The organism is Streptomyces sp. DG2A-72, from assembly GCF_030499575.1.
Taxonomy (GTDB): Bacteria; Actinomycetota; Actinomycetes; order Streptomycetales; family Streptomycetaceae; genus Streptomyces.
On record NZ_JASTLC010000001.1, the window covers coordinates 2,524,664 to 2,581,506 of the forward strand.

57 protein-coding genes (2 of these 57 running past the window's edge) are annotated in these 56,843 nt (G+C 70.2%); 14 read left to right on the forward strand and 43 right to left on the reverse strand.

Annotated features, from left to right (window positions below):
• The 3 genes in view from rbsK to QQY66_RS12100 are tightly spaced (each overlapping or abutting the next) and all read left to right on the forward strand, a layout consistent with a single transcriptional unit that may run on beyond the window.
• Positions 1–388, forward strand: partial view of a ribokinase gene (gene rbsK / locus QQY66_RS12090; protein WP_301979175.1) — the end only. Its footprint begins 506 nt before the window's first position; 388 of the gene's 894 nt are visible here — the last part of the coding sequence; the start codon falls outside the window, past its left edge; it ends in the stop codon at positions 386–388.
• Positions 385–1,626, forward strand: coding sequence for a CaiB/BaiF CoA-transferase family protein (locus QQY66_RS12095; protein ID WP_301979176.1), 1,242 nt, complete (start codon positions 385–387; stop codon positions 1,624–1,626). The genes rbsK and QQY66_RS12095 overlap by 4 nt, the downstream gene beginning before the upstream one ends.
• Positions 1,623–2,435 carry a CoA ester lyase gene (locus tag QQY66_RS12100; protein ID WP_301979177.1) on the forward strand — a complete coding sequence of 271 codons (813 nt, stop codon included), beginning with the start codon at positions 1,623–1,625 and terminating at the stop codon, positions 2,433–2,435. The genes QQY66_RS12095 and QQY66_RS12100 overlap by 4 nt, the downstream gene beginning before the upstream one ends.
• Positions 2,436–2,503: 68 nt before the next feature.
• Here the strand turns inward: QQY66_RS12100 and lgt are convergent, their stop codons facing one another.
• The 11 genes from lgt to hisI all read right to left on the reverse strand — a co-directional run bounded on the left by lgt (position 2,504) and on the right by hisI (position 11,339).
• On the reverse strand, positions 2,504–3,427 hold the full coding sequence (lgt, locus tag QQY66_RS12105) for a prolipoprotein diacylglyceryl transferase (protein ID WP_301979178.1): 924 nt from the start codon (positions 3,425–3,427) through the stop codon (positions 2,504–2,506).
• 81 nt (positions 3,428–3,508) lie between these two features.
• Positions 3,509–4,282 carry a thioredoxin domain-containing protein gene (locus tag QQY66_RS12110; protein WP_301979179.1) on the reverse strand — a complete coding sequence of 258 codons (774 nt, stop codon included), beginning with the start codon at positions 4,280–4,282 and terminating at the stop codon, positions 3,509–3,511.
• A gap of 134 nt (positions 4,283–4,416) precedes the next feature.
• Positions 4,417–5,235, reverse strand: coding sequence for a tryptophan synthase subunit alpha (trpA, locus tag QQY66_RS12115; RefSeq protein ID WP_301979180.1), 819 nt, complete (start codon positions 5,233–5,235; stop codon positions 4,417–4,419).
• Positions 5,232–6,518, reverse strand: a complete 1,287-nt coding sequence (gene trpB / locus QQY66_RS12120) for a tryptophan synthase subunit beta (protein ID WP_301979181.1) — start codon at positions 6,516–6,518, stop codon at positions 5,232–5,234. Before trpB ends, trpA begins: the two co-directional genes overlap by 4 nt.
• A 109-nt stretch (positions 6,519–6,627) precedes the next feature.
• Positions 6,628–6,801 (reverse strand): tryptophan biosynthesis modulator TrpM, encoded by a 174-nt coding sequence (gene trpM, locus QQY66_RS50350; protein ID WP_367666970.1) that lies wholly within the window; start codon positions 6,799–6,801, stop codon positions 6,628–6,630.
• Between the two features lie 22 nt (positions 6,802–6,823).
• Positions 6,824–7,633 carry an indole-3-glycerol phosphate synthase TrpC gene (trpC, locus tag QQY66_RS12125; protein ID WP_301979182.1) on the reverse strand — a complete coding sequence of 270 codons (810 nt, stop codon included), beginning with the start codon at positions 7,631–7,633 and terminating at the stop codon, positions 6,824–6,826.
• 135 nt (positions 7,634–7,768) lie between these two features.
• Positions 7,769–8,212, reverse strand: coding sequence for a DUF2752 domain-containing protein (locus QQY66_RS12130; RefSeq protein WP_301979183.1), 444 nt, complete (start codon positions 8,210–8,212; stop codon positions 7,769–7,771).
• Between the two features lie 82 nt (positions 8,213–8,294).
• On the reverse strand, positions 8,295–8,549 hold the full coding sequence (locus QQY66_RS12135) for an HGxxPAAW family protein (RefSeq protein ID WP_301979184.1): 255 nt from the start codon (positions 8,547–8,549) through the stop codon (positions 8,295–8,297).
• Between the two features lie 207 nt (positions 8,550–8,756).
• Positions 8,757–9,398, reverse strand: a complete 642-nt coding sequence (locus QQY66_RS12140; protein ID WP_301987281.1) for a TIGR02234 family membrane protein — start codon at positions 9,396–9,398, stop codon at positions 8,757–8,759.
• 52 nt (positions 9,399–9,450) lie between these two features.
• Positions 9,451–10,929: an anthranilate synthase component I gene (locus QQY66_RS12145; RefSeq protein ID WP_301979185.1), complete on the reverse strand. Its 1,479-nt coding sequence runs from the start codon at positions 10,927–10,929 to the stop codon at positions 9,451–9,453.
• An 11-nt stretch (positions 10,930–10,940) separates the two neighbouring features.
• Entirely contained in the window at positions 10,941–11,339 is a 399-nt protein-coding gene (gene hisI, locus QQY66_RS12150; protein WP_301979186.1) for a phosphoribosyl-AMP cyclohydrolase, read from the reverse strand.
• A gap of 110 nt (positions 11,340–11,449) precedes the next feature.
• Here hisI and QQY66_RS12155 point away from each other — a divergent pair, with 110 nt between their 5' ends.
• Positions 11,450–12,085, forward strand: coding sequence for a TIGR03085 family metal-binding protein (locus QQY66_RS12155; RefSeq protein WP_301979187.1), 636 nt, complete (start codon positions 11,450–11,452; stop codon positions 12,083–12,085).
• Between the two features lie 4 nt (positions 12,086–12,089).
• Here QQY66_RS12155 and QQY66_RS12160 read toward each other — a convergent pair whose 3' ends face one another.
• From QQY66_RS12160 to hisD, 10 genes are all read right to left on the reverse strand, one after another.
• The gene (locus QQY66_RS12160) at positions 12,090–13,334 is read right to left on the reverse strand and encodes an MFS transporter (RefSeq protein WP_301979188.1); all 1,245 of its coding nucleotides are present in this window, start codon (positions 13,332–13,334) and stop codon (positions 12,090–12,092) included.
• Positions 13,335–13,348: 14 nt separating this feature from the next.
• Positions 13,349–13,933, reverse strand: a complete 585-nt coding sequence (locus tag QQY66_RS12165) for a helix-turn-helix domain-containing protein (protein ID WP_301979189.1) — start codon at positions 13,931–13,933, stop codon at positions 13,349–13,351.
• A gap of 110 nt (positions 13,934–14,043) precedes the next feature.
• A complete protein-coding gene (hisF, locus tag QQY66_RS12170) occupies positions 14,044–14,799 on the reverse strand; it encodes an imidazole glycerol phosphate synthase subunit HisF (protein WP_301979190.1) in 756 nt (251 codons plus the stop codon).
• Complete coding sequence (locus QQY66_RS12175; protein WP_301979191.1) at positions 14,796–15,200, reverse strand: RidA family protein; 405 nt, start codon at positions 15,198–15,200, stop codon at positions 14,796–14,798. The genes hisF and QQY66_RS12175 overlap by 4 nt, the downstream gene beginning before the upstream one ends.
• 16 nt (positions 15,201–15,216) lie before the next feature.
• Positions 15,217–15,939 carry a bifunctional 1-(5-phosphoribosyl)-5-((5-phosphoribosylamino)methylideneamino)imidazole-4-carboxamide isomerase/phosphoribosylanthranilate isomerase PriA gene (priA, locus tag QQY66_RS12180; protein WP_301979192.1) on the reverse strand — a complete coding sequence of 241 codons (723 nt, stop codon included), beginning with the start codon at positions 15,937–15,939 and terminating at the stop codon, positions 15,217–15,219.
• Positions 15,936–16,577, reverse strand: coding sequence for an imidazole glycerol phosphate synthase subunit HisH (gene hisH, locus QQY66_RS12185; protein ID WP_301979193.1), 642 nt, complete (start codon positions 16,575–16,577; stop codon positions 15,936–15,938). The genes priA and hisH overlap by 4 nt, the downstream gene beginning before the upstream one ends.
• Positions 16,574–16,738, reverse strand: coding sequence for a hypothetical protein (locus QQY66_RS12190; RefSeq protein WP_301979194.1), 165 nt, complete (start codon positions 16,736–16,738; stop codon positions 16,574–16,576). The genes hisH and QQY66_RS12190 overlap by 4 nt, the downstream gene beginning before the upstream one ends.
• Positions 16,735–17,328 carry an imidazoleglycerol-phosphate dehydratase HisB gene (gene hisB / locus QQY66_RS12195; RefSeq protein ID WP_030932889.1) on the reverse strand — a complete coding sequence of 198 codons (594 nt, stop codon included), beginning with the start codon at positions 17,326–17,328 and terminating at the stop codon, positions 16,735–16,737. The genes QQY66_RS12190 and hisB overlap by 4 nt, the downstream gene beginning before the upstream one ends.
• Complete coding sequence (locus tag QQY66_RS12200) at positions 17,328–18,431, reverse strand: histidinol-phosphate transaminase (RefSeq protein WP_301979195.1); 1,104 nt, start codon at positions 18,429–18,431, stop codon at positions 17,328–17,330. The genes hisB and QQY66_RS12200 overlap by 1 nt, the downstream gene beginning before the upstream one ends.
• Positions 18,428–19,780 carry a histidinol dehydrogenase gene (gene hisD, locus QQY66_RS12205; RefSeq protein WP_301979196.1) on the reverse strand — a complete coding sequence of 451 codons (1,353 nt, stop codon included), beginning with the start codon at positions 19,778–19,780 and terminating at the stop codon, positions 18,428–18,430. Before hisD ends, QQY66_RS12200 begins: the two co-directional genes overlap by 4 nt.
• Positions 19,781–19,969: 189 nt before the next feature.
• On the opposite strand from hisD, the gene QQY66_RS12210 reads away from it, so the two are divergent.
• The 3 genes from QQY66_RS12210 to ybaK all read left to right on the forward strand — a co-directional run bounded on the left by QQY66_RS12210 (position 19,970) and on the right by ybaK (position 22,914).
• Positions 19,970–21,547 (forward strand): oxidoreductase, encoded by a 1,578-nt coding sequence (locus QQY66_RS12210; protein ID WP_301979197.1) that lies wholly within the window; start codon positions 19,970–19,972, stop codon positions 21,545–21,547.
• 106 nt (positions 21,548–21,653) lie between these two features.
• Positions 21,654–22,394, forward strand: a complete 741-nt coding sequence (locus QQY66_RS12215; RefSeq protein WP_301979198.1) for an LON peptidase substrate-binding domain-containing protein — start codon at positions 21,654–21,656, stop codon at positions 22,392–22,394.
• 16 nt (positions 22,395–22,410) lie between these two features.
• The gene (gene ybaK / locus QQY66_RS12220) at positions 22,411–22,914 is read left to right on the forward strand and encodes a Cys-tRNA(Pro) deacylase (protein ID WP_301979199.1); all 504 of its coding nucleotides are present in this window, start codon (positions 22,411–22,413) and stop codon (positions 22,912–22,914) included.
• Positions 22,915–23,165: 251 nt separating this feature from the next.
• On the opposite strand, the gene QQY66_RS12225 is transcribed toward ybaK, so the two are convergent.
• The 4 genes from QQY66_RS12225 to QQY66_RS12240 all read right to left on the reverse strand — a co-directional run bounded on the left by QQY66_RS12225 (position 23,166) and on the right by QQY66_RS12240 (position 27,081).
• Positions 23,166–23,834, reverse strand: a complete 669-nt coding sequence (locus QQY66_RS12225) for an AAA family ATPase (RefSeq protein WP_301979200.1) — start codon at positions 23,832–23,834, stop codon at positions 23,166–23,168.
• 34 nt (positions 23,835–23,868) lie between these two features.
• Positions 23,869–24,690, reverse strand: coding sequence for an ABC transporter permease (locus tag QQY66_RS12230; protein WP_301979201.1), 822 nt, complete (start codon positions 24,688–24,690; stop codon positions 23,869–23,871).
• A 91-nt stretch (positions 24,691–24,781) separates the two neighbouring features.
• On the reverse strand, positions 24,782–25,753 hold the full coding sequence (locus QQY66_RS12235; protein ID WP_301979202.1) for an ABC transporter ATP-binding protein: 972 nt from the start codon (positions 25,751–25,753) through the stop codon (positions 24,782–24,784).
• Between the two features lie 107 nt (positions 25,754–25,860).
• Complete coding sequence (locus QQY66_RS12240; RefSeq protein ID WP_301979203.1) at positions 25,861–27,081, reverse strand: NYN domain-containing protein; 1,221 nt, start codon at positions 27,079–27,081, stop codon at positions 25,861–25,863.
• A gap of 225 nt (positions 27,082–27,306) precedes the next feature.
• On the opposite strand from QQY66_RS12240, the gene QQY66_RS12245 reads away from it, so the two are divergent.
• Positions 27,307–27,471, forward strand: coding sequence for a hypothetical protein (locus QQY66_RS12245; RefSeq protein ID WP_301979204.1), 165 nt, complete (start codon positions 27,307–27,309; stop codon positions 27,469–27,471).
• A gap of 83 nt (positions 27,472–27,554) precedes the next feature.
• Here QQY66_RS12245 and dnaE read toward each other — a convergent pair whose 3' ends face one another.
• Complete coding sequence (gene dnaE / locus QQY66_RS12250) at positions 27,555–31,094, reverse strand: DNA polymerase III subunit alpha (protein ID WP_301979205.1); 3,540 nt, start codon at positions 31,092–31,094, stop codon at positions 27,555–27,557.
• A gap of 204 nt (positions 31,095–31,298) precedes the next feature.
• Between dnaE and QQY66_RS12255 the strand changes: the two genes are divergently transcribed.
• The 4 genes from QQY66_RS12255 (at position 31,299) to QQY66_RS12270 (ending at position 36,073) form a co-directional block, all read left to right on the forward strand.
• A complete protein-coding gene (locus QQY66_RS12255) occupies positions 31,299–32,633 on the forward strand; it encodes a DUF2252 domain-containing protein (protein ID WP_301979206.1) in 1,335 nt (444 codons plus the stop codon).
• A 68-nt stretch (positions 32,634–32,701) separates the two neighbouring features.
• Positions 32,702–33,394, forward strand: a complete 693-nt coding sequence (locus QQY66_RS12260) for a hypothetical protein (RefSeq protein WP_301979207.1) — start codon at positions 32,702–32,704, stop codon at positions 33,392–33,394.
• Positions 33,395–33,489: 95 nt separating this feature from the next.
• Positions 33,490–34,308 (forward strand): thioredoxin domain-containing protein, encoded by an 819-nt coding sequence (locus QQY66_RS12265; RefSeq protein WP_301979208.1) that lies wholly within the window; start codon positions 33,490–33,492, stop codon positions 34,306–34,308.
• A 94-nt stretch (positions 34,309–34,402) separates the two neighbouring features.
• The gene (locus QQY66_RS12270) at positions 34,403–36,073 is read left to right on the forward strand and encodes an alkaline phosphatase (RefSeq protein ID WP_301979209.1); all 1,671 of its coding nucleotides are present in this window, start codon (positions 34,403–34,405) and stop codon (positions 36,071–36,073) included.
• 104 nt (positions 36,074–36,177) lie between these two features.
• Here the strand turns inward: QQY66_RS12270 and QQY66_RS12275 are convergent, their stop codons facing one another.
• Positions 36,178–36,753, reverse strand: a complete 576-nt coding sequence (locus QQY66_RS12275) for a dienelactone hydrolase family protein (RefSeq protein WP_301979210.1) — start codon at positions 36,751–36,753, stop codon at positions 36,178–36,180.
• Positions 36,754–36,867: 114 nt separating this feature from the next.
• Between QQY66_RS12275 and QQY66_RS12280 the strand changes: the two genes are divergently transcribed.
• Positions 36,868–37,983 (forward strand): mechanosensitive ion channel family protein, encoded by a 1,116-nt coding sequence (locus QQY66_RS12280; RefSeq protein WP_301979211.1) that lies wholly within the window; start codon positions 36,868–36,870, stop codon positions 37,981–37,983.
• A 3-nt stretch (positions 37,984–37,986) separates the two neighbouring features.
• Here the strand turns inward: QQY66_RS12280 and QQY66_RS12285 are convergent, their stop codons facing one another.
• The 5 genes from QQY66_RS12285 to QQY66_RS12305 form a co-directional block, all read right to left on the reverse strand.
• Positions 37,987–38,727 (reverse strand): SDR family NAD(P)-dependent oxidoreductase, encoded by a 741-nt coding sequence (locus QQY66_RS12285; RefSeq protein WP_301979212.1) that lies wholly within the window; start codon positions 38,725–38,727, stop codon positions 37,987–37,989.
• Between the two features lie 160 nt (positions 38,728–38,887).
• Entirely contained in the window at positions 38,888–39,364 is a 477-nt protein-coding gene (locus tag QQY66_RS12290; RefSeq protein WP_301979213.1) for a GNAT family N-acetyltransferase, read from the reverse strand.
• The gene (locus tag QQY66_RS12295) at positions 39,361–40,305 is read right to left on the reverse strand and encodes an RluA family pseudouridine synthase (RefSeq protein ID WP_301979214.1); all 945 of its coding nucleotides are present in this window, start codon (positions 40,303–40,305) and stop codon (positions 39,361–39,363) included. The genes QQY66_RS12290 and QQY66_RS12295 overlap by 4 nt, the downstream gene beginning before the upstream one ends.
• 43 nt (positions 40,306–40,348) lie before the next feature.
• Positions 40,349–40,948: a signal peptidase II gene (gene lspA / locus QQY66_RS12300; RefSeq protein ID WP_301979215.1), complete on the reverse strand. Its 600-nt coding sequence runs from the start codon at positions 40,946–40,948 to the stop codon at positions 40,349–40,351.
• Positions 40,949–41,047: 99 nt separating this feature from the next.
• The gene (locus QQY66_RS12305) at positions 41,048–42,220 is read right to left on the reverse strand and encodes a TraR/DksA C4-type zinc finger protein (RefSeq protein WP_301979216.1); all 1,173 of its coding nucleotides are present in this window, start codon (positions 42,218–42,220) and stop codon (positions 41,048–41,050) included.
• Positions 42,221–42,814: 594 nt separating this feature from the next.
• On the opposite strand from QQY66_RS12305, the gene ileS reads away from it, so the two are divergent.
• Positions 42,815–45,952, forward strand: coding sequence for an isoleucine--tRNA ligase (gene ileS / locus QQY66_RS12310; RefSeq protein WP_301979217.1), 3,138 nt, complete (start codon positions 42,815–42,817; stop codon positions 45,950–45,952).
• Between the two features lie 317 nt (positions 45,953–46,269).
• Here ileS and QQY66_RS12315 read toward each other — a convergent pair whose 3' ends face one another.
• The 11 genes from QQY66_RS12315 to mraY all read right to left on the reverse strand — a co-directional run.
• Positions 46,270–47,415, reverse strand: a complete 1,146-nt coding sequence (locus QQY66_RS12315; RefSeq protein WP_301979218.1) for a DivIVA domain-containing protein — start codon at positions 47,413–47,415, stop codon at positions 46,270–46,272.
• Positions 47,416–47,468: 53 nt separating this feature from the next.
• Positions 47,469–47,753, reverse strand: coding sequence for a YggT family protein (locus QQY66_RS12320; protein WP_058925847.1), 285 nt, complete (start codon positions 47,751–47,753; stop codon positions 47,469–47,471).
• 61 nt (positions 47,754–47,814) lie between these two features.
• Positions 47,815–48,456 carry a cell division protein SepF gene (locus tag QQY66_RS12325; RefSeq protein WP_210576123.1) on the reverse strand — a complete coding sequence of 214 codons (642 nt, stop codon included), beginning with the start codon at positions 48,454–48,456 and terminating at the stop codon, positions 47,815–47,817.
• A gap of 128 nt (positions 48,457–48,584) precedes the next feature.
• Complete coding sequence (locus QQY66_RS12330; RefSeq protein WP_301979219.1) at positions 48,585–49,304, reverse strand: YggS family pyridoxal phosphate-dependent enzyme; 720 nt, start codon at positions 49,302–49,304, stop codon at positions 48,585–48,587.
• Between the two features lie 6 nt (positions 49,305–49,310).
• Positions 49,311–50,039 (reverse strand): peptidoglycan editing factor PgeF, encoded by a 729-nt coding sequence (pgeF, locus tag QQY66_RS12335; RefSeq protein ID WP_301979220.1) that lies wholly within the window; start codon positions 50,037–50,039, stop codon positions 49,311–49,313.
• On the reverse strand, positions 50,036–51,229 hold the full coding sequence (gene ftsZ / locus QQY66_RS12340; RefSeq protein ID WP_301979221.1) for a cell division protein FtsZ: 1,194 nt from the start codon (positions 51,227–51,229) through the stop codon (positions 50,036–50,038). Before ftsZ ends, pgeF begins: the two co-directional genes overlap by 4 nt.
• Positions 51,230–51,515: 286 nt before the next feature.
• Positions 51,516–52,310 (reverse strand): cell division protein FtsQ/DivIB, encoded by a 795-nt coding sequence (locus QQY66_RS12345; RefSeq protein ID WP_301979222.1) that lies wholly within the window; start codon positions 52,308–52,310, stop codon positions 51,516–51,518.
• Between the two features lie 25 nt (positions 52,311–52,335).
• Positions 52,336–53,433: an undecaprenyldiphospho-muramoylpentapeptide beta-N-acetylglucosaminyltransferase gene (murG, locus tag QQY66_RS12350; protein ID WP_301979223.1), complete on the reverse strand. Its 1,098-nt coding sequence runs from the start codon at positions 53,431–53,433 to the stop codon at positions 52,336–52,338.
• A 6-nt stretch (positions 53,434–53,439) separates the two neighbouring features.
• Positions 53,440–54,792 (reverse strand): putative lipid II flippase FtsW, encoded by a 1,353-nt coding sequence (gene ftsW / locus QQY66_RS12355; protein ID WP_301979225.1) that lies wholly within the window; start codon positions 54,790–54,792, stop codon positions 53,440–53,442.
• A 76-nt stretch (positions 54,793–54,868) separates the two neighbouring features.
• Positions 54,869–56,302 (reverse strand): UDP-N-acetylmuramoyl-L-alanine--D-glutamate ligase, encoded by a 1,434-nt coding sequence (murD, locus tag QQY66_RS12360; RefSeq protein WP_301979227.1) that lies wholly within the window; start codon positions 56,300–56,302, stop codon positions 54,869–54,871.
• Positions 56,284–56,843 carry the 3' portion of a phospho-N-acetylmuramoyl-pentapeptide-transferase gene (gene mraY / locus QQY66_RS12365; protein ID WP_301987282.1) on the reverse strand. It continues 511 nt past the right edge of the window, so only the last 560 of its 1,071 coding nucleotides appear in the window; the start codon falls outside the window, past its right edge; it ends in the stop codon at positions 56,284–56,286. Before mraY ends, murD begins: the two co-directional genes overlap by 19 nt.

Sequence of the window (56,843 nt, forward strand, 5' to 3'; positions counted from 1 at the left end):
CCCCGAACTCCTCGCCGCCACCGACCTGTTGGTCCCGAACGAGCACGAGGCGGCCACGCTCACCGGCGTCCCCGACCCCCACGCCGCCGCGTACGTCCTGCTCGACCAGGTACCGGAAGTGGTCATCACGCTGGGCGCGTCCGGCAGTCTGTACGCGGCCCGCGGCCAGGAGCCGGTCACCGTCCCGGCCCCGAACGTCACCGCGGTGGACTCGACCGGCGCGGGCGACACCTTCGTCGGCGCCCTCGCGGTGGCGCTCACCGAGACGCGCCCCATGCGGGAGGCCCTGGCGTGGGCCGCCGCGGCGGCGGCACTGTCCGTACAGCGAGCGGGAGCGTCGGCGTCGATGCCGACCCGCCAGGAGATCGAAGCGCAGTTCGCCTCATGAGCACACCCCGAACCACACCCCAGACCACACCCCAGACCACCCCCCGCACCGCACCCCCACTGACCGGCCTCCGCGTCCTCGACCTGGCCACCCTCTTCGCCGGCCCCCTCGCCGCCACCCTCCTCGGTGACTTCGGCGCCGAGGTCATCAAGGTCGAGCACCCGACGAAACCGGACCCCGCCCGGGGCCACGGCCCGGCGAAGGACGGAGTCGGCCTGTGGTGGAAACTCCTCGGTCGCAACAAGCGCACGATCACCCTGGACCTCTCCAAGCCCGGCGGCCGCACCACCCTCCTGCGCCTCGCCGCCACCGCCGACGTCGTCATCGAGAACTTCCGCCCCGGCACCCTGGAGAAATGGGACCTCGGCTGGCCGGAGTTGTCGGCCGCCAACCCCCGCCTCGTCCTCACCCGCGTCACCGGCTTCGGCCAGTTCGGCCCCTACGCCCACCGCCCCGGCTTCGGCACTCTCGCCGAGGCGATGAGCGGCTTCGCCGCGATCACCGGCGAGCCCGACGCGCCCCCGACGCTCCCACCGTTCGGCCTCGCCGACTCGATCGCGGGCCTGGCGACGTCGTACGCCGTGATGACCGCACTCGCCGCCCGCGACCGCACCGGTGCCGGTCAAGTCGTCGACATGGCCCTCATCGAACCGATCCTGACGGTGCTCGGCCCTCAGCCGACGTGGTACGACCAGCTCGGCTACGTGCAGGAACGCACCGGCAACCGGTCCGCCAACAACGCCCCGCGCAACACCTACCGCACCGCGGACGGCACCTGGGTCGCCGTCTCGACCTCGGCCCAGTCGGTCGCGGAACGCGTGCTGCGTCTCGTCGGCCGCCCGGATCTGATCGACGAACCCTGGTTCGCGACGGGCGCCGACCGGGCCCGCCACGCCGACGTCCTCGACGAGGCGGTCGGCACCTGGATCGCCGAACGCCCGCGCGCCGAGGTGCTGGCGGCCTTCGAGAAGGCGGAGGCGGCGGTGGCCCCGATCCAGGATGTACGGGATGTGCTGACCGACCCGCAGTACCAGGCCCTCGGCACGATCACCACTGTCGACGACCCGGAACTGGGCCCCCTCCGCATGCAGAACGTCCTCTTCCGCCTCTCCGACACCCCCGGCACGATCCGCTGGACCGGCCGCCCGCACGGCGCGGACACGGAGCAGGTCCTCACCGAACTCGGCCTGACGGCCACCGAGCTGGAGGCGTTGCGCAAGGAAGGCTCCGTACGGTGACCTTCCCCCTGACCTGGCTCTACGCCCCCGGCGACCGCCCACACGTCGTCACCAAAGCCCTCGCCTCGGGCGCCGACGTGGTCGTGATCGACCTGGAGGACGCGGTAGCCCCGGACCGCAAGGCGTACGCCCGCGCGGCAACGGCCGAACTCCTCTCCGGCCTCCAGCCGGTCCCGGTCCACGTCCGTGTCAACGCCCTGGACGGCCCGTTCGCGGCGGCCGACCTCACCACACTGGCACGTCTCCCGGGCCTGTCCGGCCTGCGCCTCCCGAAGGTGGCCACCCCCGAACAGGTCGTCCGCATCGCGCGACTCCACTCCGGCCCACCCCTGTACGCCCTCCTGGAAACCGCCCTCGCCGTCGAACACGCCTACGCGATCGCGACCGCCCACCCCTCACTCCACGGCATCGCCCTGGGCGAGGCGGACCTCCGGGCCGACCTGGGTGTACGGCACGACGCGGGCCTGGACTGGTCCCGCTCCCGCGTGATCGTCGCCGCCCGCGCGGCCGGCCTCCCGGCACCACCCCAGTCGGTCCACCCCGACACTCGCGACCTGGACGGCCTGACCGCATCCTGCGCCCACGGCCGAACCCTCGGCTTCCTGGGCCGCGCCGCCATCCACCCCCGCCAACTCCCCGTCATCGAACGCGCCTACCTCCCCACGGAGCAGGAACTGGAACACGCAGAGGCGATCATCAAGGCAGCCACAGAAGACCAGGGCGCCCAGGCCCTCCCGAACGGAACGTTCATCGACGCGGCGGTAGTGGCAGCAGCGCAACGAACACTGTTCCTGGCACGCCGCCGCTGATCCCGTCCCCGGACACAACGAGGGCGCCCGCACAGTCGCGGGCGCCCTCATCAACGTACAACCGACCTTCAGGTCTTCTTCGCAGACCCCGACTCGGACTCTGCCTCGTCCTTCGCCTCGTCATCGGCGGCATCGTCACCGTCGGCCGAACCGCCGGAGGCATCCGCATCCGCATCCGGATCCGGCTCCACGATCTCTTCCTGCCCCGGCCGCTTCTTCGCCGACACCACGATGTACACCACCGCGAGCAGGAACATGAGCAGGGCGGTCCAGTTGTTGAGGCGGAGGCCCAGGATGTGGTGGGCCTCGTCGACCCGCATGTACTCGATCCAGAACCGGCCGACGCAGTACGAGGCGACGTACAGCGCGAAGGCCCGCCCGTGCCCGAGCTTGAAGCGGCGGTCGGCCCAGATGACGAGGACCGCGACGCCGATGCACCACAGCGACTCGTACAGGAACGTCGGGTGGTAGTACCCGGGCACCCGGCCGTCCGCCGAGGACGTGATGTGCAGGGCCCAGGGCAGGTCGGTCTCCCGCCCGTACAGCTCCTGGTTGAACCAGTTGCCCCAGCGCCCGATGGCCTGCGCGAGGGCGATGCCGGGGGCGACGGCGTCGGCGTAGGCGGGCAGCGGGATGCCACGGCGGCGGCAGCCGATCCACGCACCCAGCGCACCGAGCGCGATCGCGCCCCAGATGCCGAGGCCGCCCTCCCAGATCTTGAAGGCGTCGACCCAGTCACGGCCCTCGCTGAAGTACAGCTCGTAGTCCGTGATCACGTGGTAGAGCCGACCGCCGACGAGGCCGAAGGGCACGGCCCAGACAGCGATGTCGGCCACCGTGCCGGCCCGCCCGCCCCGGGCGACCCAGCGCCTGCCGCCGAGCCAGACGGCGACGAAGACGCCGATGATGATGCAGAACGCATAGCCGCGCAGCGGAATGGGGCCGAGGTGGATCACCCCGCGCGACGGGCTGGGAATGTAGGCAAGTTCCATGGCAAGGTCGACGCTACCCTGCCGGGCCGCGCCCACGGCAAGCGGCCCGGCAACGGGTGCGTAACGGGCGGGCGCCCCGGCTCACGCCTTGTTCGCCTCCTGCACCAGCTGCTTCAGCTTCGCCGGCGTCATCGACTGGTCCTGCAGGATGTTCTTCCCGTCGAGCAGCACGGTCGGCGTGCCGCTGAAGCCGCCGTCCTGGAAGGCAGCCGCGGACTTCTCGACCCAGTTGTTGTAGGTGCCCTTCTCCACGCAGGTCCGGAAGGCGGGAGTGTCGAGGCCGTCGACCTTGGCGGCCAGCTCGATGAGCTTGCTGTTCTCGCCGAAGGCGTCGTCGGTCTCCGGTGGCTGGTTGTCGTACAGCACGTCGTGGTACGCGGTGAACTTTCCGGCGTCCTGGGAGCAGGCCGCGGCGTTGGCCGCGTTGCGGGAGCCGGTGCCGCGCATGTTGCCGTCGATGATCGTCGCGAGGCGGTACTCGACTCTGAGCTGTCCGGAGCCGGTCAGTTCATGGATCGTCGGGCGGTACACCGTCTCGAAGGACTTGCAGGCCGGGCAGCGGAAGTCCTCCCACACCGTGAGCGTCGACCTGGCGCTGGTCTTGCCGACCGGGATGGCGAGGTTGTCCTCGCCGTTCGCCCCCGCGGGGGCCACGAGCGGGCCCGAACTGTCGCTGTCGTCCTTGCCCGCGTTCGCCGCGACGACGCCGATCACCGCCGCGAGCCCCAGGACGCAGACGACGCTCGCGCCCACGATCAGGGCCCGTCGTCGCTTGTCCGCGGCATTCTGCTTCTCACGCTCGACCGCCAGCCGCTCACGGGCGGTGCGCTTTCCCTCACGGTTCTTCTCGCTCACACCCACAGAACGAACCGGGGAGGCGCACCGCGCCTCCCCGGTCCCAGGTCCACCCGTTCGAGTGACCGAATATTTCCGCTAATCCCTAATAGGGATCTTCCCCATGGGGATCTTTCCCAAGGGGGGTCTTCCCGTTACGCCTGCCCGCGCACGCCCTTCGCCAGCTCACCGGCGAGAGCGCGAACGGCCTCCACACCGGCCGCGTCGTCCGCCGCGTCCAGCATCCGCTTCACGAAGGCCGAGCCGACGATCACGCCGTCCGCGAAGCCGGCGACCTCGGCGGCCTGGGCCGCGTTGGAGACGCCCAGCCCGACGCAGACCGGCAGGTCGGTGCCGGTGGCCCGGGTGCGCCGGACCAGGTCCTGGGCCTGGGCGCCGACCGACTCACGGGTACCGGTGACGCCCATGAGCGAGGCCGCGTAGACGAAGCCGCTGCCCGCCACGGTGATCTGCGCGAGCCGCTCGTCCTTGCTGCTGGGCGCGACCACGAAGACCGTCGCAAGCCGGTGCTTCTCGGCGTGCTCCCTCCACAGCGCCGACTCCTGCACGGGCAGGTCAGGCAAGATGCAGCCCGCCCCGCCCGCCTCGGCCAGTTCGGCGGTGAAGCGCTCCACGCCGTAGCGGTCGATCGGATTCCAGTACGTCATCACGAGCACCGGCTTGCCGGTCGCCTCGTACGTCTCCTTGACCGTGCGCATCACGTCGGCGATCTTGACGCCGCCGCGCAGCGCGATGTCGTCGGCGGTCTGGATGACCGGACCGTCGAGGACGGGGTCGCTGTGCGGCAGACCGACCTCGACGACGTCGGCGCCGCCGTCGAAGGCGGCCTTGATCGCCTCGATGCCGCCGTCGACGGTCGGGAAGCCGGCCGGGAGGTAGGCGATCAGGGCGGACCGGCCTTCCGCCTTCGCGCCCGCGAGGGTGTCCGTCAACAGCTGGATGTTGCCGCTCACTTGGCGTCCCCCTCGATCTCGGCGGTGTCGCTGCCGGCGTCGGCGGCGACCTCGGCGTCGGTGTCGTACAGCCCGAAGTAGCGGGCGGCGGTGTCCATGTCCTTGTCCCCGCGGCCCGACAGGTTGACCACGATCAGCCCGTCCTTGCCCAGCTCCCGGCCGACTTCGAGCGCACCGGCGAGCGCGTGCGCGCTCTCGATCGCCGGGATGATGCCCTCGGTCTGCGACAGCAGGCGCAGGGCCTGCATGGCGGCGTCGTCGGTGACCGCGCGGTACTCGGCGCGACCGGTGTCCTTGAGGTAGGAGTGCTCGGGTCCGATGCCGGGGTAGTCCAGACCGGCCGAGATCGAGTACGGCTCCGTGATCTGGCCCTCCTCGTCCTGGAGGACGTAGCTCCGCGAGCCGTGGAGGATGCCGGGCTCACCCGCGGTCAGGGTCGCCGCGTGCTCACCGGTCTCGACGCCGTGGCCCGCGGGCTCGCAGCCGATGAGGCGTACGTCCGTGTCGGGGATGAAGGCGTGGAAGAGGCCGATGGCGTTGGAGCCGCCGCCGACGCAGGCGATGGCGGCGTCGGGAAGGCGGCCCGCGCGCTCCAGGAGCTGGCGGCGGGTCTCGACGCCGATCACGCGGTGGAAGTCGCGGACCATGGCCGGGAAGGGGTGCGGGCCGGCGACCGTACCGAAGAGGTAGTGGGTGTGGTCCACGTTCGCCACCCAGTCGCGGAACGCCTCGTTGATGGCGTCCTTGAGGGTGCGCGATCCCGACTTCACGGCGATGACCTCGGCGCCGAGCATGCGCATGCGGGCCACGTTGAGGGCCTGGCGCCGGGTGTCGATCTCGCCCATGTAGATGGTGCACTCGAGGCCGAACAGCGCGCAGGCGGTGGCGGTCGCGACGCCGTGCTGGCCGGCGCCGGTCTCCGCGATCACTCGGGTCTTGCCCATGCGCTTGGTGAGCAGGGCCTGGCCGAGCACGTTGTTGATCTTGTGGGAGCCGGTGTGGTTCAGGTCTTCCCGCTTGAGGAAGATGCGGGTGCCTCCGGCGTGCTCGGCGAACCTGGGCACCTCGGTCAGTGCGCTGGGCCTGCCGGTGTAGTTGACGAGCAGGTCGTCGAGTTCGCGGGCGAACTCGGGGTCGTGCTTGGCCTTGTCGTACTCGACGGCGACCTCGTCCACGGCGGCGACGAGGGCCTCCGGGATGAACTTGCCGCCGAATGCGCCGAAGTAGCCCTCGGCGCTGGGGAGTTGACCCTGGGGGTCGGGGATGAAGAAGTCGCTGGGCATGCGGATACCTCACGGTGAGTGCGTGGAAAGAGACACTAATCGCCGTGGGGGCGGGGCTTTGCTGTCGGCTACCGGCCGACTGTGGCTTGTCGCGCAGTTCCCCGCGCCCCTATGGGGCGCGCTGCCATCGACGGCCGTTCACCTGTCCGGGTTCGTCTCCGATGACGTAGCGGACCCGCCGTCCGTGCACCCTCCGCGCGGGCGCGCGGCAACCCCGGGGACGGCAGCCGCGCGCCAGGCGGGCGTACCGGTCCACGGTTGTCACGGTCAACGAGAGAGTCATCGGTGCTAACCCTACCGGGTGATCAGCCGCGGCCGTGGCGCAGTGCCGGGTGTGCGCCCGCTGCCACCAGGTCGGCCACTGCTGTCTTCGGGTCCTTGCCGGTGACGAGGGACTCGCCGACGAGGACGGCGTCGGCGCCGGCGTTGGCGTAGGCGATGAGGTCGTGGGGGCCGCGGACGCCGGATTCGGCGATCTTGACGATGCCTTCGGGGATCTCTGGGGCGACCCGCTCGAAGGTGCCGCGGTCGACCTCGAGGGTCTTGAGGTTGCGGGCGTTGACGCCGATGACCTTGGCGCCGGCGTCGACGGCGCGCTCGACCTCGTCCTCGTCGTGGACCTCGACGAGCGGGGTGAGCCCGATGGATCCGGCGCGCTCGACGAGGGACTCCAGGGCGGGCTGGTCGAGGGCGGCGACGATCAGCAGGACGACGTCGGCGCCGTAGGCCCGGGCCTCCCACAGCTGGTAGGACGTGACGATGAAGTCCTTGCGGAGGACCGGGATGTCCACGCGGGCGCGGACGGCCTCCAGGTCGGCCAGCGAGCCGCCGAAGCGGCGCTGTTCGGTGAGGACGGAGATGACGGCCGCGCCGCCCGCCTCGTAGTCCGCGGCGAGTCCGGCCGGGTCGGCGATGGCGGCCAGCGCGCCCTTGGAGGGGCTGGAGCGCTTGACCTCGCAGATGACCTTGACGCCGTCCCCGCGCAGGGCGGCCAGACCGTCCTTGGCCGCGGGGGCCTTCGCCGCGCGCTCCTTGAGCTCGTCGAGGCTGACGCGCGCCTGCCGCTCCGCGAGGTCGGCACGGACTCCGTCGATGATCTCGTCGAGCACACTCACGCGAGCGGCCCCCTTCCAGACGGTTGACTATGAAAGCGGTTCAAAACCTATGGTCACTGCGATGGTATCCGCAGGAGGGCGTAGGCCTCGCATCCGGTTGACGCCGGTCCCACTACCTGGACTTTCACCAGTTGATCAAGGGTGGAGCCAGCCACCGAACGGCAGGTTCCGGACAACCGTGAAGACCAGCAGCAATGCCCCGACGGTCCACAGGTGCGCGGACCCGAGTTCGAGGCGGAAGGGCCGGCCACGTGCCGCGCGGACCACCCAGACGGTCCATACGACGGCGAAGAGCGCGTAGCCGACGACCGCGGCCGCGTTGTCCTGCAGCGCCGCGAGGAAGTCCCCGTGGACTACGGCGTGCGCGCTGCGCAGGCCGCCGCAGCCGGGGCAGTAGATGCCCGTGTACTGCAGGAGCGGACAGGCGGGGTAGTGGCCGGGCTCGTTCGGGTCCACGGTCCCGACGTAGGCGAAGGCCCCGGCGACGGCTGCGAGCAGTCCCGCCGGCACGGCCAGCCGGCCGAGCACGGTTGCGGCGGGCGGTGTGGCCTTCCGGCTGTCGAGGTTCACGTCTTGCATTGTGCCCCGCGCACGCGTGAGGGGCGGCCCCGGCGTCATACCGGTCCGCCCCTCACGCGGTGCTTGCGCTGTACGGGACTTCTCAGCCCTCGGCACCGGCCGGCTGGCGCTTCTCCGACAGAGTCTGGTAGGCCGCGTGCTGGTCCTTCGGCTGGCCGAGGCCCATGCCCTTCATGATCCAGCCGACGATGCCACCGAGGACCGTGACTCCCAGGCCGGCCCAGAAGCCCACGGGGCTGGCCAGCACCATGAAGGCGCCCGAGATGCAGAAACCGATGAACGCGATAGTGACACCGGTCCAGGCGGCCGGGGTGTGACCGTGGCTGCTGCCCGCCATTGCTTGCTCCTCGTTGCTGTGTGCCTGTGTGAGCCGAACGCTCGCCATCATTGTCCCGCACGCGCCCGCGTGCAGTGATCGGGGGTATGTCCTGGGGTCATCCACGCCGGTCGGGGTCGTGCCCCGAAGGGGCGCGGGGAACTGCGCGACCAGCCACGACGGCGCCGCGGACAACTGACGGCCCATCGCGGCACCCCAGCGGAGCGCTTACGCTCCGGTGGGGTCCTCGCCGCGGTCCAACGCCTTCCACAGGTCCTCGGGGCGATCCGGGTCGACGACGGGGGCCTTGCGGCGCGGCCGGACCGCTCCGGAGCGCTCGTACCGACCGGACATCGCAGGCCACAGCCGGCCGTAGCGCAGGGCGAGCAGCCCGGCGAGCAGAAGCAGGACGCCGCCCACGGCCGCGACGTACGGCCACGCGGTGTGGGTGAGCGCGTCGACCCCGGCGGCGGTGTCGCCGGTGGCTGCCGCGGCCTTCTCGTCGAGCGCCGAGCTGTCGGACGCGCCGAACACGGCCGCCACGACGATCCCGGCGCCGGACAGCGCGAGCAGCGCGGCGACCAGGAGCCGCCCGGACTTGCGGACGGCGAAGACGGCGACGAGCGCGGCGAGGCCCACTATGGCGAGGGCCGCGGGCACGCCCGTGACGTCGCTGCCCTTCGCGGTCAGCGGGAAGGAGCCGCCGGCCACGGTCGCGGTGCCCTCCGACCACTGCTGGCGGGTGGCCAGCAGCGCCACGGCCGCGCCGAGCGCGCCGGCCAGCAGGGCGACGGCGAGGCTGAGGCGGCCCGCCCGGGCGGGTCCTGCGGCTTCGGAACGGGGGTGAGGAACAGCAGTCACGTACTCCACTATCGCGCGCACCCCGGGCGAACCGTCACCCGGGGTTCACGTGAGACCCGTCCTACTTTCCGAGCCGGTTCGCCGTGTGCACCGCGCGCAGCACCGCAGCCGCCTTGTTGCGGCACTCGGTGTCCTCGGCGACCGGGTCGGAGTCGGCGACGATGCCCGCACCGGCCTGGACGTAGGCGGTGCCCTCGCGCAGGAGTGCCGTACGGATGGCGATGGCGGTGTCGGAGTCGCCCGCGAAGTCGAGGTAGCCGACGCAGCCGCCGTACAACCCCCGCCGGGACGGCTCGAGTTCGTCGATGATCTGCATCGCGCGGGGCTTGGGCGCGCCGGAGAGGGTGCCGGCCGGGAAGCAGGCGGTGAGGACGTCGAAGGCGGTGCGGCCTGCGGCGACCCGGCCGGTGACCGTCGAGACGATGTGCATCACGTGCGAGTAGCGCTCGACGGACATGAAGTCGACGACCTCGACCGAGCCGGGTTCGCAGACGCGCCCGAGGTCGTTGCGTCCGAGGTCGACGAGCATCAGGTGCTCGGCGCGCTCCTTGGGGTCGGCGAGCAGTTCGTCGGCGAGGGCCTGGTCCTCCTGCGGGGTGGCCCCGCGCCACCGGGTTCCGGCGATGGGGTGGACCATGGCCCGCCCGTCCTCGACCTTGACGAGCGCTTCGGGGGACGAGCCGACGACGTCGAAGCCCTCGAAGCGGAACAGGTACATGTACGGGGAGGGGTTGGTCGCCCGCAGCACCCGGTAGACGTCCAACGCGCTTGCTGTGCACGGCGTTTCGAAGCGCTGGGAGGGGACCACCTGGAAGGCCTCGCCGGCCCTGATGCGCTCCTTGATGTCCTCGACGGCGTCCTGGAAGTCGGGGCCGCCCCAGAGTGCCGTGTACTCGGGGAGTTCGGAGGGCGGGAGCACGGCGGGCGGCTGGGCGACCGCGCGCGTGAGGTCGGCCTCCATGATGTCGAGGCGGGCGACCGCGTCGGCGTAGGCCTCGTCGACGCCGGTGTCGAGGTCGTTGTGGTTGATCGCGTTGGCGATCAGCAGGACGGAGCCCTCCCAGTGGTCCATGACGGCGAGGTCGCTGGTGAGGAGCATGGTCAGCTCGGGGAGTTTCAGGTCGTCCCGCTCGCCGGGGCCGATCTTCTCCAGGCGGCGCACGATGTCGTAGCCGAGGTAGCCGACCATGCCGCCGGTGAAGGGCGGCATGCCCTCCTGGTGCGGGGTGTGCAGGGCCTCGATGGTGGCGCGCAGGGCGGCGAGGGGGTCGCCGCCTGTGGGGACGCCGACGGGCGGGGTGCCGAGCCAGTGGGCCTGGCCGTCCCGCTCGGTGAGCGTCGCCGCGGAACGCACGCCGACGAAGGAGTAGCGGGACCAGGAGCGGCCGTTCTCCGCGGACTCCAGCAGGAAGGTGCCGGGGCGCTCGGCGGCGAGCTTGCGGTAGAGCGCGACCGGGGTGTCGCCGTCGGCGAGGAGCTTGCGGGTGACCGGGATGACCCGCCGGTCGGTGGCCAGCTTGCGGAACGTCTCGAGGTCCATGGCGGCTGACCTTACTGATCCGGGGTGGACGGGCCGGAATCGGCGCCGTCCTTGAGCAGTACGTCGGCGTCGAAGCAGGTGCGTGCGCCGGTGTGGCAGGCGGCGCCGACCTGGTCGACCCTGACCAGCACGGTGTCGGCATCGCAGTCGAGGGCGACGGACTTGACGTGCTGGAAGTGGCCCGAGGTGTCGCCCTTGACCCAGTACTCCTGGCGGCTGCGCGACCAGTAGGTGCAGCGGCCGGTGGTGAGCGTCCGATGCAGCGCCTCGTCGTCCATCCAGCCGAGCATCAGCACCTCACCGGTGTCGTACTGCTGGGCGATGGCGGGCAGGAGTCCGTCGGCGCTGCGCTTGAGCCGCGCGGCGATCTCCGGGTCGAGGCGGCTGGACTGCCGGGGCATGCTGGTCATGCCGACCATTGTGCCGCGCGCCGCTGACAGACCTGATGGAGTGTCCAGTACCCGGACCGTACGGGTGCTGTCCATTGGGCTGACCCCCACCTCGGCCGTACGCTGACTGCATGTCGACTTTCGCCAAGCGTGAACGACTTCTCCTGGCCGACCTCCTGGAGGCCGAGGGCCCCGACGCCCCGACCCTGTGCGAGGGCTGGCGCACCCATGACCTCGCCGCGCACGTGGTGGTGCGCGAGCGTCGCCCCGATGCCGCCGGCGGCATCCTGATCAAGCAGCTGGCGCCGCGTCTGGAGAGGGTGATGGCGGAGTTCACCGCCAAGCCGTACGAGGAGCTGATCCAGCTGATCCGTACCGGCCCGCCGCGCTTCTCGCCGTTCGCACTCAAGCAGCTCGACGAGATGTCCAACACGATCGAGTACTACGTCCACACCGAGGACGTACGCCGCGCCCAGCCCGACTGGACTCCGCGCGAACTCGACCCCGTCTTCCAGGACGCCCTCTGGTCCCGTCTGGAGCGCTCCGCCCGCCTGATGGGCCGCGGCGTCCCGACCGGCCTCGTCCTGCGCCGCCCCGACGGCCAGACAGCGGTCGCCCACCGCGGCACCCCGGTCGTCACGGTGACCGGCGAGCCGTCGGAACTGCTGCTCTTCGCGTTCGGCCGGCAGAGCGCCGCCAAGGTGGAGCTGGACGGCGAGGAGGACGCGATCACCAAGCTGCACGAGACGAAGCAGCTGGGGCTCTGAGGCGTCACCCGGGAAGCTCAGCGCGGCGCAGGGAGCCCGCGCAGAGCGCGATGACGCCGCCCAGGGCACTGACCGCGGCGCCCACCACGAAGACCGGGCCGGTGCCCCACAGCTCGGCCGCCCAGCCGACCACCGGGAAGGTGAGCGGCGCGACGCCGAAGCCGACGAGCGTGGAGGCGGCGGTGACCCGGCCGACGTAGGCCGGGCCCGCCGCGGCCTGGATCAGCGCCCCGCACAGGGCCCCGGACAGACCGGCCGACAGGCCGATGAGCAGGGCCACACCGACCGCGCCGGGCACGGACACCACCTGTGCGAGCGCCCCGATGGCCGCGGCGCCGAGGATGTTCGTCACCGCGGCCACGGCTCCGGCCCGGGGCACCCGGCCGCGCCAGGTGAGCAGGAGCGAGGCCGCGCCGGCGCCGGTCCCGAAGCCGGCGAGCACCCAGCCCATGCCGGACGAGCCCCAGCCGCGCTGCTGTGCGAGGAGGGTCAGGCCGAGGTTCATCGGGCCGACGAAGCCGAGGTCGGCGAGGGCCCCCGCGATCACCAACGGGCGCAGCACCGCGTCCCGCCGGATGTGGCGCAGCCCGTCCCGCAGCTCGGCCAGGACCGCACCCCGGGGCGACGCGTCGTCCGGTGGCAGCTTGCCGACCCGGACCGCCAGCAGCAGCGGCAGGGACACCCCGACGAGCAGCGCGGCAAGCCCGAACGCGCCCGCCGTACCGCCGACGGCGACGCCGAGCCCGCCCAGCGGACCGCCGAGGACGTTCGCGAGCCGGGTGGCGAGGCCGCGCATGCCCTGGACGCGGGCGAGCTGGCCGCGCCCGGTGATCCGCGCGGGCAGGGCACCGGCGGCGGGCAGGAACACGGCATCGACGACACCGAAGAGCACGGCGACCGCACCCAGCGCCCACAGCCCGGGGCTGGTCGCGAGAAGCAGGACAGCCGCGATCAGCACGAGGGCGGCGCGCACGGCGGTGCTGGCGAGCACCGTCCGGCGCGGCCCATAGCGGTCGGCCACCACTCCCCCGCCAAGCATCAACAGGGCACGCGGCAACGCACTGGCCGCGGTGACCAGTCCGGCCTGGGCGGGGCTGCCGGACTGGACGGCGGCCCAGGACAGGGCGATGAAGTAGACGTTGTCCCCGACCGCGGACGAGATGTACGCGCCGAGCCATCGCAGGACGTTGGGGTCGCGGTGAGCCGGTCTTTCCTTGAGGCCGGCCCCGGGCACGAGCGTGCTGGTCACGGCGGACCGTCCTTTCAGGTACGGAAAGGGAAGCCGTACGTGTGCACCGCGACGTTCTCGCGACCCTCGGTTTCGCCTGCGGCAACGGCGGCCCGGCCGCGCTCCTCGTACTTGCGGACCAGGGCGTACATCTCCTTGGACAGCGCGGAGAGTTCGTCCGAGGTGAGCCTGAGCAGCCACTCGGAGGAGTCGGACGCCGTCGTCCACGCGTCGCTCCAGTGGGCCCGCTCGTCGAGGTAGCGGCGGTACATGTCGGCGCGCTGCTCGAAGAACAGGCGGCTGGCCGCTGCGTGCGCTGCGGCCTTCTCCGGGGCGTCCCTGAAGTCCTCGTCGTGGATGGACACCCCTTCGGAGGCAGGCTGCCACCAGCGCTCCCGACCGTCCGCGCTCTGCGCCGCGGCCTCCTCGATCAGCCCGTGCTCGGCGAGTTTGCGCAGGTGGTAGCTGACCAGCGAGACGGCCTCGTCGACCTGATCGGCGAGCTGGGACGCGGTCGCCGAACGCGCGATGATCAGGCACCGGTACAGCTGTGCCCGTAGCGGGTGCGCGAGCGCCTTGAGGGTGCCCACGTCCTTGATGCGCCTCTCCCGGTCCGTCATGCCACTCACGCTAGGTAAGAAGAAAAATTGCGCAACATATTTTGCGCAACGTTCCTTTCTCATCCGCACAGGAGAAAGCCCCGGCCGAACCGACCGGGGCTCAGTTCGCGCTAGCGGACGGCGTGCCCCGCCCCCCGCAACGTCTCCTTCACCTCACCGATCCGCAGGTCGCCGAAGTGGAAGACCGACGCCGCCAGGACCGCGTCCGCGCCCGCTTCGATGGCCGGGGGGAAGTGGGCGAGCCGGCCTGCCCCGCCGGAGGCGATGAGTGGGACGGTCACGTGTTTGCGGACGGCCTCGATCATCTCGATGTCGTAGCCGTCCTTCGTGCCGTCCGCGTCCATCGAGTTGAGCAGGATCTCGCCCGCGCCCAGCTCGGCGGCCCGGTGCGCCCACTCGATCGCGTCGATGCCGGTGCCCTTGCGGCCGCCGTGAGTGGTGACCTCGAAGCTGCCTTCGGGAGTGCGCCGCGCGTCCACCGACAGGACCAGCACCTGCCGGCCGAACCGCTCCGCGATCTCGCGGATCAGGTCGGGACGGGCGATGGCCGCCGTGTTGACGCCCACCTTGTCCGCGCCGGCCCGCAGCAGTTTGTCCACGTCCTCGGCCGTGCGGACGCCGCCGCCGACCGTGAGCGGGATGAACACCTGCTCGGCTGTGCGGCGCACCACGTCGTACGTCGTCTCGCGGTTGCCGGAGGACGCGGTGATGTCCAGGAAGGTCAGTTCGTCGGCGCCCTCGGCGTCGTACACCTTGGCCATCTCGACGGGGTCGCCCGCGTCACGCAGGTTCTGGAAGTTGACGCCCTTGACGACCCGGCCGTTGTCCACGTCCAGGCAGGGGATGACTCGGACCGCCAGGGTCATGAGTGCTCGGCTCCTCTGAATGCTTCTATTTCCACTTCGACCAGGATGCGCGAGTCCACGAAGCCCTCCACGATCAGCAGCGTCGAGACCGGACGCACCTCGTCGAAGAGTTCCTTGTGGGCCTGGCCCACGGCGTCCACGTCCCGCGCGTGGGTCAGGTACATCCGCGTACGGACCACGGAAGCGACCCCGAGCCCGAACTCACCGATCGCCTCGATCGCGCCGGTGAAGGCCACCACGGCCTGTTCGTACGGGTCGCCCTCGCCGTACAGCACATCGCCCTTGAAGGACGTGGTGCCCGCCACCAGAACGCGGTCTCCCGCCGCGACGGCACGTGCGAAACCGAAGGACTCCTCCCACGGACTTCCGCTCTGCACACGCCGCACGGCATCGGACGTCATGACGCTGTGTCCTCTTTCAAGACGTAGCCTCCAGGGCCTCTTCCAGCGTGAACGCCTTCGCGTACAGGGCCTTCCCTACGATCGAACCCTCCACGCCCAGCGGTACGAGCTCGGCGATGGCCCGCAGGTCGTCCAGCGAGGAGACGCCGCCGGAGGCCACGACCGGGCGGTCGGTCGCCGCGCAGACGTTCTTCAGCAGCTCCAGGTTCGGGCCCTGCAGCGTGCCGTCCTTCGCGATGTCGGTGACCACGTACCGTGCGCAGCCCTCCTTGTTGAGCCGCTCCAGCGTCTCGTAGAGGTCGCCGCCGTCGCGGGTCCAGCCGCGCCCGCGGAGCGTGGTGCCCCGTACGTCCAGGCCCACCGCGATCTTGTCGCCGTGTTCGGCGATGACCTTCGCGACCCACTCCGGGGTCTCCAGGGCGGCCGTTCCCAGGTTCACCCGGGTGCAGCCCGTGGCCAGGGCGGCGGCGAGGGAGGCGTCGTCCCGGATGCCGCCGGACAGCTCGACCTTGATGTCCATCGCCTTCGTCACCTCGGCGATCAGCGCACGGTTGTCGCCGGTGCCGAACGCGGCGTCCAGGTCGACCAGGTGCAGCCACTCGGCGCCTGCCCGCTGCCAGGCGAGGGCGGCCTCCAGGGGGGAGCCGTACGACGTCTCGGTCCCGGACTCTCCATGTACGAGGCGGACGGCCTGGCCGTCGCGGACGTCGACGGCGGGGAGGAGTTCGAGCTTGCTCACAGTGTTCCGATCCAGTTGGTGAGGAGCTGGGCTCCGGCGTCGCCGGACTTCTCGGGGTGGAACTGCGTCGCCCACAGGGCACCGTTCTCCACGGCGGCCACGAAGGGCTTGCCGTGCGTCGACCAGGTGACCTTGGGGGCCGTCAGCGTCGGGTTGTGGACTTCGAGGTTCCAGTCGTGGACGGCGTACGAGTGCACGAAGTAGAAGCGCGCGTCCGCGTCCAGACCGGCGAACAGCTCGGAGCCCGGCGCCACGTCCACGGTGTTCCACCCCATGTGGGGCACGATGTCGGCCTGCAGCGGCTCGACCGAGCCGGGCCACTCGTCGAGGCCGCCGGTCTCGACGCCGTGCTCGATGCCGCGCGCGAACAGGATCTGCATGCCGACGCAGATGCCCATGACGGGACGGCCGCCGGCCAGGCGACGGTCGACGATCCAGTCGCCGCGGGCCTCGGTCAGCCCCTTCATACAGGCGGCGAAGGCCCCGACGCCGGGCACGAGGAGCCCGTCGGCGTTCATGGCCTTGTCGTAGTCACGGGTGATCTCGACGTCGGCGCCCACGCGCGCGAGGGCACGCTCGGCCGACCTCACATTGCCGAAGCCGTAGTCGAAGACCACGACCTGCTTGGGTGCACTCAATTCCACACCTCCAGCCGCAGGACGCCCGCGACCAGACACATCGCGGCGCCGATCGAGAGCAGCACGATGAGGCTCTTCGGCATCTCCTGCTTGGCGAAGGAGATGATCCCGCCGACCAGGAAGAGCCCGACGACAATCAGGATGGTCGACAGCCCGTTCACAGCGCGCCCTTCGTGGAAGGCAGGATTCCGGCGGCGCGCGGGTCCCGCTCGCTGGCGTACCGCAGCGCCCGGGCCAGCGCCTTGAACTGGCACTCCACGATGTGGTGCGCGTTGCGCCCGTACGGCACGTGCACGTGCAGCGCGATCTGCGCCTGGGCGACGAAGGACTCCAGGATGTGCCGGGTCATCGTGGTGTCGTACTCGCCGATCATCGGCGCCATGTTCTCGGGCTCGGTGTGCACGAGGTAGGGGCGGCCGGACAGGTCGACGGTCACCTGGGCCAGCGACTCGTCCAGCGGGACCGTGCAGTTGCCGAAGCGGTAGATCCCCACCTTGTCGCCGAGCGCCTGCTTGAAGGCGGCGCCCAGCGCGAGGGCGGTGTCCTCGATGGTGTGGTGCGAGTCGATGTGCAGGTCGCCCTCGGTCTTCACGGTCAGGTCGAACAGACCGTGCCGGCCGAGCTGGTCGAGCATGTGGTCGTAGAAGCCGACGCCGGTCGACACATCGACCTTTCCGCTGCCGTCGAGATCGATCTCGACGAGCACCGACGTCTCCTTGGTGACGCGCTCCACGCGTCCTACGCGGCTCATCAGCTCTGCTCCTTCTTGAGTTCACGGACCGCGTCGAGGAACGCGTCGTTCTCCTGTGGGGTTCCGGCGCTGACCCGCAGCCACCCCGCGATGCCGTTGTCGCGGACCAGTACGCCCTGGTCGAGGATCCGCTGCCAGGCAGTGTGAGAGTCCTCGAACCGGCCGAACTGCACGAAGTTCGCATCGGACTCGACGACTTCGTAGCCGGCCGCTCGCAGCTCGCTCACCAGCCGGTCCCGCTCGGCCTTCAGCTGCTCGACGTACTTCAGCAGCGTGTCGGTGTGCTCCAGGGCCGCGAGCGCGGTCGCCTGGGTGATCGCCGAGAGGTGGTAGGGCAGCCGTACGAGCTGGACGGCGTCGACGACAGCCGGGTGCGCGGCGAAGTAGCCGAGGCGGAGTCCGGCCGCGCCGAACGCCTTCGACATCGTCCGCGAGACGACGAGATTCGGCCGCCCTTCGAGCAGCGGCAGCAGCGAGTCGCCGTGGCTGAACTCGATGTACGCCTCGTCGACCACAACCATTGACGGTTTCGCCGCCTGCGCGGCCTCGTACAGCGCGAGGACCGTCTCGGGCGGAACCGCGTTGCCCGTGGGGTTGTTGGGGGTGGTGATGAAGACGACGTCCGGCCGGTTCTCGGCGATCGCCTTCTCGGCCGCGGCGGCGTCGATCGTGAAGTCGTCGTCGCGGGGACCCGAGATCCAGCCCGTTCCGGTGCCGCGCGCGATGAGCGCGTGCATCGAGTACGACGGCTCGAAACCGATCGCGGTGCGGCCAGGGCCGCCGAAGGTCTGCAGCAGCTGCTGGATGACCTCGTTGGAGCCGTTGGCCGCCCAGACGTTCGCCGGGCCCACCTCGTGACCGGACGTGTCGGTCAGGTACTTGGCCAGCTGTGTGCGCAGTTCGACCGCGTCCCGGTCCGGGTAGCGGTTGAGGTTCCGGGCCGCCTCGCGGACACGCTCGGCGATGCGTTCGACCAGCGGCTCGGGCAGCGGATAGGGGTTCTCGTTGGTGTTCAGCCGTACGGGGACGTCCAACTGGGGCGCGCCATAGGGGGACTTGCCGCGCAGCTCGTCCCGTACGGGGAGATCGTCGATGCCAGTCACTTGCCCTCGGGTACCTTCCAGCCGCTGTGCCCGATTTGTTCGCCTCCGGCAAAACGCGCCTTGATCGCCGCGCCGTGCGCGGGCAGGTCCTCCGCCTCCGCCAGCGTCACCACGTGCTGCGCCACGTCGGCCAGCGCGTCCCTCGTGTAGTCGACGATGTGGATACCGCGCAGGAAGGACTGGACCGACAGGCCCGAGGAGTGGCAGGCGCAGCCACCCGTGGGCAGGACGTGGTTGGACCCGGCGGCGTAGTCACCGAGCGAGACCGGCGCCCAGGGGCCGATGAAGATGGCGCCGGCGTTCTTCACCCGGTCCGCGACCGCGGCAGCCTCGGCCGTCTGGATCTCCAGGTGTTCGGCGCCGTACGCGTCGACGACTCGCAGGCCCTCCTCGACGCCGTCGACCAGGACGATCGCGGACTGCCTGCCCTTGAGGGCGGGCACGACCCGGTCCTCGATGTGCTTGGTGGCCGCGACCTGCGGCTCCAGCTCCTTCTCCACCGCGTCCGCCAACTCCACGGAGTCGGTGACGAGGACGGCGGCGGCCAGCGGATCGTGCTCGGCCTGGCTGATCAGGTCGGAGGCGACGTGCACCGGGTCGGCGGTGGAGTCGGCCAGGACCGCGATCTCGGTCGGGCCCGCCTCGGCGTCGATGCCGATCTTGCCGGTGAAGTAGCGCTTGGCGGCGGCGACCCAGATGTTGCCGGGGCCGGTGACCATGTTGGCGGGCGGGCAGGACTCGGTGCCGTACGCGAACATCGCGACGGCCGTGGCGCCACCGGCGGCGTACACCTCGTCCACGCCGAGCAGCGCGCAGGCGGCGAGGATCGTCGGGTGCGGGAGGCCATCGAACTCGGCCTGCGCGGGCGAAGCGAGCGCGATCGACTCGACGCCGGCCTCCTGGGCGGGCACGACGTTCATGACCACGGAGGACGGGTAGACCGACCGGCCGCCGGGCGCGTACAGCCCGACCCGCTCGACCGGCACCCACTTCTCGGTGACCGAGCCGCCGGGCACGACCTGGGTCGTGTGCGTCGTACGGCGCTGCTCGCGGTGGACGAGACGGGCGCGCCGGATGGACTCCTCCAGGGCGGCGCGCACGGCCGGGTCGAGTTCTTCGAGTGCCTTGTCGAGCGCCTCGGCCGGGACGCGTACGGAATCCAGACGCACCCCGTCGAACTTCTCGGCGAAGTCGATCAGCGCCGCGTCGCCCCGATGATGCACGGCCTCGCAGATCGGACGCACCTTCTCGAGGGCGGCCGCAACGTCGAAGTCGGCTCGGGGCAGCAGGTCGCGCAGGGCGGGACCCTCCGGGAGGGCGTCGCCGCGCAGATCGATTCGGGAGATCACGGGCTCAATTCTCGCAGACCGGAGTCGGGCGTTGTTCCCGCGTTTCAGTGACTGATACACGACCCGGAAGATCAGGGGGGTGTGGGGGGTGCCCCCCCACAAAGCACAGCACGTTTAGTGTTCGGCGCGTCACTCAGCGGGCATGAACAGTTGTACGAAACCCATGAGTAACAGGAGGAATGGACCACCGTGACCGAGGGGGCCGGCATCCGCGCCGGGGAGCTGCCGGACGATCTGACCGCCGCCGAGGCCGGCATGTGGCAGGCCTTCCGCAACGGCAGCGTGTATGACCTGAGCAGCGGCGAACCGATCGTCGACGATCCGCACGGCGGGCACCCGTGGGGACCCGAGCGGACGGTGCGGGCGCGGATCGTGTGCTGGCTGCTGCTGGACGGCCCGCCCGCACTCGCGGGCCGCGTGTCGTCCCTGAAGCTCACCGGCGTACAGATCAGCGGCACCCTGGACCTCGCGGGCGGCACGGTCACGCCCTACGTCGAGCTGCGCGGCTGCCGTTTCGAGCGGGAGATCCTGCTGCCGGAGGCCCGTTTCACCACCGTACGGCTGGTGGACTGCTCGGTGCCGCGACTGGAGGCGGCCCGGGTGCACACGGAGGGCGATCTGCATCTGCCGCGCTGCCGCTTCCACCACGGGGTACGGCTGACCGACGCGCACATCGGCACGGATCTGCTGATCAACCAGGCCATCGTCTACCGGGACCGCAGCGGGCGCTCCATCTCCGGGGACGGCATGACCATCGGCCAGGACCTCCAGGCCGAGCTGCTCGAATCGCACGGCGAGCTGCGGCTGCGCGGCGCCAACGTCGGCGTGTCGCTGAGTCTGCGGGGCGCCCGGCTGGCCAATCCGTACACGCGGTTCGCGTTGAACGCGCCGCAGCTGACCGTGGGGCGGACACTGTATCTCACGCCCGCCGGTGTCGACAGCGTGCTGCTGAGCGGGACCACACCCGCGCGCGGGACGCGGGTCCAGCGGGTCGAGTGCGAGGGCGGGGTGCGGCTGGACGACGGGCGGTTCGGGGACTCCGTCGACTTCGAGCGGGCCCGGTTCACCTTCACCGACGAGCAGGAGCTGTCGCTGCGGCGGGTGCAGACACCGGAGCTGCGCTTCCTCGGAGAGCGGCCGGCGCGCGGGCGTGTCGTGCTCTCGGGGGCGAAGATCGTCAACCTGATGGACCGGAGGGACAGCTGGCCCGGCCCCGGGCGGCTGCACATGGGCGGCTTCGCCTACGAGAACCTCGTGCCGCGCGGCCCGTTCCCGCTCGCCGAGCGGCTGGAGTGGGTCGCCGCCGCGACCGCCGAGTACAACCCGGAGCCGTACGAGCGACTGGCCACCGTACTGCGGGCCGGGGGCGAGGACGAGGACGCCCGCGAGGTGCTGCTGGCCAAGCAGCGCCGACGGCGCGAGACCCTGCCGGCGGCGGCCAAGCTGTGGGGGTATGTGCAGGACTTGACGGTGGCCTACGGCTACCGGCCCGGCCGGGCGGCGGTCTGGATGGCGCTGCTGTGGGCGGCGAGCTCGGTGGCCTTCACGCACGCCGACCATCCGCCGATCAAGTCCGGTGAGCATCCGCCGTGGAACCCGGCCCTCTTCGCGCTCGACCTGCTCCTGCCGGTCATCGACCTCGGTCAGGTGGGTTTCTTTCGGCTGCGCGGCGGCTGGCAGTGGCTGGCCGCGGCGATGATCCTGGTCGGCTGGATCCTTGCGACGACGGTGGCGGCGGGGGCGACGCGGCTGCTGCGACGGGGCTGAAGTACGTGCGGGAGCTGCCCACCGGGAGCTGACGCGGGTGCGGGAGCTGCCCACCAGGTGGTCGGTGCGCACGCGCGTTCTCCCGCGACGACTAGGCTTTCACGCCGTGACCACCGTCCGGCTTCCACTCTTCCCCTTGAACTCGGTGCTGTTCCCGGGACTCGTACTTCCGTTGAACGTCTTCGAGGAGCGTTATCGCGCCATGATGCGCGAACTGCTCAAGTCCCCCGAGGACGAACCGCGCCGTTTCGCCGTCGTGGCGATCCGCGACGGCCACGAGGTGGCCGCCAGCGCGCCCGGCATGCCGGACCCGACTGCCCTGCCCGAGCGCGGGCCCGCCGCCGGCTTCGGCGCCGATCCCGTCAAGGCGTTCCACGGCGTGGGCTGTGTGGCGGACGCGGCGACGATCCGGGAGCGGTCCGACGGCACGTTCGAGGTACTGGCGACGGGGACGACCCGCGTGCGGCTGCTGTCGGTCGACGCGTCCGGTCCCTTCCTGACGGCCGAGCTGGAGGAGCTGACGGAGGATCGCGGCGACGAGGCGGGGGCGCTGGCCGAGGGGGTGCTGCGGGCGTTCCGGCAGTACCAGAAGCGGCTGGCGGGCGCCCGGGAGCGGTCGCTGTCGACGGGCGCGGAGCTGCCGGACGAGCCGGCCGTGGTCTCGTATCTCGTGGCCGCCGCGATGATGCTGGACACCCCGACGAAGCAGCGTCTGCTCCAGGCGCCGGACACCGCGTCCCGGCTGCGCGACGAACTGAAACTCCTTCGCTCCGAGACGGCCATCATCCGTAACCTGCCGTCGTTGCCGGCGTCGGACCTGACGCGCGGCCCGACGAACCTCAACTGAACCTGGGAAAGCCCGGATGGCGAAGAAGTCGAAGAAGCAGCAACAGTCGGCCGGCACGCCCGCGACGGTGGCCCTGACAGCGGCGGGCGCGGACTTCACGGTCCACGCCTACGACCACGACCCCGCACACCCCTCCTACGGCGAGGAAGCCGCCGAGGCGATGGGTGTCTCCCCTGAGCGGGTTTTCAAGACGTTGGTCGCGGACGTCGACGGCACGCTGGTGGTCGGCATCGTCCCGGTGTCCGGCTCGCTGGACCTGAAGGCCCTGGCGACGGCGGTGGGCGGCAAGAAGGCGACGATGGCGGACCCGTCCCTGGCGGAGCGCACGACGGGCTATGTCCGGGGCGGCATCTCCCCGTTGGGCCAGCGCAAGAAGCTCCGGACGGTCCTGGACGCCTCGGCGACGGCGTTCGACACGGTCTGCGTCTCGGCGGGCCGCCGCGGCCTGGAGGTCGAGCTGTCCCCGAAGGACCTGACCGACCTCACGAACGCCACCCTCGCCCCGATCGCCCGCGCCTGACCTCTCGACGCCGGTCCCTTCCTCGGTTAAGCAGAGGGGACATGTCGAAGAAGACCCGGAAACGCAAGTGGCGTGTGAAAAAGGGCCGAGCCAATCATGGTCGGCGCCCAGCCTGATCCAAGCCCGTCCGGCGTTTGAGGACGAGGCCGTTCAGGCCGAAGCGGGGGTCTGGGGGCGCAGCCCTCAGGGATGGGACGGGTAGGGGCGGCGGGGGCGAACCAACCCCCGCCGCAACCACAGCGGACCTGGCCCTACGCAGGCGGCGCCCCAACAGGCTGCTGATACGGCTCCGGATCCCGGGGCCCGAACAACGCCGTGAGCCCCAGGTGCACCACCAGCCCGGCCAGTGGCCACGCCAGCAACGCGCCCTTCGCCCCCAGCTTCAGCGGCGCGGAGAACGTAATCCCCTTGCCCACCTGCTTCGCATGGGCGATCACATTCTCCGGGGGCCCGAGCCAGATCCCCACCCGCCAGGCCAGCAGCGATCCGAGCAGCCCTCCGACGGCCAGCCCGACCACCAGCGGCACCCCGCCACGCCGCCGCACGAGGAACACGACGAAGGCGCTCACGACACCGAAGGCGACGGCCAGCAGAGTGAACGTGCCGTCCACCCCCACCGCCTGCTCCCCCTCGGTGTCCTTGAGGTAGACGACCCAGTTCTTGTCGACGACGTCCCCCACCAGCGGCACGCGCGGCGCCAGCCAGGCCCACACCACGCCCAGCAGCAGTCCGCCGAGCGCCACCACGACCGCGATCACCGCGGCTTCCCGCACTTCGGTCTTCATCCCGGGCCCGTCCTGTCCGTACCCGACATCATGCGTCGCGAGGGCCCCGTACGCCTGCCCGGCAGGCGACGGCGGCCACCCACCGTAGGGCGGCTGTTCATGCGGCGGCGGAGGAGGAGTCAGCGGTGCGGTCACCCTGACATCGTGCCAGGCCCGCCTGTGCGGTGTGTCACCGGACGGCAGCCCGGCGGTACGCCCAGGTCGCGACGGCCAGCGACACCACGCCCACGACCCCGCAGACGGCGAGGTCACCGAGCACGAACGCCCAGTCCGGGCTCGGCCCGAACGTACGCGCGAAGGCCTCCACGCCGTACGTCGACGGCAGCAGATCCCGCAGGAACCGCACCCCTTCCGGCATCCGCTCCGCCGGCAGCACGCCCAGCAGCAGCGCCGCCGACATGCCCAACTGGCCGAGCAGCGTGGCCAGTTCGGGCCGCGGTGCGAGCAGCCCGAGAGCCGCCCCGAGCCCGGCGAGCGCGGCACCGGCGAGCGGGATCACCGCCGCCAGCACCCACAGATGCGCCAGCGGCAGCCCGAACAGCGCGCACCCGAACACCGCCGTCACGACGGTCCCCGGCACGGTGAACGACGCATACGCGCCCGCCGCCCCCAGCACCACCGCCGCCGGCGGCACCGGCAGCGTCGCGTAGTGGTCGAGCCCGCCGCTGGCCCGCAGCTGCCCGAAGTACTGGGCGAGCAGATTCAGCGCGACGAAGGCCACGACGAGCACCGACGACCCGGCCACCACGGCCCGCGCCTCGCCCCCGCCGTCCACGACCCCGCGCATCAGGACCATGATCCCGATCGACTGGAAGGTTGCCACGAACAACAGCGGTATCCGCGCGACCCGCGCCCGGGACAGCTGCGCCCGGTACACGGCGGCGAGGGACGGCCACAGCCGCGCCCGCGGCCCGAGGACGGCCGCGCCGTCGGCGGCCTCGTCCACGGCCAGGGCCCCGCCCGGCAGGACATCGGCGGATACGACACTCACGTCGAAGTGCTCCCCTTCGTACGGCCCACTGAGGCAGTCCCCCTGTCCCATACGGATACGGATACGGATACGGATACGACGATCCGCACGCTCATGCCTTCACCAGCCCCTGCGCATCGCCGCCCAGCGCCAGGTACACGTCCTCCAGGCTCGGCGTGGCGAGCGTGAAGTCGTCCAGCGCGGTGAACGCGGCCCCGCCGGTGACCGTGGCGACGGCCACCCGGGCCTCCTCGGGTGCGAGCCGCAGTGTCCAGCGGCGCCCCGACTCCACGGCCCGTTCCCGCAGCGCGGCGACCTCGGGCACCTCCAGCGGCGCCCGGTCCCGCCACACCAGCTCGACCCGGACCTCCCCGGCGACCTGCTCCTTGAGCCCGGCGGGGCTGTCGCAGGCGATCACGCGTCCCTGGTCGAGGACGGCGACCCGGTCGAGGACTGTCTCGGCCTCGATGACGTTGTGGGTGACCAGCAGCACCGTGGTGCCGCGCTCGGCCCGACGCCGGTCCACCGCGGACCACACGGCCCGCCGCGCCACCGGGTCCATACCGGTGGTCGGCTCGTCGAGGACCAGCAGCGACCGCTCCCCCACCAGCGCCGAAGCGAAACAGGCCAGCCGCCGCTGCCCGCCGGACAGCTTCCTGATCGGGCGCCCGGCGAGTGGCGTGAGGCCCAGCTCGTCGAGTACGTCGTCCCGCTCGGCCCGTGCCTGCTTCACGTCGAGTCCGCGCAGCCGTCCGGTGGTCTCGGCGGCGAGCGACACGGTGAGGTCGTCGAGGGCGGTGGACTCCTGGCCGAGGTAGGCGAGGATCCGCGCGGCCCGCTCCGGATGCCGGACGATGTCGTGTCCGAGGATCTCCACGCTGCCGCGGTCCGGCCGCATCAGCCCGGTCAGCTGCCGTACGAGGGTGGTCTTCCCGGCGCCGTTCGGTCCGAGCAGCCCGAAGATCTCACCCCGCCGGATGTCCAGCCGTACATCGTCCGTGGCCCTGACCTCGGGCGTCGCCGGAACCCCGCGCCGACCCCGCACCGCGGGATAGGTCTTCGTCAGCCCGCGCACCGCGCACACGACAGCCCCACCGTGTCGAAGTGCCTGTCCCGCGCGCATGCTCACAAGGGACGAGAGTACGGGGTCGGGAACCTCTGCCGGCCCTTGGGGGCGGCGTATGTGCCGTTTCACTCCCCCGCGGGAGCGTGTTCCGCGGCCGTCCGCACATCGATCTCGCGCCAGAAACCGGCCCGGATCGCATAGCGGTCGTGCTCGTCGATCTGGTCGTCCTTGTGGGCGAGGAGCCCGAACCGGGCGGCGTACCGCAGCAGTTCGCCGTCGATGCGGTGCGGAATGCGCGGGTACATCCCCGACAGCTTCTGCAGATGGCTCTGGTCCCCGAGCCGCCCCATCCACCGCCTGGCGAACACCTGTCCCACCTCGTACGGATCCCCGCCGACCGTGGTGATGTCCTCCTCCCGGTCCGCCCACCGCTGCTCCGCCGTGGTCAGCTGCGCCAGCGTCGGCATGGAGGCGACCTCGGGCGGTTCGGCCGCGACACCGGGCCGGTCGACCCAGCCCTTGTCGGAGGACCACCGCAGCGTCGCGCTCGCGGGGTGCTTGTCGGCCTGGGTGCCACCGGGGGCGCGCAGCGCGGCCAGGTCCTTGGGGGTGGGCACGCCCTTGGGCGCGGGCACCCGCTCCTGCCTGCCGTTCTCGGAGGCGGTGGCTGCGGGCGGGTGCTCCCGGTCCTCGGCGGCCCGCTCGGCCGAGGAGAGCGCGGACTCCGGGAGCGGCGCGGAGAGGATCGCGGCGATCTCGGGCCGCGGCACCGGCGGCGGCGCGCAGATCCCGCCGAGGTCCTTGGCCCGTACCGCCTTGGTGATCCACGTGCGGTCGAGCACGCGCCGCTCGTCCGCCTCGGCGACCAGGTCCTCGGACTGGTTGTAGTCGCCGTCCGCGGCCTGCACGGCCCACAGGTGTACGGCGACTCCGTGCTCCTTCGCGGCCATCATGCCCGGCAGCAGATCGCCGTCGCCGGTGACGAGGACGATGTCGGAGCAGGCGCGGTTGCGGGCCAGTTCGGTGAGCTCGGCGTGCATCGCGGCGTCGACGCCCTTCTGGGCCCAGCGTCCGTCGCTGCGGGTCAGGGCGCCGAGCCGGACGGTGACCCGGGGCATCACGCGCAGCCTGCGGTGCTCGGGCTGCGGGACGCGGTCGGGGGCGCCGTCGAACCAGTAGATACGCAGCAGCGGCCGTTCGGTGTCCGACTCGGCGCGTTCGCGCAGGCCCTGGATGAGGGCGGTGTGGTCGACGGTGATGCGGGAGCGTGAGGGCTCTCCGGCGAGAAGAGAGGCGGCGGCCCCCAGCAGATACCCGGCGTCCACCAGGACGATGCAGCGGTCCACGCGATCCACCCTCTTTCCGGGAGGTTTGCTTCGGGCTTCCTTCGAGTCTGCCCGACCACGCGAGGGTTAACGGTCCGAACTCGATCTTCGGCGTGGCGTTTCGGGGTATCGCTTCCCCGACAAGCCCTGTCACGCACGGTAATTATCCGAAATGCATTCCTTGTCAGCCTATGTGAGTCTGGTCTCGGCCCTGGCCCCTAGATCCCCCACAGGAGGCAGATCACCATGGCCAAGAACAAGAAACAGGACCGAAAGCAGCCGCAGTCCGAGCGCGGGCAACAGCAGGCCCAGCAGTCCTCGATGGAGGCGCAGGCCGAGCAGCGCCTGTCCCAGGTGACTCCCAGCGACATCGCGCGCAAGGGCAAGCAGAAGCGCTTCGGTCACAACTGACATCTTCATAACGGGCTGTTGCGGCCCAGGCACAGGACGAGGGGCGCACCCGGCACGGTGCGCCCCTCTCGCGATACCGCGCCTCAGCCGGCCAGACAGGACGGCCCGAGCAGCACCTTCAGGTCGCCGAAGAGCGCGGGATCCGGCTTGACCCGGTGCCGGTCCAGCCGCAGCACGGTGGTCTTCCGCGGCCCCTGGAGCTTGATCCGCACCTCGCTCTCGCCCTTGTGATGGCTGAGGATCTCCCCGAGGCGGCTGACCATGGGCGGGGTGACCCGGGTGGCCGGGATGGTGAGGATCACGGGCGCGTTGGTGCCTGCGTTCGACAGGTCGGGGACCTGGAGCTCCATCGCGACGAGACGGGGCACGTCCTCGCGCTTGTCGAGGCGGCCCTTGACGAACACCACGGCGTCCTCGACGAGTTGGGTCGACACCAGCTGGTACGTCGCCGGGAAGAACATGCACTCGATGGAACCGGCGAGGTCCTCGACCGTGGCGATCGCCCAGGCGTTGCCCTGCTTGGTCATCTTGCGCTGGAGGCCGGAGATGATGCCGCCGATGGTGACGACCGCGCCGTCCGCGTGCTCACCTCCGGTGAGCTGGGCGATGCCCGCGTCGGCCTTGTCGGACAGCACATGCTCCAGGCCGAAGAGCGGGTGGTCGGACACGTACAGCCCGAGCATCTCCCGCTCCTGGGCGAGCAGATACGTCTTGTCCCACTCCTCGGTGGTGAACTCCACGTCGAGTCCGAAGCCGGGCTCGCTGGTGTCCTCCTCGCCCATCCCGCCGAAGAGGTCGAACTGCCCCTCGGCTTCCTTGCGCTTGACCGCCACCACGTTGTCGATCATCGGTTCGAAATGTGCGGTGAGGCCCTTGCGGGTGTGGCCCAGGGAGTCGAACGCACCCGCCTTGATGAGCGATTCGGTGGTGCGCTTGTTGCAGGCCGCGGCCTCGACCTTGTCGAGGTAGTCGGGGAAGGAGGCGTACTTCCCCTTCGCGTTGCGGGACCGGATGATCGAGTCGACCACGTTCGTGCCGACGTTGCGCACGGCCTCCAGGCCGAAGAGGATCACGTCGTCGCCCTGGGCGGCGAAGTTGTGCAGCGACTCGTTGACGTTCGGCGGGAGCACCTTGATGCCCATGCGGCGGCACTCGTTGAGGTAGACGGCCGACTTGTCCTTGTCGTCCTTGACCGAGGTGAGCAGCGCGGCCATGTACTCGGCGGGGTGATTCGCCTTCAGGAACGCGGTCCAGTACGAGACAAGTCCGTACGCCGCCGAGTGCGCCTTGTTGAACGCGTAGCCGGCGAACGGGACCAGCACGTCCCACAGGGCCTGGATGGCCTCGTCGCTGAAGCCCTTCTTGCGGGCGCCCTCCTGGAAGAGAACGAAGTTCTTCGCCAGTTCCTCGGGCTTCTTCTTGCCCATCACGCGGCGGAGGATGTCGGCCTCGCCGAGTGAGTAGCCCGCGATGATCTGGGCGGCCTTCTGTACCTGCTCCTGATAGACGATCAGGCCGTGGGTGACGTCCAGGACCTCCCTGAGGGGCTCCTCGAGCTCCTTGTGGATCGGCGTGATCTCCTGGAGGCCGTTCTTGCGCAGGGCGTAGTTGGTGTGCGAGTCCATGCCCATCGGGCCCGGGCGGTACAGGGCCGACACGGCGGAGATGTCTTCGAAGTTGTCGGGCTTCATCAGCCGCAGCAGCGAGCGCATGGGGCCGCCGTCGAACTGGAAGACGCCGAGTGTCTCGCCGCGCTGGAGCAGTTCGAAGGTCTTCGGATCGTCGAGCGGAAGGGCCAGCAGGTCGAGATCGATGCCCTTGTTGGACTTCACCATCTTGACGGCGTCGTCCATGATCGTCAGGTTGCGCAGGCCGAGGAAGTCCATCTTCAGCAGGCCGAGCGACTCGCACTGCGGGTAGTCCCACTGCGTGATGGTCACGCCGTCCGTGTGCCGCACCCAGATCGGGGCGTGGTCGACGATGGGTTCACTGGACATGATGACGCCGGCGGCGTGCACACCCATCTGCCGGACCAGGCCCTCGACGCCCTTGGCGGTGTCGATGACCTTCTTCACGTCCGGCTCGTTCTCGTACATCGCGCGGATCTCGCCGGCCTCGCTGTAGCGCGGGTGCGAGGGGTCGGTGATGCCGTTGAGGTCGATGCCCTTGCCGAGGACGTCGGCGGGCATCGCCTTGGTGAGGCGGTCGCCCATCGCGTACGGGTAGCCCAGCACGCGCGCGGAGTCCTTGATGGCGTTCTTGGCCTTGATCTTGCCGTACGTGCCGATCATGGCGACCTTGTCGGCGCCGTACTTCTCCGTCACATACCTGATCACCTCGACGCGCCTGCGCTCGTCGAAGTCGATGTCGACGTCGGGCATGGAGACGCGCTCGGGGTTGAGGAACCGCTCGAAGATCAGGCCGTGCGGGATCGGGTCGAGGTCGGTGATGCCCATGGCGTACGCGACGATCGAGCCGGCCGCGGAACCACGGCCCGGACCGACCGCGATGCCCTGGTTCTTGGCCCACATGATGAAGTCGGCGACGACGAGGAAGTAGCCCGGGAACCCCATCTGGATGATGACGTCCATCTCGTACTCGGCCTGCTTCTGGCGGTCCTCGGGGACGCCGCCCGGAAAGCGGCGCTCCATGCCGCGGCGGACCTCCTCCTTGAACCAGGTGACCTCCGTGAACCCCTCGGGGATGTCGAATTTCGGCATGAGGTTCTTGGCCTCGAACATGCCGGTGGTGTCGATCTGTTCGGCCACCAGGAGGGTGTTGGCGCAGCCCTCCTGCCAGGCGTCCGAGGAGTCGATGGCGTACATCTCGTCCGTGGACTTCAGGTAGTAACCGGTGCCGTCGAACCTGAAGCGGTCCGGATCGGACAGGTTCTTGCCGGTCTGGATGCACAGCAGCGCGTCGTGCGCCGTCGACTCGTGCGCGTAGGTGTAGTGCGAGTCGTTGGTGACCAGGGGCGGGATGCCGAGCTTCTTGCCGATCTCCAGCAGGCCGTCGCGGACCCGGCGCTCGATCTCGATGCCGTGGTCCATCAGCTCCAGGAAGTAGCGGTCCTTGCCGAAGATCTCCTGGTACTCGGCGGCCGACTTCAGGGCCTCGTCGAACTGGCCGAGGCGCAGCCGGGTCTGCAGCTCGCCGGAGGGGCAGCCGGTGGACGCGATGAGCCCCTCGGACCACTGGGAGATGGTCTCCTTGTCCATCCGCGGCCACTTCTGCAGCCAGCCCTCGGCATACGCGTCGGAGGAGAGCCGGAAGAGGTTGTGCAGGCCGGTGGAGTTCGCCGCCCAGATCGTCTTGTGTGTATAACCACCGGAACCGGAGACGTCGTCGCGCTTCTGGTGCGGCTGGCCCCACTGGATCTTGCGTTTGTTGCGCCGGGACTCGGGGGCGACATAGGCCTCGATCCCGATGATCGGGGTGACTCCGGCCTTCTTCGCGGAATGGAAGAAGTCGTACGCCCCGTGCAGGTTGCCGTGGTCGGACATCGCGATATGGGTCATGCCCATCTCGTTGCACGCGTTGAACATGTCCTTGAGCCGCGCGGCACCGTCCAGCAGTGAGTACTGGGTGTGGACGTGCAGGTGCGTGAACGGCGGCTTTGACACGGCGTGACCTCCAAGGAAAACGCTCGGCGACAGGCTGCGGACAGTCTGGGGGGACAGCGTCGAAGTCTATGCCTGAGCACTGACACTCGGCGGGCACTCCCACGTACCTTCGTGCGTTGGAAGGGGACGGACGGGCCCGTCCATCCGGGCGTCACATCCGCCCCACATGTCACGCACCACCCTCGCACCAGGAGGCACCAGGCAATGTCGGTCCCGCAGCTCAGCGCCGAGCAACGCGGCGAGGAGATCCTCACCGTCTTCGGCACCGCCTTCGGCGAGCTCCTGGCCGCCGACCCGGCCGCGTTCCGCGTGAAGTTCCGCAAGATGGCGGCCTCGGCGTTCGCGTTCTACCGGGGTACGGCGTGCCTCTTCTACCACGACCAGGACGCGGAGAAGCGCGGCGGCCCGTACCTGGACGAGCGCACCTCGCGGGTGTGGATCCACGGCGACCTGCACGCCGAGAACTTCGGCACGTACATGGACTCGAACGGCCGGCTGGTCTTCAACGTCAATGACTTCGACGAGGCGTACGTCGGACCCTTCACCTGGGACCTCAAGCGTTTCTCGGCCTCCATCGCGCTGATCGGGTACGCGAAGGCACTCAGTGACGAGCAGATCACTGAGCTGGTGCAGGTGTACGCGGGCGCGTACCGCGAGCGGATCCACGCCCTGGCGACCGGCGCCAAGCGCGACGAGGTACCACCGTTCACGCTGGACACCGCCCAGGGCGCACTGCTGGACGCGCTGCGTGACGCCCGCTCGCTGACCCGTTTCGGGCTGCTGGAGTCGATGACCGAGATCCGCGACTTCGAGCGTCGCTTCGCGCCGGGCGGCGGCTCCATCGAACTGGACGCGGCCACCCGCTACAAGGTGCTCGCGGCCTTCGACGGCTACCTGGAGACACTGCCCGAGGCCTCGCTCTCCCGCCCGGACTCCTACCGCGTCAAGGATGTCGTCGGCCGCCGCGGCATCGGCATCGGCTCGGCCGGGCTGCCCTCGTACAACATCCTCTTGGAGGGCCACACCGACGCCTTGGAGAACGATGTCGTCATCTACATCAAGCAGGCCCAGACCCCGGCGGCCTCACGTCACATCACCGACCCGGCGATCCGCGACTACTTCCAGCACGAGGGCCACCGCACGGTGATCTCCCAGCGCGCCCTCCAGGCGCACGCCGACCCGTGGCTGGGCTGGACCGAGCTGGACGGCGCCGGTCAGCTGGTCGCCGAGGTCTCGCCGTACGCCGTGGACCTGGACTGGGGCGACATCGACGAGCCGGAGGAGATCGCGGCGGTCGTCGCCGACCTCGGCCGGGCCACGGCGACGATGCACGCAGCGGCGGACGACACCTCCGGCGAGTCCCTGGTGCCCTTCTCCACGGAGCGGGCCATCGACGCGGCGATCGCGGCGGACTCCGACGACGGCGCCGGCTTCGCGGACCTGCTGGTCGACTTCGCGCACAGCTACGGCGCACGCGCGCGTGCGGACCACCAGATCTTCCTGGACCTGTTCCGCAACGGCCGGATTCCGGGTCTGTGACGGAAGGCCCACTCACAGGAACTCTTTAGGGGTCCCTTACCGGCCCACGTGACAGACTCTCCTCCGCTATGGACATATCCAGGACCCAGCTCAGAGCCGTACGCGCGGCGCTGTTCACGGCACTCGTCGTGACGCTCAGCACCGCGTCGCACGTGTTGCTGTCCCGGGTCCCGCTGCCGCTGAACACGGTGGCCGTGGTCGCCGCCGCCGTGTTCGTCATCGCCTACGCGCTGGCTGGCCGTGAGCGCGGGTTCGGGCGGATCGCCGCCCTGCTGATCCCGCTGGAGCTGGCCGCCGACACCGTCTTCACCACCGGCCAGCACGTCTGTTACGGCGCCGCGGGCGGCCCGGTCACGGGCCCGCTGCGCTCCGTCGGCTTCGACGTCCTGTGCGGCGACGGCACCGGCGTCGGCACCCCGCTGGTCCGGGTCACCGGAACGGACACCGAGCGGGCCGCCGGCCTGCTCGCCCACGCCGACCCCACGGCGGCCTGGCTGCTGCTGGGCGCACATGTCGGCGTCGGACTCCTGGCCGCCGCCTATCTGCGCCGCGGCGAGCGGGCCCTGGCCCAGCTGCTGAGCGCGGTGGCGGCGACCTCGTTCCGGCCGCTGCTGCTCGCGACCGCCGCGGTGACGGTACGCCCGGCCCCGCCGGCCCGCCGCCTGCCGCGCTCCGCCCACCGCCCGGCCGTCATCCGCGACCGGATCCTCGTGCACTCCCTGGGACGCCGCGGACCGCCGTGCCCGGCCGCCTTCGCATAAGCCCCCATCAGGCTTCACGCGAACAGCCACTGAGCACCAGCAGTCCCCATACGTATCCCGCGCACGACAGATGCGCGTCCCCACTGGAGAACCCCATGAGCAAGCGGAACAGCCAGGCCGCGAAGACCGCCGCCCGAGAGCGGCTGCGCCAGGAACGCGAGCGGCAGGCCAAGCGCGACAAGATCAAGCGTCAGGTCATCGTCGCCGGTTCGATCGTCGCCGTCCTCGCGATAGCCGGCGGCATCAGCTACGCGGTGGTGCAGGGCAACAAGCCCAGCTACTGGGAGGCCGCGAAGGACGACAAGGTCGTCGCGCCGGCCAACACGTCGGGCAAGGACGGCACGACCGTCGTCATCGGCAAGGCGAACGCCAAGAAGACCCTCAAGATCTACGAGGACCCGCGCTGCCCCGTGTGCGCCCAGTTCGAGCAGACCGTCGGCTCGACCCTGGACAAGGACATCGACGAGGGCAAGTTCAAGTTCCAGTACGTCGGCGCCACGTTCATCGACAACAAGGACAACGGCGAGGGCTCCAAGAACGCGCTGAGCGCCCTGGGCGCCGCGCTGAACGTCAGCCCCGAGGCGTTCCTCGAGTACAAGACCGCGATGTACTCGTCGAAGTGGCACCCGGACGAGACGGACGACAAGTTCAAGGACGACAGCTACCTCATCAAGGTGGCCGACACCGTCCCCGAGCTGAAGAACAACAAGAAGTTCCAGGACGCCGTCAACAAGGGCACCTACGACGCCTGGGCGCTGGCCATGTCGAAGACCTTCGACGACAACAAGGACGGCGTACAGGGCACTCCGGGCTTCGTCATGGACGGCAAGCAGCTCACCGCCGACGGCAACGGCGCCCCGCTTCTGACGGTGGCCGACTTCAACAGGGTGGTCGACGCGGCTCTCAAGGGCTGACACCAAGCGGGGCGTTCAACCCCCGCATGAAGAGCGGGCGAACTTTCCCGGTTCGCCCGCTCTCGTATGTGACCGGTCAGTAACCTGATCGCTCGTGACCAGTCGATACAGAACTTCACAGAGCGCCAACTCGCTTGCCCCGCGCCGCCGTACGGTCGTCAAGGCCGCGGCGGCCACTGCTGGCGCCACCCTCATCGGAGCCCCGCTCGCCGGCGCGCTCCCCGCGCGAGCCGCCGACGAGGCCCCCGCGTTCCTGCACGGTGTCGCCTCCGGCGATCCGCTCCCCGACGGTGTCCTGCTGTGGACCCGGGTGACGCCCACCGCGGCGGCGGTGCCCGGCTCCGGGCTCGGTCCGGACACCGAGGTGAGCTGGACCGTCGCCACCGACAAGGCGTTCATGAACGTCGTCGCCAAGGGGTCGACCACCGCGACCGCAGCCTCCGACCACACGGTCAAGGCGGACATCCGGGGCCTCGCGCCCGCGACCGACTACTGGTTCCGCTTCTCGGCGGGCGGCACGGACTCCCCGGTGGCGCGCACCCGCACCGCGCCGGCGGCGGACGCGGCCGTCGCGGGCCTCCGCTTCGGCGTGGTCTCCTGCGCCAACTGGGAGGCCGGCTACTTCGCCTCGTACCGCCATCTCGCCGCCCGCGGCGACCTGGACGCCTGGCTGCACCTCGGCGACTACATCTACGAGTACGGCACCGGCGAGTACGGCACGCGCGGCACCGTCGTACGGCAGACCGCGCCCGCCCACGAGATCCTCACGCTCGCCGACTACCGCACCCGGCACGGGAAGTACAAGACCGACGCCGACCTCCAGGCCCTGCACGCGGCGGCTCCGGTCGTCGCGATCTGGGACGACCACGAGATGGCCAACGACGCCTGGGCGGGCGGCGCCGAGAACCACACCGAGGGCGCCGAGGGCACCTGGGCCGCCCGTCAAGCCGCCGCCAAGCAGGCGTACTTCGAGTGGATGCCGGTCCGTCCGGCGATCGCCGGCACCACCTACCGTCGGCTCCGCTTCGGCAAGCTCGTCGACCTCTCCCTGCTCGACCTGCGCTCCTTCCGCTCACAGCAGGTCGCCGTGGGCAACGGCGAGGTCGACGACCCGGACCGCACGCTCACCGGCCGCGCCCAACTCGACTGGCTGAAGGCGGGCCTGAAGTCCTCCGACACCACCTGGCGGCTGGTCGGCAACTCGGTGATGATCTCGCCGTTCGCGATCGGCTCGCTCTCCGCGGACCTCCTCAAGCCCCTCGCCAAGCTGCTGGGCCTGCCGCAGGAGGGCCTCGCCCTCAACACCGACCAGTGGGACGGCTACACGGACGACCGCCGCGAAATCCTCGCCCATCTGCGGTCCAACGCGATAGGCAACACCGTCTTCCTCACCGGCGACATCCACATGGCGTGGGCCAACGATGTGCCGGTGAACGCCGGGACCTACCCGCTGTCCGCCTCGGCCGCCACGGAGTTCGTGGTCACGTCGGTGACGTCGGACAACCTGGACGACATCGTCAAGGCCCCCGAGGGCACGATCTCCGCGATCGCCTCACCGATCATCCGCGCCGCCAACCGGCACGTCCACTGGGTCGACACCGACCGCCACGGCTACGGCGTCCTGGACATCACCGCCGCCCGCGCGCAGATGGATTACTACGTCCTGTCCGACAGAACAAAGCAGAACGCGACCGCATCCTGGTCACGCTCCTACCGCACACGCAGCGGCACGCAGAAGGTCGAGCGGACCTACGACCCGGTGTAGCGGCCGGTTCAGCCGCGCCCCAAAGGGGCGCGGGGAACTGCGCGACCAGCCACGGCGGCGCCGCAGACAACTGACGACCCATCGCGGCACCCCCAGCGGAGCGCCTACGCGTCCAGGCTGTCGAGAAAGCCGAGCGCCACCCGCCAGGTGGCCTCGGCGGCCTCCTCGTCGTAGTCCGGCAGGCCGGGGTCGGTGTACAGATGACCGGCTCCGGCGTATCGGTAGATCTCCACGTCGGCGCCCGCTCTGCCCATCTGCAGATACCAGGCGCTCAGCCAGTCGTCGGTCTCGAACGGGTCCGGCTCGGCGACATGCAACTGCACCGGCAGACCGTCCGCCGAGACGTTCGGCGCGAGGTCCGAGGTGCCGTGCACAAGCAGCAGCCCGCGCGCCTTCTCGTCGCCCAGCGCGAGGGTCTGCGCGATGGACGCGCCGAGCGAGAACCCGGCGTACACCAACCCCCGCTCGGAATAGGGCGCCGCGGCCAGCACGGCACGCTTCAGCAGCTCGTCCTTGCCGACCTCGTCCTTGAAGGTCATGCCCTCCTCGACCGTCTCGAACGTACGCCCCTCGAAGAGGTCCGGCGTCCACACCTCGTGTCCGGCGCCGCGCAGCCGGTCCGCCGCCGCGCGCACCGCGGGCCTGAGGCCGAAGGTCGAGTGAAAGAGCACGATGTTCATGAGGCCATGGTGCCAGCCGGGTACGACAACGCCCCGCGACGCCCGCCGCAAGGTACCCGCCGCGCACAAGGGGGCCATGTTCACGCGCCCCGGTCGGCGGTTACGGTTCGGAGGATGGAGAACATACTCCGCCCGCTGATCGTCATCGGCGGCTCGATCGTGCTGCCGGTGCTCATCGGCTGGGCCACCGATCTACTGCTGCGCAAGGCCGACGAACGGCACAGCGAGACCCCGCTGTGGGGCCTGCTGCGCCGCGCCCGGATTCCCTACCAGGTCGTGCTGAGCGCGGCGGTGCTCAGGGGGTCGTACGACGAGGCGCAGCTGCTGGAGGAGTACGAGACCGGCATCGGCCGGGTGCTGACGCTGGTGCTGATCGGGGCCACGGCCTGGCTGACGGTCGGGATCGCCGGGTCCGTCGTCGAGACGTCGTACAGCCACTATGCCCGCGCCCACCGCGACCCGGCCCGGGTCCGGCGGGTCCGTACCCAGGTGACGCTGATCATGCGTGTGGTGGCGGCGATCGTCGGCGTGGTGGCCGTCGCCGCGATGCTGCTGACGTTCCCGGCGATGCGCGCGGCCGGCGCCTCGCTGCTGGCGTCGGCGGGCATCCTCGGCATCGTCGCCGGTGTCGCCGCGCAGTCGACGCTGGCCAACATGTTCGCGGGGCTGCAGATCGCCTTCGGCGACATGGTGCGCATAGGCGACACGGTCGTCGTGGACGGCGAGTGGGGCACGGTCGAGGAGATCACACTGACGTTCCTGACCGTACGGACCTGGGACGAGCGCCGGATCACCATGCCGGTGTCGTACTTCACCTCCAAGCCCTTCGAGAACTGGTCGCGCGGCGGCGCCCAGATGACCGGCATCGTCCACTGGCAGGTCGACCACTCGGCCCCGGTGGAGGCGATGCGTGAACAGCTGCGCGACATCCTGCGTGAGTGCCCGGCGTGGGACGGCCGCCACTACGGCCTGGACGTCACGGACGCCACCGCGAGCACCATGGAGGTACGGGCGCTGATGACGGCCAAGGACGCGGACGACATCTGGACGGTACGGGTCACCGTCCGCGAGCGGATGATCCGCTGGCTCGCCGAACAGCACCCGTACGCGCTGCCCCGCGTCAACACGGCGGACGCGGTGTTGCCGCCCGGCCACCTCGACGGCCGTGCGTTCCGCGACGGCTCCGCCTCCCGCCGCGCCCATGACACGCCGCACCGCGGAGACCGCTGACCGTCAGTGCCCGCGCTCGGCGCCGCCGTTGACCTGGATCACCTGGGAGGTGATGTGCCCGGCCGCGTGGGCGGCGAGGAAGTGCAGGGTCGCGGCGATGTCGCCGGGCGTCCCGGCCCTCCCGGTCGAGGTCTCCCCGATGAGCCGTTCCCGCCGCGCCTCGTCCATCGTGTCCCCGAAGAACCCGGTGTCCTCGACATACCCCGGCGCGACCACGTTCACGGTGATCGCCCGCGGCCCCAACTGCCGGGCCAGATCATGGGCGTACGGATGCAGCGCGGCCTTGGCGGCGCCGTACGCCCCGGTTCCCGACCCCCGGAACGCGGCGATGGAGCTGAGGAACAGCACCCGCCCACCGGGCTCGGCGAGCCGCTCCTTCAGCGCCTCCGTGAGCAGCACGGCGGTCAGCGTGTTGAGCCGGAAGTTGACGGTCCAGTCGTGTGCGACGGCATCGAGGGGGTCATCGCTCTCAGCCGACGTCTCCAGAATCCCGCTTCCCCCGGCACTGTGGATCAGCACGTCCACAGTCCCGAACTCCCGCGCCACGAAGTCCGCGACGCCGCGCACCTCACGCGGATCGCTGAGATCGGCGGCACAGGTCAGCGCACCGGGCACCCCGGCCTCCGCCAGCACCTCGGCCCGCCGCCCGAGGAGCAACACCTGGTCCCCGTCACCGGCGAAGAGCTGCGCCGCCGCGAGCCCGATCCCCGTACCGCCACCGCTGATCACCACATTGCGAGCCATGATCAAACCCTACGACCGTCGGCCGCCGGCTGTGGGAGATCACCTCAAACTACGCACACATCCAGCTGCCGCAGCACCCGATCCACCACCTCGGGATCTGCCCGGCGGCCTGACGATCAAGTGCCCCCAGACGCCCAGCGTGCCAGGCGCACCCTCGGTGCTACACACTCCGCCGCATCGCCCGATGCGGTATCCCCGCATCCAGGAACTCCGGCCCGTACGCCGCGTACCCCAGCCGCTCGTAGAACCCCATCGCGTGGGTCTGCGCATGCAGATCCACGGCCCGCAGCCCACGCGCGCGTGCCGCCTCCTCGATGGCCCGCACCAGTGCCGCCCCGACGCCCAGTCCGCGTGCCGCCTTCGTCACCGCGAGCCTGCCGAGCGAGCCGACAGACGGGTCACCGCCGTTCTTCGCGGCGGCCTCCTCGCCGCACAGCAGCCGCCCGGCCCCGAGCGGCATCCCGTCCTCCCGAACGGCCAGCACATGCACGGCTACGGCGTCACAGGCGTCGTACTCGAGATCCTCTGGCACACCCTGCTCGACGACGAAGACCTCCTTGCGCACCCCGAAGCACACCTCGCGGTCGCCGGGGCCTTCGGCGACCCGGACCACGTACGACGGAGGCGCGGAGCTCATGCGTACGTCTCCTCGCGGACCTGGTCCAGAGCCTTCTGCAGGTCGGCCGGGTAGTCGCAGGCGAACTCCACCCACTGGCCGTCGCCGGGGTGCTCGAAGCCGAGCCGTACGGCGTGCAGCCACTGGCGGGTCAGGTGGAGCCGCTTGGCGAGCGTCGGGTCGGCGCCATAGGTCAGGTCGCCGACGCAGGGGTGCCGGTGGGCGGCCATGTGGACGCGGATCTGGTGGGTGCGGCCGGTCTCCAGCTTCACATCGAGCAGGGAGGCCGCGCGAAACGCCTCGATGAGGTCGTAGTGCGTCACGGACGGCTTGCCGTCGGCGGTGACCGCCCACTTGTAGTCGTGGTTGGGATGGCGGCCGATGGGCGCGTCGATGGTGCCGCTGGTCGGGTCGGGGTGGCCCTGTACGAGCGTGTGGTAGCGCTTGTCGACCGTGCGCTCCTTGAACTGGCGCTTCAGCGAGGTGTACGCGCGCTCCGACTTGGCGACCGCCATCAGCCCCGACGTACCGACGTCGAGGCGGTGCACGATGCCCTGGCGCTCGGCGGCGCCGGACGTCGAGATGCGGTACCCGGCGGCGGCCAGCCCGCCGATGACCGTCGGTCCGGACCACCCGGGGCTGGGGTGCGCGGCCACGCCGACCGGCTTGATGATCACGACCACGTCCTCGTCGTCGTGAATGATCTCCATGCCCTCGACCGGCTCGGCGACCACCTGCACCGGCGCGGGCGCCTGCGGCATCTCGACCTCGAGCCAGGCGCCGCCGTGCACCCGCTCGGACTTCCCGACCACCGAGCCGTCGACCGTGACCTTCCCCGCCGCTGCCAGCTCGGCGGCCTTGGTACGGGAGAAGCCGAACATGCGGGAGATGGCGGCGTCGACGCGCTCGCCCTCCAGGCCGTCGGGCACGGGCAGGGTACGGATCTCGGGAAGCGTGCTCACCCGTCGAGTATGCAGGACAGCACTGACAACCCCGACCGCGCGCTCAGTCCTTGTGGACGGTGCCGTCCGGGTCGAGCCCCCGGAACGACAGCAGCACGATCAGGATGCCGCCGCACACGATCGCCGAGTCGGCCAGGTTGAACACCGCGAAGTGCTTGGGCGCGATGAAGTCGACGACCGCGCCCTCGAAGACGCCCGGCGAGCGGAAGATCCGGTTGGTGAGATTGCCGAGCGCACCGCCCAGCAGCAGGCCGAGCGCGATCGCCCAGGGCAGGCTGTACAGCTTGCGGGCGAGGCGGGCGATCACGACGATCACGGCCGCGGCGATCACCGTGAAGATGACGGTGAAGGCCTCGCCGAAGCCGAAGGCCGCGCCCGCGTTGCGGATCGCCTCGAGCTTCAGCCAGTCCCCGAAGATCTCGATCGAGTCATGATGCTCCAGCTTGGCGACCACGATCATCTTGCTGATCAGGTCCAGGGCGTACGCGAACGCGGCCACGGCGAACAGGACAGCGATCCGGCGCTTGCCCCTGGGCCGCTCACCGGTGCTCCCCTGCCCGTCCCGACCGGACGACTGCTCCGGCTCCGCTCCAGCTCCCTCAGGGGAATCCGGCGTACCGATGATGCGCTCCGCCTCTGCCACGTGAGTCCCTCAACCTAGGTACCTGACTGAGCACGAGGGTACGGCACGCCTCCTGGCACCGGCGTGCTGAGGAGGCGTACGAGGAACCGGCCACCGCGATCAGTAGCGGCGCTCCTGCTTCTGCTTGCACTCGACGCACAGGGTGGCCCGTGGGAAGGCCTGCATACGGGCCTTGCCGATGGGGTTCCCGCAGTTCTCGCACAGGCCGTAGGTACCCGCGTCGAGCCGCACCAGGGCACGCTCCGTCTGGATCAGCATCTCGCGCGCGTTGGCGGCGAGGGCCAGTTCGTGCTCGCGCGTGATGTTCTTGGTGCCGGTGTCCGCCTGGTCGTCGCCCGCACCGTCCCCGGAGTCCCGCATCAGACCCGCGAGCGCCTCCTCGGACGACGTGATCTCGGTGCGCAGCCGCGTCCCCTCGGACAGCAGCTCGGCACGCGCCTCCTCGACCTCCTCCGGGGTCCAGGGGTCCTCACCGGGGCGCACCGCGAGCTCGCCCGGCTCCACCGCCGCGGCGACCCGTGCCTTGGGAACGGCGGTCTTCGCCGCCGTGGCCGTGCCAGGAGTCTTCTTCGCAACCACCGTCGTGGCTCCCGTCTGCTTCGCGGCCTCGGCCGCGCCCGCCTTCTTGGCCGTGCTCTTCTTCTTGGCCGCACTCTTCTTGGAGGTGCCCTTCGCAGGCGTGCCCTTCGGGGCGCCGCCCTGCTCACCGGCACTCTGCGGAGCGGCCGTCTTCTTAGCGGCCGCCTTCTTCGTACCGGCCGTCATGGCCTCCTCCTTCGCGGCCGCCTTCTTCGATACGGCCTTCTTGGCCCCCGCCTTCTTGGCAGTGGCCTGCTCTGCTGCTGCCTTCTTGGCTGTCGTCTTCTTGGCTGTCGTCTTCTTGGCTGTCGTCTTCTTGGCCGCCGCCTTCTTCGAAGGAACCGAGGGGGCCGCCTTCGATGTCGCCGTTGCATTCTTGGCCGGGGTCTTCTTGGCGGCCGTCTTCTTGGAGGCGGTTTCCGTCGCAACCCCCTTGGATGCCCCCGCCTTGGAAGCCGCCTTCTTGTCCGTCGCCCTCTTCTCGGCCGTCTTCTTGTCCGTGGCCGCCTTCCCCCGGGCGGCAGCCCCCCGCACCGTCTTCACCGGCTTGGCCGGCTCCGCCGCCTTCGCGGCTTTCCCCGCGGACCCCCCTTGCGCGCTCTTCTTGCCGCTCACGTCCTTGGCCGCGCCGCCGGAGCCACGTGTGGATCTGCCGGACGCCGACTGCTGTACGGCGGTCTTCTTCGCCACCATGGCCGCGGCCCCTTCACATATTGTGATCTTGCTCGCGAATCGTGCTGGGACGATAAATCGACTTGAGTCCCGCGGCAACGGGGCACGCCGCCCGATTCGCCCGCCCCGCAAGCGCCGGGCGGGAAGCATGCATCCGTTGTGCCCAGCTCTCCGCCCGGTAATCCGCCCAGCCCATCATCCCGGGATCCGAGCGCGCGCACCTGGCCAATCGGGTCATCCGGGAACCCGCCGCCGCTCCGCCCCCGGCCACCGGAAAACCGGTCGGCCGCTGTCCGTGCGGCGCCGTACACTGGGCGGAGCGAAAAGCGTGGATGGGGACGAGTAGCGGCGTACGCAGCCCAGAGCGACCCGGGGACGGTGGAAGCCCGGGGGCGAGCGCGACGTGAAGATCACCCCGGAGCCGCCGGAAGAAACCCCGCAAGGGGCGGTAGACCCGGCATCGCGACCCCAATGAGGGGGCTCACCGACGCACCGGGTGCGGCGGGGAGCCAAGGAGGGTGGTACCGCGGGAGCGCGCCGAAGGCGGCGCAAGGAAAGACGTAGCTCTCGTCCCTCCGGTCGGAAGGCAGAAAGTCCGCCGGAGGAAGCTCGCTGATGACAACGCCGACGTACCGCCAGGTGCCCGCCCAGGTCGACCTGCCCGCGCTGGAGCACGCCGTGCTCGACTTCTGGCGCGAGCAGAAGATCTTCGCCAAGACCCTGGAGCAGTCCGAGGGGCGCCCCGAGTGGGTGTTCTACGAGGGCCCGCCCACCGCGAACGGCATGCCGGGCGCCCACCACATCGAGGCGCGCGTCTTCAAGGACGTCTTCCCCCGCTTCCGCACCATGCGCGGCTACCACGTGGCCCGCAAGGCGGGCTGGGACTGCCACGGCCTGCCGGTGGAGCTGGCGGTCGAGAAGGAGCTCGGCTTCTCCGGCAAGCAGGACATCGAGGCGTACGGCATCGCCGAGTTCAACGCCAAGTGCCGCGAGTCGGTGACCCGCCACACGGACGCCTTCGAAGCGCTCACGACCCGCATGGGCTACTGGACCGACCTCAACGACCCCTACCGCACCATGGACCCCGAGTACATCGAGTCCGTCTGGTGGTCACTGAAGGAGATCTTCAACAAGGGCCTGCTGGTCCAGGACCACCGCGTCGCCCCCTGGTGCCCCCGCTGCGGCACCGGCCTGTCCGACCACGAGCTGGCGCAGGGCTACGAAACGGTCGTCGACCCGTCCGTGTACGTCCGTTTCCCCCTCACCTCCGGCCCGCTCGCCGGCCAGGCCGCGCTCCTCGTCTGGACGACGACCCCCTGGACCCTGGTCTCCAACACGGCCGTCGCCGCCCACCCCGAAGTCACCTACGTCGTCGCGACCGACGGCGACGAGAAGCTCGTCGTCGCCGAACCATTGCTCGCCAAGGCCCTCGGGGAGGGCTGGGAGACCACCGGCCAGACCTTCACCGGCGCCGAGATGGAACGCTGGACGTACCAGCGCCCGTTCGAACTGGTCGAGTTCCCCGAGCCCGCCCACTACGTGGTGAACGCCGATTACGTCACGACCGAGGACGGCACGGGTCTGGTCCACCAGTCCCCCGCCTTCGGTGAGGACGACCTCAAGGTCTGCCGCGCGTACGGCCTGCCCGTCGTGAACCCGGTCCGCCCCGACGGCACCTTCGAGGAGGACGTCCCCCTCGTCGGCGGCGTCTTCTTCAAGAAGGCGGACGAAAAGCTCACAGAAGACCTCCAGCAGCGCGGCCTGCTCTTCAAGCACATCCCGTACGAGCACAGCTACCCGCACTGCTGGCGCTGCCACACCGCGCTCCTCTACTACGCGCAGCCGTCCTGGTACATCCGCACCACGGCCATCAAGGACCGCCTCCTCCAGGAGAACGAGGACACCAACTGGTTCCCGGAGACGGTCAAGCACGGCCGGTACGGCGACTGGCTGAACAACAACATCGACTGGGCCCTGTCCCGCAACCGCTACTGGGGCACTCCGCTGCCGATCTGGCGCTGCGCGGACGACCACCTCACGGTCGTCGGCTCCCGCGCGGAACTGACCGAGCTGACCGGCACCGACCAGTCGGCCCTGGACCCGCACCGCCCGTTCATCGACGACGTCACCTTCGACTGCCCGCAGTGCGCCCAGACCGCCACGCGCGTACCGGAGGTCATCGACGCCTGGTACGACTCGGGTTCGATGCCGTTCGCGCAGTGGGGCTACCCGTACAAGAACAAGGACCTCTTCGAGGCCCGCTACCCGGCACAGTTCATCTGCGAGGCCATCGACCAGACCCGCGGCTGGTTCTACACGCTGATGGCCGTCGGCACGCTGGTCTTCGACAAGTCGTCGTACGAGAACGTCGTCTGCCTCGGCCACATCCTCGCCGAGGACGGCCGCAAGATGTCCAAGCACCTGGGCAACACCCTGGACCCGATCCCGCTGATGGACCGGCACGGCGCCGACGCGGTCCGCTGGTTCATGGCGGCCGGCGGCTCCCCGTGGGCGGCACGCCGCGTGGGCCACGGCACGATCCAGGAGGTCGTCCGCAAGACGCTCCTCACGTACTGGAACACGGTCGCCTTCCAGGCCCTGTACGCCCGCACGTCCAACTGGGCCCCGAGCGAGGCCGACCCGGCCCCCGCCGACCGCCCGCTCCTGGACCGCTGGCTGCTGTCCGAACTGCACGCGCTCACGGACCAGGTGACCCAGTCCCTGGAGGCCTACGACACCCAGCGCGCCGGCAAGCTCCTGTCGGCGTTCGTCGACGACCTGTCCAACTGGTACGTACGCCGCTCCCGGCGCCGCTTCTGGCAGGGCGACAAGGCCGCGCTGCGCACCCTGCACGAGGTCGTCGAGACCGTCACGAAGCTCGTGGCCCCGCTGACCCCGTTCATCGCCGAGCGGGTCTGGCAGGACCTGATCGTGCCGGTCACGCCCGGCGCCTCGGAGTCGGTGCACCTGGCGTCCTGGCCCGAGGCGGACCTCTCGGCGATCGACCCGGAGCTGTCGAAGCAGATGGTCCTGGTCCGCCGGCTGGTGGAGCTGGGCCGTGCCACGCGCGCGGAGTCGGGCGTCAAGACGCGCCAGCCACTCAGGCGCGCGCTGGTGGCAGCGACGGGCTTCGAGTCCCTCAACCCCGAGTTGCACACCCAGATCACGGAGGAGCTGAACGTCGAGTCGCTGGCGTCGCTGTCCGAGGTGGGCGGCTCGCTGGTCGACACGACCGCGAAGGCCAACTTCCGCGCCCTGGGCAAGCGGTTCGGCAAGCGCGTCCAGGACGTGGCCAAGGCCGTCGCCGACGCGGACGCGGCAGCGCTGTCGCTGGCCCTGCGTGAGGGCACGGCGTCGGTGGAGGTCGACGGCGAGACGATCACCCTCGCCCCCGACGAGGTGATCATCACGGAAACCCCGCGCGAGGGCTGGTCCGTGGCCTCCGACTCCGGCGCGACAGTCGCCCTCGACCTGGAGATCACGGAGGAGCTCCGCCAGGCGGGCCTCGCCCGTGACGCGATCCGCCTGATCCAGGAGGCCCGCAAGAACAGCGGCCTCGACGTGGCCGACCGCATTGCGCTCCGCTGGACGGCGACGGATCCCGCAGTGATCGCCGCTCTGTCGGAACACACGGAGTTGATCGCCGACGAGGTCCTGTCCACGGACTTCGCCCAGGGAGAGGCGGACGACACATACGGGTCTCCGTTCACGGACGAGGCCCTGACCCTGACGTTCCGCCTCCGCAAGGCGTAGATATCCGCCCGCCGCCTGCGGGCAGTCGTGCCGCCGGGGGCGGCACGGGTGGGCGCAGGCGGCACCGCGAAAGCGCCGGGCTGCGCGACCCACCCCCGCCCAGCCCCCACGTCGCGCACCTCAAAGACCCGGGCCACCGAAACTTCTTCGGCGCCCCGGGCCTTCGGCATTGCGTACGTCGGACACCCCACCCACACCCGAACAAACACCGCAGCCTCCCGCGAACGCGCACGCGCACAGCAAAGGGCGGGGCCCCGGATCAAAAACCCGGGGCCCCGCCCTGAACGCTGCCGACGCCTACGCCGTACTACGAACCGTCAGTTGTCGTCCTCGTCAATGAGGAACCCCCGCATCGGCGAGGGAGCCTGCCCCATCGGACCGGGACCCTGCGGCCGTACCGGCGCCATCGGCTGGGTCATCGCCGGCGACATCTGCTGCTGACCGCCGCCATAGGACGGACCGGCAGGAGACGGGGCGCCGCCCATCGTCTGGTTGCCGCCGTACGACGGCGCGCTCGCACCGGCCGGTGCCATGGAAGGCGCCGGGGACGGCGGGAGGGATGCCGTGGCCGGGGTGCGCGGCGGAGCCAGCGAGTCGTCGGACTGGGTCTCCAGCTGACGCAGCTGCGACTCCAGGTACGACTTCAGCCGCGTGCGGTACTCGCGCTCGAAGCCGCGCAGGTCCTCGACCTTGCGCTCCAGCGTGGCGCGCGCGGACTCCAGGGAGCCCATCGCGACACGGTGCTTCTCCTGCGCGTCCCGCTCCAGGGCGTCGGCCTTGGCACGGGCGTCACGCTCGAGACCCTCGGCACGCGAACGCGCCTCGCCGACGATCTTGTTGGCTTCGGAACGGGCCTCGGCGATCGCCTGGTCGGCGGTCTGCTGGGCCAGCGAGAGGACACGGGCAGCGCTGTCGCCACCGGGGCCCTGACCGGGGCCGCCCATCGGACCGCCCATGGGGCCGCCCATCGGGCCACCCATCTGCTGCTGCATGGGGGGCTGGCCACCCATGTGGCCCTGACCCATCGGACCCTGGCCCATCGGACCGGGACCCTGCGGGCCACCCTGACCCTGACCGCCGGGACCGGCGGGCAGCTGCGGTGCACCGCTCGGCAGCTGGGGCGGGCCACCCATGGGGCCACCCATCTGCTGCTGCGGCGGGCCCGATATGCCGGCGGGCACGGGGGCACCCGGCCCGCGCATGCCCTGCTGCGGCATGCCGCCCTGCTGCTGGTCCTGCGGACCGGGACCCTCCGGCGGCTTGCGCATGTTCTGCTGGTTCTGGGCAGCAGCGCGCGTGGCGGCAGCCAGCTTGGCGCGGAGGTCCTCGTTCTCGCGGAGCAGGCGGGTCAGTTCGGCTTCGACCTCGTCGAGGAAGGCATCGACCTCGTCCTCGTCATAGCCTTCTCGGAGGCGGACGGTCGTGAACTGCTTGTTCCGCACGTCCTCGGGGGTCAACGGCATCTCTTCACCTCAACGTAGTCGTCGGCATTCGGCAAGACGGTAGTTCACATCGCTCACAGCCGACTCACGATCGAAATCAGGATGTAGACGATGATCATCAGTACGAAGAAGGACAGGTCGAGCGCCACGCCCCCGAGACGCAGCGGCGGAATGAACCGCCGCAGAAGCTTGAGCGGTGGATCAGTGACAGTGTAGGTGGCCTCCAGAACGACCACCATCGCCTTGCCGGGTTGCCATGAGCGGGCGAACTGGAAGACATAATCCATGACCAACCGGAAGATCAGCACGATGAGGAAGCACATCAGCGCGATGTAAATGACTTGCAGGACCACGCTCATGACCCTTGCTTCCCTCTCCCCTGATCCATGCTGTTCGGTACTGCTGTTCCGGTGGTGCGTCTCAGCTCTGGTTGAAGAACCCGCCCTCTGCGATACGGGCCTTGTCCTCCGCCGTGACATCGACGTTAGCAGGCGACAACAGAAACACCTTCTGCGTCACCCGCTCGATGCTGCCGTGAAGACCAAACACCAAACCGGCCGCAAAGTCGACAAGTCGCTTGGCGTCTGTGTCATCCATCTCAGTCAGATTCATGATCACCGGGGTGCCCTCACGGAAGTGTTCCCCGATGGTACGGGCCTCGTTGTAGGTCCGCGGGTGAAGTGTGGTGATCCGGTAAGGCTCTCGTTCCGACACGACCTTGGGCATGATCACCGGTGCGTTCTTCTCCAGGTTTTGACGTTCTTGTGTGATGGATGCCACGGGCGCGATGCGCGCCGGACGCCCGGATTCCGCGGGCAGTGCGGCCGCGTGAGGCACCGGATCGCGCGGCGCCGGAGGCTGCACCACTCGTACCGATTCATCCCTTTGGGACTGATGTGAGCCGTGGGACTGGTGCGACGGTTCGTGTCGCCGGTGGTCCCGTTCGGGCTCCGGGTCGAGTTCGGGTTCGAAGTCGTCGTCGGGGTCGAAACCGCGGCCGTCGTACCCATCGTCCTCCACGAGGCCGAGGTAGACCGCCATCTTGCGCATCGCGCCGGCCATGCTCTGAGTCCTCCGCTCTGTGGTGGATCGACTGACGACTGCCAAGTGCCAGGGATCCACGAGGTCGCTACGCCCGCTGTACAGCGGTAATGACCATATTTTCTGCTGTGGTCCGACTCTTGGCGACGTTACCCGAGCCCGGGGCGGACTCCGAGTACCGCAGTGCCGACGCGCACATGTGTCGCTCCGGCCGCCACGGCTTGCTCGAGGTCCGCGCTCATTCCTGCCGAGACCATGTTCGCAGCCGGATGGGCCCTGCGTAGGTCAGTCGACAAATCCATCATGCTCTCGAACGCCGCCAGTTCGCGTCCCGCGTACTCCCCGGTGAGCGGCGCGACGGTCATCAGCCCGTCGAGCCGCAGCCCCGGAGACCGAGCCACCAGTTCGGCCAACTCGGCGATTCCGCCCGGTGCCACGCCTCCCCGCTCCCCTCTGCCGCTCGCGCCCGCGTCGAGCGCGACCTGGATCAGACAGCCCACCTCGCGCTCGGCCCGCACGGCCTCCTTCGAGAGGGCCGTCACCAGCCGGGAACGATCGACGGACTGCACATGATCCGCGTAACCGACCACGGATCGCACCTTGTTGGTCTGGAGCTGACCCACGAAGTGCCACGTAAGGGGCAGATCCGAGCACTCGGCGGCCTTGGGGGCCGCGTCCTGGTCGCGGTTCTCGGCGACATGGCGCACACCGAGTTCCGACAGGATTCGCACATCGCTCGCCGGGTACGTCTTGGTGACCACGATCAGGGTCACCTCCTCGCTCTTGCGCCCGGCGGCCACGCACGCGGCAGCGATGCGCTCCTCCACCTTCGCCAGGTTTACGGCGAGTTCGTCCTTACGGTCCGTCATGCCCCATCAGTCCAGCCAGACATAGCCCGCGAGCCGACCGGTGGTGCGGTCGCGGCGGTACGAGAAGTGGTCGCCCGACTCCAGCGTGCACACCGGCGACTGCTCCCGGTCACGCACCCCGAGCCGTTCGAGCTGCGCGTGCACGCCGGCGCTCACATCGACGGCGGGTGTACCCCAACTCGTCTCGGCGTACGCCGTCGGCTCCACGGCGGCCACCTCGGCTCGCATCGTCTCCGGCACCTCGTAGCACCGTCCGCAGACGGTGGGTCCGGTACGGGCGACGATCCGGGACGGGTCGGCGCCCAGGTCCGTCATCGCGCGTAGCGCCGCGGGCACCACCCCGGCGACCATGCCGGGCCGTCCCGCGTGAGCGGCGGCGACGACCCCGGCGACCGGGTCGGCGAGGAGCACGGGCGTGCAGTCGGCGGTGAGGACAGCGAGGGCGAGTCCGCGTCGCACGGTCACGATCGCATCGACCTGCGCGGCGGGCCGGTCCCCCCAGGGCCCGTCCACCACCGCGACGTCGTTGCCGTGCACCTGGTTCATCCAGACCACGTCGGCCGGGTCGATGCCCAGCGACTTGGCGGCCAGTTCGCGATTGGTCCGTACGGCGTCGGGGTCGTCGCCGACCGCGCCGCCGAGGTTGAGCTCCTCATACGGAGCGGCGCTCACCCCGCCCCACCGGTCGGTGAAGCCGAAGTGCGCGCCGCTCACGCTCTCGCGCTGTCCTATCACTTCAGGAAGTCCGGCACGTCCAGCTCCTCGGCCGCGCTGTCCGAGTAGGACCGGGACGGCGGGACCGGCGGGGCGACCGGGATGTCGTTGACCGGCTCGGGCGCGGGCGGCTCCGGCTCCTCCTTCGGCTTGACGCTGCCGAGCGAGCCGAAGGACGGACGGCTCTCGGTCTGCCGTACCGGAGTCGGCTCCTCGCGCTTGGCCCCGGACGAGCCGAGGATGTTGTCCCGCTTGGACGGCGGCTGGCCCCCGTCGAAGCCGGCCGCGATCACGGTGACCCGGACCTCGTCGCCGAGAGCGTCGTCGATCACCGCGCCGAAGATGATGTTGGCCTCGGGGTGAGCGGCCTCGCTGACCAGCTGGGCGGCCTCGTTGATCTCGAACAGGCCGAGGTCGGAGCCGCCGGAGATGGAGAGGAGGACGCCGCGCGCCCCATCAATGGATGCCTCCAGCAGCGGCGAGGAGATCGCCATCTCGGCGGCGGCCACCGCGCGGTCGTCGCCGCGGGCCGAGCCGATGCCCATCAGGGCCGAACCGGCCTCGGACATGACCGACTTGACGTCGGCGAAGTCGAGGTTGATCAGGCCGGGCGTGGTGATGAGGTCGGTGATGCCCTGGACACCGGAGAGCAGGACCTGGTCGGCCGACTTGAAGGCGTCGAGCACCGAGACCTGGCGGTCCGAGATGGACAGCAGCCGGTCGTTCGGGATGACGATGAGGGTGTCGACCTCTTCGCGGAGTTCGGCGATGCCGTCCTCGGCCTGGTTGGCGCGGCGCCGTCCCTCGAAGGTGAACGGGCGCGTGACCACGCCGATGGTGAGGGCGCCGAGCGTGCGGGCGATGTTGGCCACGACGGGCGCGCCGCCGGTGCCGGTGCCGCCGCCTTCACCGGCCGTCACGAAGACCATGTCGGCCCCCTTGAGGACCTCCTCGATCTCCTCGCGGTGATCCTCGGCCGCCTTGCGGCCCACGGCCGGGTTGGCTCCGGCCCCGAGTCCGCGGGTGAGTTCGCGGCCGACATCGAGCTTGACGTCGGCGTCGCTCATCAACAGCGCCTGCGCGTCGGTGTTGATGGCGATGAACTCGACGCCCTTGAGACCGACCTCGATCATCCGGTTGATGGCATTGACACCACCGCCGCCGACACCGATGACTTTGATGACTGCGAGGTAGTTCTGCGGTGCTGCCACGTCGAAGGCCTCTCGCCTCGAGTTACGTGCCGCCGGCCCGCCGAAGCACTGCTGCCTCGCGATCCGGCGACTGATGCCGAATGGGACGGTCCGAACGCCGACCCGAACCCTAACGTTGAAGTTTAGGGTTACCAGTGTGTCTGTTCGCTGGAATCTTCTGAACAGGACACTAAGTCGACAAGTGGCGCACGTTCAACGAACACGCCGAACCTCCCGTTTTTCTTTTCACCCTATGTGATCAGGCGTTGCACTGCCCAACCAGGGTGCTGGCCTGCGCGGATGTGCGTCAACTCCCCGATGACGCCGGGGCGGTGGGAACGCTGACATCGAAGTGCCGCGCATCCGGCGATGCTTTCATGAGAGCGGTGAGCGTACGCGCCTTCGCGGCGCCGTTCTCCGCACTCCCCCACGCGATGGTGCGGCCGTCGCCCAACTCCAGTGAGATGTCGTCGTACGAACTCACCTTGACGGTCCGGGTGTCACGGGCGACGGCGGCCGGAATGGCACCCGCGGCGCGTACGGCCTCGCGCACCAGTCGGTCCTCGCCGAAGCGGCGCAGGCTCGCGGCGCTCGAGCCGCTGCGGGGCAGCGTCAATTCGAGTGCGGGGATACCTTTCGGGGCGTCAGAAACCGTGGCGAATCGGACACCTTCATCGTCCACTTCGATGAACTTTCCGCCCTTTTCGACAATCAGAACCGGAACGCGCTCAATCACTTTCAGCCCGATTCCATGGGGCCACGAGCGGACCACGTCAACCGAGTCAATTCGGGGCAATTTTCGGCTCAGTCGTGCCTCAATCGCATCGGTGTCGACGGAAATCAGCGGCGCCCCGACCGGTACGTCGGCGGCCTCGCGCACCTGCTGCGGTGTCAGAACCCGTGTTCCCGCGACCGATACGCGCTCCACCCGCAGCCACTTCGAACCGTAGAGCACCCAGACCGAGCCGGCCCCGACGAGCACCAGCGCCACAGCCAGGATGACGATCGTACGAAGCCTCGGTCGCCGCAGACGACGAACGGGAGGCGGGCCGGCCGACTCCTGCTGGCTTTCACCGCGTTCGGCGGTCGTCGGTCCGGCCACGCTTCCTGCCCTCCGTCATCAGCTCCTAGTGGTGTGCACGACGCGCGGCGATCGCCTCGTACACCATGCCGACGAGCAGTTCGTCGGCGTCCCGGCGGCCGAACTCGCTGGCGGCGCGGGACATCTCGTACAGCCGGTGCGGGTCGGCGAGCACGGGCAGGACATTCTGCTGCACCCACTGGGGGGTGAGTTCCGCGTCGTCGACCAGCAGTCCACCGCCGGCCTTGACCACCGGCTGGGCGTTCAGCCGCTGTTCGCCGTTGCCGATGGGCAGCGGGACATAGGCGGCCGGGAGTCCGACGGCGGAGAGTTCGGCGACGGTCATCGCGCCCGCGCGGCACAGCATCATGTCGGCCGCGGCGTACGCGAGGTCCATCCGGTCCACGTACGGTACCGGGATGTACGGGGGCATCCCCGGCATCTGCTGCACCTGCGGCAGTTCGTTCTTCGGACCGACCGCGTGCAGGATCTGGATCCCGGCCTGCTGGAGGTAGGGAGCGACCTGCTGGACCACCTCGTTGAGGCGACGGGCGCCCTGGGAGCCGCCGGAGACCAGCAGCGTGGGCAGGTTGGGGTCGAGGCCGAACACGTGCCGGGCCTCGGGGCGGGCGGCGGCCCGGTCGAGGGTGGCGATGGAGCGGCGCAGCGGGATGCCGATGTAGCGGGCGTCACGCAGCTTGCTGTCCGGGGTGGAGACGGCGACCTTGGCGGCGTACCGCGAGCCGATCTTGTTGGCGAGGCCGGGGCGGGCGTTGGCCTCGTGGATGATGATCGGCACGCCGAGGCGCTTGGCCGCGAGATAGCCGGGCAGGGCGACATAGCCGCCGAAACCGACCACCGCGTCCGCCTTGGTGCGCTCCAGGATCTGCTCGGCCGCCTTGATCGTGCCGCGCAGCCGGCCCGGGACGGTGATCAGCTCGGGGGTGGGCTTGCGTGGCAGCGGTACGGCGGGGATCAGCGCGAGTTCGTACCCGCGCTCGGGTACGAGTCGGGTCTCCAGGCCGCGCTCCGTGCCCAGGGCCGTGATTCCCACGGTCGGGTCCTGCCTGCGCAGGGCGTCCGCGAGGGCGAGCGCGGGCTCGATGTGGCCGGCGGTCCCCCCACCGGCGAGTACGACATGCACCGAAATTCACCGCTCTCCGGACGAACGCGCCGCTGAGGCACGCCGTCGCATCGTGTTCCATCTGCCCGGCCCCGAAGGGCGTCCCGCGCGCTTTCTACCAAAGCGAGGTTGCCGCATGGAAAGCGCCGCCCGCGCAGCGGGCTCGTCACGCGCGAAGGCGATCAGCAGCCCGATGGCGAACATGGTCGGCAGCAGGGCGGATCCTCCGTAGGAGAACAGCGGGAGGGGGACGCCGGCGATCGGCAGCAGACCGAGCACCGCACCGATGTTGATCACTGCCTGAGCGGTGATCCAGGTGGTCACGCCTCCCGCGGCATACCTCACGAACGGGTCCTCCGTGCGTCCGGCCACGCGGATACCCGCATAGCCTAGAGCCGCGAAGAGGGCGAGTACCGACAGCGTCCCCGCCAGGCCCAGTTCCTCACCGGTGACGGCGAAGATGAAGTCCGTGTGCGCTTCGGGCAGTTGACCCCATTTTTCCACGCTCGCACCGAGTCCGGAACCGAAGAGTCCGCCGGAGGCGAGCGCGTAGATGCCGTGCACGGCCTGCCAGCAGTCGGCGGTGCCGCTGCCTGGCTCGGTGGCGCCGATGCAGGCGAAGCGGGCCATACGGTTCGGGCTGGTCTTGATCAGGATCGCGCCGACGAAGGCCGCCCCCGTCAGCACGCCCACGAACAGCCTGGTGGGCGCCCCCGCCAGCCACAGCAGGCCGAACAGGATCGCCGTCAGGATGATCGCCGTACCCATGTCGCCGCCGAGCATGATCAACCCGAGCAGCATGAACGCCACCGGAACGAGCGGCACCAGCATGTGCTTCCACTGGCTGAGCAGGTTCTTGTCCTGCTTGCGGGCGAGCAGGTCGGCGCCCCACAGCACCAGCGCGAGCTTGCCGAACTCGCTGGGCTGCAGCTGGAAAGGACCGGCGATGGAGATCCAGTTCTGGTTGCCGTTGACCGCCACCCCTATCCCCGGCACCTGCACCAGGGCCATCAGGAACACGGCGCCCGCCAGTATCGGGTAGGCCAGCGCCCGGTGCAGCTTGACCGGCATCCGCGAGGCGGCGAACAGCAGTCCGGCGCCGAGCAGCGCGGCCAGGGCCTGCTTGCGGAAGAAGTACGACCCCGGCAACGACAGCTGCAGCGCGGTGATCTGGGACGCCGAGTAGACCATCACCAGTCCGAGCACGGTGATCAGCAGGCTGCCGCCGAGGATCAGGTAGTACGCGGTCAACGGGCGGTCCCAGGCCTTCTGGGTGCGCGTGACCAGCCGGGCGACGGGATTCTCGCCCGGGGTCCGCGCATCGGCGGGCCGGCGGACGTCCCGCTGCACGGGCGGCCGCCCGGTACGGCTACCGGGCATCGCTGCCTCCGCTGTACGTCGGCCTCGACGGCTCCACGCGTCCCTCCCAAGGTCGCCCGGCAGCCGGCGGCCGGGGTCAGGCGCCGAGTTCGCGAACAGCGTCCGCGAACGCGTCTCCACGCTTGTTGTAGTTGGCGAACATGTCCATGGAGGCACAGGCAGGTGCCAACAGCACCGTGTCTCCGGCAACGGCGAGTCGCCGCGCCTCCTGGACCGCCGCGAGCATCGCCCCAGTGTCGGTCCGGTCGAGGTCGACGACGGGTACCTCGGGCGCGTGTCGCACCAGGGCTTCACGGATCAGCGCACGGTCGGCGCCGATCAGGACCACTGCGCGCAGCCGCTTCGCCGACTTGGCGACCAGTTCGTCGAAGGTCGCGCCCTTCGCCAGACCGCCCGCGATCCAGACGATCGAGTCGTACGCCGCCAACGAGGCCTGGGCCGCGTGCGTGTTGGTCGCCTTGGAGTCGTCGACGTAGGCGACCCCGTCCACGTCGGCGACGTGCGCGATGCGGTGGGCGTCCGGGGTGAACGCCCGCAGCCCGTCCCGTACGGCCGCCGCGGGTACCCCGAAGGCGCGCGCGAGGGCGGCGGCCGCAAGGGCGTTGGCGATGTTGTGCGGGGCCGGCGGGTTGACGTCGGAGACCTCGGCGAGCTCCTGGGCGTTCTTCTGCCGGTTCTCGACGAAGGCACGGTCGACCAGGATGCCGTCCACGACGCCGAGTTGGGAGGGGCCGGGGGTGCCGAGGGTGAAGCCGACGGCCCGGCAGCCCTCCTCGACGTCGGCCTCGCGGACCAGGTCCTCGGTGGCCTTGTCGGCGACGTTGTAGACGCAGGCGACGCGATTGCCCTCGTAGATACGGCCCTTGTCGGCGATGTACGCCTCCATGGAGCCGTGCCAGTCGAGGTGGTCGGGGGCGAGGTTGAGGACGGCGGCGGAGTGGGCGCGCAGGGAGGGCGCCCAGTGGAGCTGGTAGCTGGAGAGCTCGACGGCCAGGACGTCGTACTGCTCCTCGCCGAGCACCGCGTCCAGCAGGGAGACGCCGATGTTGCCGACGGCGGCCGTGCGCAGGCCCGCCGCCTTCAGGATCGAGGCGAGCATCTGGACGGTGGTGGTCTTGCCGTTGGTGCCGGTGACGGCGAGCCAGGGGGCCGCGTCGGGGCCGCGCAGGCGCCAGGCCAGTTCGACGTCGCCCCAGATGTCGATGCCGGCTTCATGTGCCGCCGCGAACAGCGGCTTGTCCGGCTTCCAGCCGGGTGCGGTGACGATCAGGTCGGTGCCCTCGGGCAAGGTCGCGCCGTCGCCGAGACGGACGGTGATGCCGAGCGCCTCCAGTTCCGCGGCCTGTGCACGCGCGCGTGCGTCGTCGCCGTCGTTGACGACGGTGACGTGCGCGCCGAGGCCGTGCAGGACCTTGGCCGCCGGGACGCCGGAGACGCCCAGCCCGGCGACGGTGACGTGCTGGCCCTGAAACTCGAAGGGCTCCGAGGAGGTCACTTGTCCGCTGCCCATCCCGCGTAGAAGAGGCCCAGTCCGACGATCACACAGATGCCCTGAATGATCCAGAAGCGGACCACGACGAGCACTTCTGACCAGCCCTTGAGTTCGAAGTGGTGCTGGAGTGGCGCCATCCGGAACACGCGCTTTCCGGTCATACGGAAGGAGCCGACCTGGATGACCACGGACATCGTGATCAGGACGAACAGACCGCCGAGGATGGCGATCAGCAGCTCGGTGCGGGAGCAGATCGCCAGGCCCGCGAGGACGCCGCCGAGCGCGAGCGAACCGGTGTCGCCCATGAAGATCTTGGCGGGCGAGGTGTTCCACCACAGGAAGCCGAGGCAGGCGCCCATCAGCGCGGCGGAGATGACCGCGAGGTCGAGCGGATCGCGTACCTCGTAACAGGCGCCCGGGTTGGTCAGGTCCTGCGCGTTGGCGCACGACTCCTGGAACTGCCACACGCCGATGAATGTGTAGGCGCCGAAGACGAGCACGGAGGCGCCGGTGGCCAGACCGTCCAGACCGTCGGTGAGGTTCACGCCGTTCGACATCG

Coding starts and splice junctions, on each gene's coding strand:
- QQY66_RS12095 (WP_301979176.1), top strand. CDS start 385: ATGAGCACACCCCGAACCACACCCCAGACCACACCCCAGACCACCCCC.
- lgt (WP_301979178.1), bottom strand. CDS start 3,427: ATGGAACTTGCCTACATTCCCAGCCCGTCGCGCGGGGTGATCCACCTC.
- trpB (WP_301979181.1), bottom strand. CDS start 6,518: ATGCCCAGCGACTTCTTCATCCCCGACCCCCAGGGTCAACTCCCCAGC.
- trpM (WP_367666970.1), bottom strand. CDS start 6,801: ATGACTCTCTCGTTGACCGTGACAACCGTGGACCGGTACGCCCGCCTG.
- QQY66_RS12130 (WP_301979183.1), bottom strand. CDS start 8,212: ATGCAAGACGTGAACCTCGACAGCCGGAAGGCCACACCGCCCGCCGCA.
- QQY66_RS12135 (WP_301979184.1), bottom strand. CDS start 8,549: ATGGCGGGCAGCAGCCACGGTCACACCCCGGCCGCCTGGACCGGTGTC.
- QQY66_RS12145 (WP_301979185.1), bottom strand. CDS start 10,929: ATGGACCTCGAGACGTTCCGCAAGCTGGCCACCGACCGGCGGGTCATC.
- hisI (WP_301979186.1), bottom strand. CDS start 11,339: ATGACCAGCATGCCCCGGCAGTCCAGCCGCCTCGACCCGGAGATCGCC.
- QQY66_RS12155 (WP_301979187.1), top strand. CDS start 11,450: ATGTCGACTTTCGCCAAGCGTGAACGACTTCTCCTGGCCGACCTCCTG.
- QQY66_RS12165 (WP_301979189.1), bottom strand. CDS start 13,933: ATGACGGACCGGGAGAGGCGCATCAAGGACGTGGGCACCCTCAAGGCG.
- hisF (WP_301979190.1), bottom strand. CDS start 14,799: ATGACCCTGGCGGTCCGAGTCATCCCCTGCCTGGACGTGGACAACGGC.
- QQY66_RS12175 (WP_301979191.1), bottom strand. CDS start 15,200: ATGACGTCCGATGCCGTGCGGCGTGTGCAGAGCGGAAGTCCGTGGGAG.
- hisB (WP_030932889.1), bottom strand. CDS start 17,328: ATGAGCCGCGTAGGACGCGTGGAGCGCGTCACCAAGGAGACGTCGGTG.
- ybaK (WP_301979199.1), top strand. CDS start 22,411: ATGGCGAAGAAGTCGAAGAAGCAGCAACAGTCGGCCGGCACGCCCGCG.
- QQY66_RS12245 (WP_301979204.1), top strand. CDS start 27,307: ATGGCCAAGAACAAGAAACAGGACCGAAAGCAGCCGCAGTCCGAGCGC.
- QQY66_RS12255 (WP_301979206.1), top strand. CDS start 31,299: ATGTCGGTCCCGCAGCTCAGCGCCGAGCAACGCGGCGAGGAGATCCTC.
- QQY66_RS12260 (WP_301979207.1), top strand. CDS start 32,702: ATGGACATATCCAGGACCCAGCTCAGAGCCGTACGCGCGGCGCTGTTC.
- QQY66_RS12265 (WP_301979208.1), top strand. CDS start 33,490: ATGAGCAAGCGGAACAGCCAGGCCGCGAAGACCGCCGCCCGAGAGCGG.
- QQY66_RS12275 (WP_301979210.1), bottom strand. CDS start 36,753: ATGAACATCGTGCTCTTTCACTCGACCTTCGGCCTCAGGCCCGCGGTG.
- QQY66_RS12280 (WP_301979211.1), top strand. CDS start 36,868: ATGGAGAACATACTCCGCCCGCTGATCGTCATCGGCGGCTCGATCGTG.
- QQY66_RS12285 (WP_301979212.1), bottom strand. CDS start 38,727: ATGGCTCGCAATGTGGTGATCAGCGGTGGCGGTACGGGGATCGGGCTC.
- QQY66_RS12290 (WP_301979213.1), bottom strand. CDS start 39,364: ATGAGCTCCGCGCCTCCGTCGTACGTGGTCCGGGTCGCCGAAGGCCCC.
- QQY66_RS12305 (WP_301979216.1), bottom strand. CDS start 42,220: ATGGTGGCGAAGAAGACCGCCGTACAGCAGTCGGCGTCCGGCAGATCC.
- ileS (WP_301979217.1), top strand. CDS start 42,815: ATGACAACGCCGACGTACCGCCAGGTGCCCGCCCAGGTCGACCTGCCC.
- QQY66_RS12315 (WP_301979218.1), bottom strand. CDS start 47,415: ATGCCGTTGACCCCCGAGGACGTGCGGAACAAGCAGTTCACGACCGTC.
- QQY66_RS12320 (WP_058925847.1), bottom strand. CDS start 47,753: ATGAGCGTGGTCCTGCAAGTCATTTACATCGCGCTGATGTGCTTCCTC.
- QQY66_RS12325 (WP_210576123.1), bottom strand. CDS start 48,456: ATGGCCGGCGCGATGCGCAAGATGGCGGTCTACCTCGGCCTCGTGGAG.
- QQY66_RS12330 (WP_301979219.1), bottom strand. CDS start 49,304: ATGACGGACCGTAAGGACGAACTCGCCGTAAACCTGGCGAAGGTGGAG.
- ftsW (WP_301979225.1), bottom strand. CDS start 54,792: ATGCCCGGTAGCCGTACCGGGCGGCCGCCCGTGCAGCGGGACGTCCGC.
- murD (WP_301979227.1), bottom strand. CDS start 56,302: ATGGGCAGCGGACAAGTGACCTCCTCGGAGCCCTTCGAGTTTCAGGGC.